The organism is Bradyrhizobium sp. WYCCWR 13022, from assembly GCF_030435535.1.
Taxonomy (GTDB): domain Bacteria; phylum Pseudomonadota; class Alphaproteobacteria; order Rhizobiales; family Xanthobacteraceae; genus Bradyrhizobium.
Genome location: NZ_JAUIZJ010000007.1, coordinates 1 through 57,671, shown reverse-complemented (window position 1 = coordinate 57,671; position 57,671 = coordinate 1). Strand labels below are relative to the sequence as shown.

Below are 57,671 nucleotides of genomic sequence, written 5' to 3'. Positions count from 1 at the left end.
CTGCAGATCAGCACCTTCCAGGATCTCAATCCCCGTGGCTTCGGGCTGATGCAGCGGGAGAGAAACTTCTTCGCCTACCAGGACATCGAATCCAGCTTCGAAAAGCGTCCAAGTCTCTGGATGGAGCCGATCGGCGATTGGGCCGAGGGCGGCGTCATGCTGTTCGAGATTCCGACCAAGGAAGAGGTCCACGACAACATCGCCGCATTTTGGCGGCCGAAGAATCCGCTGCAGGCAAAGGGCGAACACAACTACACCTACCGGCTGCACTGGGGACCGGACAGTCCGAAACCGCATTCGCTGGCCCGCTTCACGCGAAGCGGGATAGGGGCGAGGGGCGAACACGCCCGCCTCTTCGTCCTCGATCTGGTTGGCGACAATCTGAAGAGCATCGATCCGGCCGGCGTCAAAGGCGTTGTGACGGCGGAGAAATCCGAGGTGAAGAACATCGTCACGCAGCCCAATCCGTACACCGGCGGTTGGCGGCTGAGCTTCCAGTGCCAGGTGAAGGGGGAGCCGATCGAGTTGCGGGCGTTTCTGACCGAAGGTGACAAGCCCTTGTCGGAAGTCTGGGTCTACCGATGGGCACCCTGAACACGGCGCCACGGCCGGTCGCAAGCAATATCGCGACCCAACGCCTGCTGCCGCGCGAGTCACCCCTTCCCATGGCTCCTGGCGACCTCGGAAAGAACCGGGTCCCCGACCGTATTCCTGCGGCGTTCGGCTCCGCGATGGCCTGGCGACGCGGCCTCATCCTGCTCGCGACGGCGGCGCTCACGGGGGCCGGCGGCTATGAGATGTATCGCGTGCTGGAGGTCGGAGGCGTCACCGTCCTCGAAGCCATGGTACTGGCGCTCTTTCTGATCCTGCTCGCCTGGGTCGCCTTCTCGTTCGCATCCGCACTTGCCGGCTTCTTTGTGCTGCTGGCCCACCGTGCGGGCGCCTTCGCGCCGGATGCGGAGCTGCCTGCGATCGCAAGCCGCACGGCCATGCTGCTTCCCACCTATAACGAGGACCCCCACCGATTGACGGCCAGGCTGCGCGCGATCATCGAATCCTTGGAAGCGACGAACCATGGAGAGCTGTTCGACTGGTATGTTCTGAGCGACAGCACCGATCCGGACATCTGGGTCGCCGAAGAAAAGGCACTGCTCGCATTGCGGCAGGCCGTCGGCGCATCGCGGCTGTACTATCGTCACCGCGCCGACAACACGGCGCGCAAAGCCGGCAACATCTCGGAGTGGATCACGCGGTTCGGCGCCGTCTACGACTTCATGATCGTGCTCGACGCCGACAGTCTCATGAGCGGGCAGACCATCGTCCGCTTGGTCCATGCGATCGAGACCAATCCCACCGCCGGCCTCGTCCAGTCGCTCCCCCTGATCGTCAATGCACGAAGTCTGTTCAGCCGCGTCCAGCAATTCGCGGGCAGGCTGTACGGGCCGATGATCGCCGCCGGCGTCGCCTGGTGGCACGGCTCCGAGGGCAACTACTGGGGCCACAACGCAATCATCCGGGTGAAGGCGTTCGCCGAAGCGGCAGCGCTGCCGCAACTGCGAGGGCCCAAGCCGTTCGGCGGGCACATCCTCAGCCACGATTTCGTCGAGGCCGCGCTGATGCGGCGGGCCGGGTGGGGCATCCACATGCTGCCGCTGCTCGGCGGAAGCTACGAAGAGGTGCCGCCTTCGCTGCTCGATTTCGCCGCGCGCGACCGACGCTGGTGCCAGGGCAATCTTCAGCATCTCGCCGTGGTCCCCGCGCGGGGGCTCCACTGGGTCTCGCGGCTGCATTTCATGGTAGGGATCGGAGCCTATCTGACGGCGCCGCTGTGGCTGCTGTTCCTGCTGCTGGGAATGCTGATCTCGCTGCAGGCCCGCTTCGTGCGGCCGGAGTATTTTCCCAAGGGCTTCTCGCTCTTTCCGACCTGGCCGGCCCAGGATCCCGTGCTCGCCATTTGGGTGTTCGTCGCCACCATGGGCCTGCTGCTGTTGCCGAAGCTGCTCAGCCTGCTTCTCGTGTGGATACGGGGCTCGGAGCGACGCCAATTCGGCGGGGCATTGCGAACCTCGGCCGGAGTTTTCGCAGAAATCATCGTGTCCGCGCTGATGGCGCCGGTGATGATGATCTTCCAGTCGATCGCGGTCGTCGAGATTCTAGCCGGCCGCGATGCGGGCTGGCAGACGCAGAGGCGCGACGACGGCACGGTCGAGCGCCGCGAACTGTATCGGAAATACGGCGTTCCAACCTTGTGCGGTGTTGCAATGGCGGCAAGCGCGTACGCCGTTTCGCTGCCCCTTCTGCTCTGGATGTCGCCGGTCATCGTTGGGCTGCTGTTCGCTGTTCCCATCGGCGCCCTGACTGCCAGGCCGGTGTCCGCCAAATTGTTCGTCACTCCCGAAGAACGAGAGCCGCCTCCGGTCCTGCGTCGGGCGAACGAACTAAGCGCGTCCGCGGAGCTAGGGGGCAGAGCCGCGCTGGTGCAATTGCGCGAAGACCCTGCGCTCCTGGCCTTCCACCTGGCGCAGCTTCCACCTCCGCGCACCGCCCGGCCTGACGCGGTCGATGCGAACCTAGCGGTCGGCCGCGCCAAGGTGGACGCGAGCGATACCTTTGAGGAAGCCTCAGCACATCTGTCCTCGCGGGAGGTCCTGTCGATCCTGAGCGACGGTCCAGTGCTCTCGACCGTGCTGCAGAAGCGTTGAGGGTCTGGTTTGCCGGGTGCGACTATCGGCGCGAGGCCAGAGTTGGGCCCGGAGACCTCGCCGGATCGGCGGAGCCGTTCTGCAGCACGGCGCGCCTTTCCGCAACCGCATGATCGAAGAGCTCGAGGACCAGGCCGAATGCGGCCATGTCCTCTTGTTCGATGGCTCCCTCGTCGTAGCACTTGAGGGTCTCGCCGATGATCGAATCGACCTCCCGCTGCGATTCCAGCAGGTCCTGTTCGGACCCGGCATCCCGAATCTCCGAGACCAGGGCGAGAATGCGATTGCGGTAGCCGGTGTTGTCATCCCGCTCGTCCCTGTTCAGATACCTGCGCAGCCAGGCGGCCGCCGAACCGATCCCGGACAGTAGAAGCAAAGCGAACCAGAAGTAGTCGCTGTACTTGTCCAGAAAGGTCCGCTCGGTCCCGTTGATGACCGCTGCGGCCCCCCTATGCACGGAGGGCTCCGCTTCCTTTTCCGTCTCGGGCTTGCTGATGTGCGCGGCGCCGGCGACACGTTGCATGATCGTGTCACGTACCGCGAACAGCTGCCGATAGAATGCCGCGGCTTTGGCTTCAGACAGTTCTTTTCTGGTCAAGATGAGATGATTGACGCTGATGGTGTCGACCTTGTCGTCCGGCCAGGCCGGGTTTGCGCAGAAGACGCTGCCAGGAATCTCTTCTGCTTCGTATCGGGGGTGCTTCAGGGCAATGGCTTCGGATGCGTCGACCGGAAGAAACTTCGGAGCTCCGCGCGACCGCGAGGTCGCGGCGATCGCGTCGGCAGTGATCTTGCTGTCGAGCGGACCGACCGCGAGATAGGCGTCGACCGTCGTGTCTTGCGCGAGTTTTTCGATCTCGTCGGTCCCGAATTGGACCGTCGCGACCTTGTCCGGTTCGACGCCGGAGCCGACCAGAATGGCGCGCAGGAGCGCGACGTTGGCGCCGGTCCTTCCGATGATTCCGACCTTGTGGCCGGCCAGATCGGCAATCTCTCCGATCTTACCGGTCGTCTTTTTCCGCGAGACCTTGCCCGGTCGTCCCGAGGGCGCCCACAGGACGACGTAGTTCTTCCGCAGCACGGCCAGTGTCTGCACGTCTGTCGGCATGCCGAGGTCGCCGCGACCAACTGCGAGGTCGGCCTTGCCGGCGCCCAGAAGCGCCAGGGACTCGGCCGCACCTTCGGTCGTGATCGGGGACAGCTTGATCGACCTGCTTTCCTCCCCGAAAGCCTCGGCCATCGCTTCGATCACCTGTTGGTCGTCGCTGCCTGCGGGGCCCACGGCGATCCGAAGGGTCTCGGGTTGCAAGGCGTAGAAGAGGGCAGCTGCGGCGGCGCCGAAAACGACAAAACCCAGAGCCAACACAAAGAGCAGCCTTCGTTGGCGCCGATCGTGAGCACTATTAACTGGGTCGGACGGTGACATCGGCAGAACCTACGTGAAGGAACGCCTGCGTTGGAGCCACAAGTGCGCCGCCTTTAACTTGGGCGAACCCGTCTTTGATCGCAATGTTCCGTCGCAGCACACTCATCTTGGTTCTCGCAGGATTTTTAGATTGCTCGGTGCACGTCTTGCACACACAGCCTTCTAACCGATTGAAAGAATTGAACTCTTGCTCCAATCCATCACTGCCGCCGTTGCAGATCTTCCGCGCCTGCTGACAGGGGTTATTTGCCGCTCCCGGACCGGCGAGCAGCCTGCCATTCCTCTCGCACTTCGGGCGTGCTGCCGCGCGGGTCGTTGTTCTTAAGCCGTTGGGGTCCGCGCAAACAACGAGAAGCATCCTGCAGTACAACCAGCACCTGGGCATCTCGCTCCGCTGCATCCGGCCGCCGCTGGCGCCGGCGAAGCTGCTGCGCCTCACGTTCCGACCTGCTGGAGCTCATAGACTGTAAGCCGAGCCTGGCCAATTCGCGGCGCGAAGATGAATAACGTAAAGTCGAAGGGCCAATAACAGACTCCGCACGTGGAATGGAGTCCACTTTTTGCCGAGGCTGCCTCCCTCGGCCACTCAACGGTAAACTCCTTGCGGGATGGCTGAAGATCTCGAAATCGCTGCCGCGTGCGATGCCGATCAGCGTCAGCCCGCTGGCCTCCACGGAAATACGGCTCGTGAGGATGACGGCGCCGGTACGGCCTGACACGCCCTGCGCGGCCAAGACACCGGCGAGCTTGTCCAACGCGTTGTGGCGTCCGACATCCTCGCGCAGGATCATGTCATCCCGACCGGGCCGGAAGAAGCCGGCGGCATGGGTGGCGCGCGTGGCGTGGTTAAGGATTTACCCCGCGTCAAGGCGCTCGATCGAGGTCCGGATCTCCTCTGGCGTCAGACAGATCTGCCGCGTGACGGCACGATGCATCCGGTTGGCTTCGGCCAGACTCTCAATATCGCACAAGCCGCAGCCTGTCGGACCGATCAGCTGCCGGCGCCGATCCTTCAGTCGGCGTCCGGCCTGCGGCCGCAGCCAGGTTCGCAGCTCGATTCCGTCGTCACCGGGGACGACCGACAACTCTTCGATCTCGCCGGGGTCCTCGATGAGCCCTTCGGTCAGGCTGAAGCCGAGCGCGAGATCGGTGAGATCGGAGGGCGTCGCCATCAGGACAGCCATAGTTGTGCCGTCAAAGACGAGCGCCACCGGACACTCGTCCGCAACGACGCGCTGGTCCAGCATTCCGCGCGAGGTCAGTCGGGGCATCCTGATCGAAGCTGTCGGGGCTGAGGTGCATTCACGTCGGGTTGAATGGCAGCCGTGCATGATGTTCGTCCTGCGACGAAGTATCGACGCGCCAGCGCGCCCAATGTTCCGAAAGCGTAGGAACCTTCGATCCCGCCTTCCGTTTCCCGTTGGGGGCTTGGAAGCGAAGGGCCCGCCATGCGGCAGAAAGCAAAAGTCGAAAATTACGATGCGCCCGCTGGTGGCTGGGGCTCGCTCAATGCCGTGATGCACATCCTCACCCAGGAGGAGATCGCGATCCTCGGCAGCGAGATCCTGCTGAAACAGAACAAGCCGGGCGGCTTCATGTGCGTCAGCTGCTCCTGGGCGAAGCCAGCAAATCCGCATCCCTTCGAATTCTGCGAGACGGCGCCAAAGCGACCGCCTGGGAGGTGACCGGTAAGACGGTCACGCCGGAGTTTTTCGCACAGCATACGCTCACCGAGCTGCGCGCCTGGTCCGATCATCAGCTGGACAGGTCGGCTGACCAAACCCATGCGCTATGATCCGGTCAGCGACAAATATGTCGCGGTCAACTGGAGCGAAGCGTTTCGCGAGATTGGCGCGGAGCTGCGCAATCTCGATCCCCGTTTGGTCATCATGTATACGTCCGGCCGTGCTTCGCTGGAGGCGAGCTACATGTACCAGTTGTTCGGCCGGATGTATGGCACTAACAATTTCCCCGACAGCTCCAACATGTGCCACGAGACGACGTCCGTGGCATTGCCGCAGGTGATCGGCGTTCCCGTCGGCACGGTGCAGCTGAAGGACCTTTCCGACACCGGCTGCATTTTCTTCTTCGGCCACAACACCACGACGAACGCGCCGCGCATGCTGCATCCGCTCCAGGAGGCAGCTCAGCGTGGCGTGCCGATCGTGACGTTCAATCCGCTCCGAGAGCGGGGACTCGAGCGCTTCGTCAATCCGCAGAACCCGCTGCAGATGATTGCGGGTGGCACGCGTATCAGTACACAATATCATCAGGTCCGTGTCGGCGGCGACGCTGCGGCGATCGTCGGCATCTGCAAATGTGTGATCGATCTGGACGATTTGGCACAAGCAAACGGATCGCCGCGCACGGTGGACGTCGATTTCATCGCGCAGCATACGTCGGGCTTCGACGAGTTCGCCGCGTTCTGTCGTGCACAGGACTGGAACGTAATCGAGCGCGCCTCCGGTCTGACGCGCGCCGCGATGATCGATGCCGCTAACGTCTATATGGCGGCCAATGCCGTGATCGCCAATTACGGCATGGGTGTGACTCAGCACAAGGACGGTGACGAAACCGCCAAGATGATTGTGAACCTGTTGCTGCTCCGCGGCAATATCGGCAAGCCCGGTGCTGGCATCTCGCCGATCCGCGGGCATTCCAACGTTCAGGGCCAGCGCACGGTCGGCATCTCCGAAAAGACGAAGCTGGTCCCGCTTGACAAGCTCGCCGAACTCTACGGGTTCGAGCCGCCGCGCTGGGACGGACTCACGACCGTGGACGCCTGCAAAGGTATTTTGAAAGCTGTCGTGCGCGGCTTCGTCGGTCTTGGTGGTAATATCGTGCGCGCGATCCCAGAGCGCTCGCTGATGGAGCCGGCCTGGTCCGGCCTGCGTCTATCTGTACAGATCGCGACAAAACTCAATCGCAGCCACATTGTGCCGGGCGAGGTCACGTACCTCCTGCCTTGCCTCGGTCGTATCGAGATCGATGAACAAGCCGGCGGCGCGCAGGCCGTGTCGATGGAGGATTCCACCGCCTGTATTCATGGCTCGCGCGGCCAACGCAAACCGGTACCGAACATGCCTTGTCTGAGCCGCGATCATCGCGGGTCTCGCCAAGGCAACCCTAAAGCCAAATCCCAACGTCGACTGGGACGCCTGGATCGCCGATTACGCGCGTTTGAGAGATGCGATCGAGCGTACCTATCCGGACCAGTTCAAGGATTTCAACAAGCGCATGTTCGAGCCGGGCGGCTTTCCTCGGCCGCTGGCGGCGCGCGAGCGCAAATGGAAGACGCCCAACGGCAAGGCCAACTTCACCGTGCCCAAGGCAACTTTCGCGCCGCTAAAGGAGAGCGACGGCGTCTATGAGTTGATGACCATACGCGCGGATGGGCAGTTCAACACCACGATTTATACCCAGGACGACCGCTTCCGCGGTATCCAGGGCAGCGGCTATGTCGTCCTGATGAATCCGGCGGACAAGGAGGCGGATGGGCTGAAATTCGGAGACACCGTCACATTGGTGACTGAGGCCAATGATGGTGTCGAGCGCAGCCTGCAGGGCGATGGATCCGGCGGGGCGCCTGCTCATTGTGGAGATGGCCGCCCGGCGACATCGCACATCCAGGAAAGATGCTCGATATGGTGATGCTGGTACAATTGGGGGGACGGGAACGAACCGCTTTGGAATACGCGTCACTCCTGAGCAAAGCAGGTTTCCGCCTAACGCAGGTGGTGCCAACCGATTCAGCAGCGAGCATCGTGGAAGCCGTGGCGGCTTGAGCGAGGGTGGATGTTGATTGGGCGCGCGCTTCGGGTCAAAATCAGCAATATCCTGATTGAGCATAAGAGTTCTGCTAGAATCCAAAAAGCCGACCATTGCGCCGTGCCTTCCTTGGAGGTGCACCATGCCCACCACGCGACACCCGATAAATCGGCCGCCGCGCTCGCGCGTCACCGAGCTGGCAATCGAACTGTTCAAGCAGATGCAAGACCGCGTCGCCGCCGACGTTCATTTTGAGTTGCACATCGAATTGCAGCTGAAGCCGTGGCAGTGGCCTGCGAATCGCTGATCCGGACGAGGCAAGAGCGTCTATCCGGCCGACACGGGCGGCGGACAATGGCACGCGCAAGCAGTCTCGCTATGGAGAGAGCTGGAGCGAAGGGGGCGACTTGATCAGCCTTGAGATCCTGAACGCAAGCATGAAACGAGCATGTTGCTCGAAGCCGCATGGAGGCGTTGATACGGTCATCGCGCCGTTTGCGGCGTGTCAATGCATAAGGTAAACGCATGTGACCGCCAATGCCACGAGCACTGAACCGCCGCCGACAACGATGACGAGGCAGATGCGTGCGGGGATTGAATACCAATCGACGTCAGACGGTTCGATCACGGTCCACGGCCCCTTGCTGGTGCAGGCGAGAGCGCGACCGGTCCCTTGGTCACCGACGCCTACAGGCAGAGCCTTGGGCGGTGATCACCCATAACCAAGACGGCGTTCCCTTGTTCCGGCGCGTAGTTGTCGTTCTTCCGGTTCAAATATCAGGCGCGGAAAGCTGGCGTGGTTCGCGCGTCAACTATCGCAGCGTCGATGGCGCTGAATTGCCCTTGGCGCGAGGGTCTTCCTCGTTCCTTTGTCGCACTTCCCACCCGTGTCACGAGGAGTAGGCTGCTCTCACATGAGAGGCAGCGATACAGCTTGAGACCAAACTCGGTTGTGAATGGCACAAATTTCACGAGCACTCTTGGCTCGCAGCACGCAAGGCACCCGGCTTCGCCGATCATTGCTGCCCCCGCTGAAATGACTTCGATCACCAATTTGACAAATGAATCCGACTCGCGGGCCTATGGCAACAGGAACAATGGGAGGCGCTGTTGCTGCTGGCCGAGCGTGGCGAGCGGCCCTGGGGCCGCAACGGAAGCGGGCGAAGCTGTATCGGGTCTGCGATAAGAAAGCGGCCTATCCGATTTGCCGTCGGATGAGGCCGCGTATCTTTCCTCTACGCACTACTAAGCCGGGTGGGTGTTAGTGACCCGACAACTCGCGGTGTAATGGCAGTGTCCTAACTGATCGTCATGGTTGTCTGCAGGGGGCTCGATGCGCCCCGATGCGTTCGCTGTCGTGTCCACGTAACTGAATACCTTCGACGCGGCTTCTCGACCAAGGCAGGCGTGGCCTGCCCGGATTAGCAAGCTCCGGCCGCATATCGGCCTTCCGAGTGCCCGAATTGGACTGAACTAAAGAACCATCGTCGGGGCGACGCGTTGGGCGAGCTTGGGCGCAGACTTGTTGGGGACAAAGGAGATGATCATGACGAAAGTAGCCAAGCTCGTTGCACTACTCGCCATCCCAGCACTGCTGGTCAGGGGCTAACCCGTCGCTCGCCGGTGGTGGTGGCGGTGGTGGCGGTGGCGGCGGTGGTGGCGGCAGTGGAGGCGGTGGAGGAGCAGGCGCGGGAGCAGGTGGTGGCGTTGGAGCCGGAGTCGGTGGTGGCGTCGGAGGCGGTCTCGGAGGTGGCGTTGGAAGCGGTCATGGCGGTGCCGGAGGACATGGCGCCGCGGGTGTCGGCCACGGAGTATCGGGCACGCCGGGTCACACTATGCAGACGACCTTGGCACCGCATGAGCGTGGTGCACATCACGGTGCATCATCCTTCAGTCCGGGACACACGACGACGCCGGGACACGCAATGCAAACGGCGGTTCAAAATCCTCACGACCGCGGCGACAAGCACGGAGCTTCGAACTTCGCTCCCGGTCGCTAGTCGATGTAATGCTGAAAGCCCCGGCCTATGAGCCGGGGCTTTTTTGTTTTCTGCAAGTGATCAGGATGATGACTGCAAGCCGCAGATCGCCGGCAATGGCAGGCTGGGTGCGCTGAAGGCGCTGCTGCTTGGTGGTCGAAGCGCAGGAGGAGTGCAATTAGTTCAACCCTCCAAGTCTTGAGAAACAGATGCGACGGCATGGAATCGCATCGCTGCGTCAAGGATCGACCGGCGCAGGGATTACAAGAAAGCCCGCGAGGTTGAGACCAAGCGACTGCTGAGCAACGTAGGGACGAGTGTCCGCAGGGTGGCGGCGATCAGCAGCCGGTCACCGCTCCGCCTGCCTCCACGTCTTCGCAGCAGCCTGTCGCACCATCTCAGTCCCCGCCAGCACCGCAGCCGACGCCGCGAACGTAGCTGTAGCGATGTCAGTTCATGGCCCGTTGCTGACCGTCGCCCTAACCGCCGCAACGTCTGCTCACCGGAGCTGAGCCGACCAAGCTGAAGCAGCCTGTCGAGGGCGGCTTGTGACTCGATTTCAGACATCGTGTCGCACGTGATGCATCTTTGTGGTAGCTTCAAGCTGGTACGGGAGGCAAGATGAGGCGGCGCGAGTTCATCGGTCTCGTCAGTGGTACGGCTTTATGGCCGCTTGCGACGCGCGCGCAGCAGCCGAGACGGATGGCGCGCATCGGCGTGCTTCTCGTCAGTGGCCCAGAACTCATGGGGCCATTTCGCGAGTCGCTCCACGAGCTTGGTTATGCAGAAGGGAAGAATATCCAGATTGAGGTCCGATCGGCGCAAAATCAACTCGCTCGCCTCCCCGAACTTGCAACCCAACTGGTTCGCAGCCAAGTCGACGTGATCGTCGCAATACAAACCCCGGCCGTCTATGCGGCCAAGAACGCTACGCGCGACATTCCCATCGTTATGATGGCAGGCGACCCGATCGGGACGGGGCTGATCAGTAACCTTGCGAGGCCGGGCGGCAATCTCACCGGATTGTCCGGGGCCGCCGCCGAGCTGGCGGCCAAGAGCCTCGAATTGATCCCCCAGATAATTCCAGCGGCGCGCTACGTGGGCGTTCTGGGCAATGCAAATGATCCGTTCATGAAGCCCTTTCTTGAGGACATCGAGCAGGCCGCCCCCAAAGTACGCCTTGAAGTCCATGAGATTATCGTTCGCAGCGGCAGCGAGTTGGACGATGCCTTCGCAGCACTCGCCCGCGCGCAAGCAGACGCCGTCATGATTCAGGGCAGCCTCTCGGACAAACTGGCAGTCGATCTGGCACTAAAATACCGGATGCCATCTCTCTCGACCCAAAATTCTGCAGTGCAGGCGGGACTCTTGATGTCATACACCGCGGATCTGACGGAGCGAGGCCAAGAGATCGCGCAGTATGTAGACAGAATCCTCAAAGGTACTAAGCCAGGCGATCTTCCGGTACAGCAGCCGACTAGGTACGAATTGGCAATCAATCTCAAGACCGCCAAGGCACTGGGCCTCGCCGTACCCCCGGTGCTACTTGCGCGTGCCGACAAGGTGATCGAATAAGGCTGAGCCCGTTGTGGTACAGCGTCAGCTCATGGCCCGTTGCTACCAAAGCCCATATGAGTCAATGTCTGCTCTTCGAAGGTAAGGCGACCTAGTCGCGGTAACGGCAAAACTCGTCCCCGTTATCATATTCGAAGCAGATCTTTACGCGACGATGGGGCCGATCGTCATCGTAGTAGCGCGAGTGGCGATCCCTATCTTCATCATCCCGTTGCATCCGCTGATTTCGACCCATGGTGCGATGGTCCATATCTTCCATCATGCGTCCCATGTGTTGCTGGCGCATGCGGTCCATGCCCATGCGATCCTGATCGCGCTGTTGCGTCGTCCAGTCCGGTTTAACGCGGGTATCTTCAGCGCTCTGACGGTCGCGCTCGCGAGCGTGGTCTGACTGTTGTGGCGTGCGCTCTGGCTGGACGGGAGCGGTTTGGGGCTGGTTGTCGGGAGAGTCTTCCGATTGTTGTGCGACAGCGACAGTGGAAACGAGGCCAGACGAGAGCAGCAGGATCATGACCAGAGCTGAAATGCGCATTGTTCATCCTCCATAAGAATGCTGCTTCAACGGGATGGATGGGCGTTGGTTTCTATCGAAGTTTTGTAGGTTAAAGACTACGAACGGCAGGGACAGCAATCCCGACCTAATTTTGTTGAAGCCGTGCTGCAGACGCCGTTCCTGCGATCAGCTACAGGAGCTGCACGAGGTGCGTTGCCTCGTATCAATGACCCGTCATCGATCCCGAAGACCGCGAGAGCAGCTATCCGTCGGAGAACGGCGGCGTGGAGTGGCACCGCGAGGGACAAGCGCTGTAGCGCGAGCTGGAGCGGAGAGCAGCGGCGCAGCGAGCCGGTGAGCGGGACATCGCGATGGTGAGTTGGGTAAGAGAAAAGCGAGTCAATGACTTGCTTTTGCCGCTCACGATCGGCGCCTACCTTGGCCTTGCTGCACGCGCGCGGCGTCGAGTTCGGCGGCACGATGCCGCTGATCGAGGCGGACACGTTCACGGTGTGGAGCGCGACGAGCGTGCGGCTGCGCGACGTGTTGAGGCGTGACGGCGAAGTGATCAAGGTTGTCCGGAACTGGGGACGTCGTTTCCGAGAGCGGCGTGAAATTCCGAGTGTCTTCAGCGAAACGAACGAATGACCGTGGCACTGATCTCCAAAAAGATGTGGCGCTTATTGGTGCCGTGAGACACGTTCCACTCATGCTCAATCAGAGACATTGCTTCCCGAACTCGCTTTGCCGCGTCGGGCTCAAAGCATGAAAGCTTGATGAGATCTAATCGCAGGAATGTGTGCGCTCGCAGCAGCCCTTGGTTGCCGAAGGCGCATCACGGCCCGTACCCGGACCCGGCCGGTTCGCATGCGCTCGTCGTGGCCGGGCCACCCAAACGCCGAAAGAAGGGCCCTTTTTTGTTCGAGGGTCGTTCGGCTTCGGAGAACTGCGGAGTTCCGTTGTTGAATACACACGCAAGCCATCACTGCCCAACGGAACGTCGGTTGGCTGTCAGTGTTACGTTTTGAACAGGTTGGTCCCGCCGATGAATGATGCCTATCAGCTTGCACTTGCAATGTTTGTTCTGGGCTGGCGTAATGCTGGTCACCGGCCAACTTTATATGGAGTACTCGTGCTACATATGCCGGCACCGCCGGCCGCTGCTGCGGCTCAGCAGATATCAGCTATTCCTAACCGAAACCGAAGTGCTCAGAGCCTCGCCGCGCGATAGCTGGATCGTTAGGAACGTTCGTGCAGCTGGCACGTTTTCCACTATACCCTTACCCAAGGGTGACCCCGATTAAGCCCCAGCTCCTTGCCCCCAAGCTCGCGAACTGGGGCCTTTTTTGATCACATGTTAATGCACACAATCTGCAGGTCAGACAATACTGACAAACGCGCGCCTCGATTCGGCTGCGCCGAAGCGGATCCAGCGGATCGATCCCGGCCAGCCCCGGATGCGCTCGGAGCCATTTCGTTTTCACACGCAGAGGCGAACGTAATGAAAGAGGCCACCAAATGCGGCGGCCTCTCGTTCATTGCAAAATTACGGATGCTCAGAAAGACAGAATTACTATCGATGCGAGCACCGCGTTAAGTGCGCCAACTGCGACGATGGGGGCCGTAACGATCCGGACGTTCTCATCGAGTTTCCCTGCTGAAAAGCAGTTGCATCTCCAGCGCAGTTATTTAGTTGGGGAAAGGTCGCAGTGCTGACCCACCGGCAACAAGAGCGGCCTTTACTGTACAAAGACGCTCATGAGCAGACCGGCCACGAAGATCACGAGGCCCACCGCAGCAACGCCAAGGCTGACGCGCGCGCGAAATGAGTAGGCCTCGATTCGTGGGTCTTGGATCATTGGCGTCCGATGACAGGAGGCATCGGCGCCTGCGCAGTCGATTCAATGTTCTTGATGCTGGCCCGGTGTGCCTTGTCGAAGAAGTCCAGCGCCATGATGTGCATCGCCCGAGCCTTCTCTGGGTCCGGTTCTGTTAGAGCCATCCGTGCGGCGATCTCAGCTTGCTTCAAATAGTATTCCGCAGTTGGCACCGCATTTCCCCCATAGTTCCACCTCCTCTAGTGGAAGCTAGGAGCTCTAAGTACAAAAGTGCACATTCGTTCCTGTGCGTCGGGAAAATTTAGCACATCGCCGCACTCTGAGCGTCAGGCAGCGCTGCAGGCGCTGCTGCTGGTGGTCGAGCGCGGTGGGCCGGTGATGCTCGCCGAGATCGGGATGGCGGGCGATCAACGCCGGCAGGCGCCGGGGTTAGGCGGAATAATCCCGCGCGGCGGGGCGGTCCGAAATTAGGACACCGACAACTCGAACTGGGACACCGGGAAATTTACGGGGTAGTAGAGGCAAAAACGCCGTCCGCTCGAAATTCAGCGCGGACGGCGGTCTCCAGCCCCGGGAGGGAGATTGTAAAATCCCGATAGTGATGTGTCTGCACGCGCCGTGCCAAGGTTCAATGCGTCATGCCAGGAGACCCGCAGAGGGGGCGGCTGGCATCACGCCGCCTCCCGCCGCGCCGCGTCCACCCCAGTCCCGACGACCCGCCGCAGCTCGGCCGCGATACCGTCCAGCACCGCGCGCTTTTCCTTCATGCGTTTTGAGTGGTTATAGACCTTTCCGGTCACGGTCGGCACGACAATCTCGGACTTCTTGCTGGGGGAGTGATCGAGGCACTTCGCGATCAATGCATCGTCGAAACCAAGGTCCCCCGCCAAGGTCGCCGCCGTGCGGCGGAGATCGTGCGGCGTAAAGGGCTTCAGGCCCAAGAGCTCGCAGAGGCCCGCAGTTTTAGCCTTATCCTTGTTCTTCTCGTGCTTGGTGCCGCGCAGCGCGTTCGCCATCGCTTTGCGGTGGATCGGCTGGCCCCTGTACATAGGGCTCTCGAATACGAACTGTTGATTATCCGAGGTCAGCGCCTCTTTAATGATCTCAACAGCCAACTCAGACAACGGCTGCTGAATCACCCGCCGCTTCTTGACCCGCTTGAGGGGGACGTCGAAGCGGGGATGCTCCCCATCGAGGTCGAACAGCTCATCCCGCCGGGCACCGAGCAGTTCACGCGACCGCAGCATGGTGACGAGCTCGAACTTGAGCGCCAGCCGCGTCCGACGGTCATAGGGGAGGTCGTCGCGGTCCAGCCCATGCCAGAAGATCTTGATCTCGTCCTCGGAGAGGACGCGGGTGCGGGGATGCTCCGGATCGAGCTTCGGCAGGTTGACGCAGGGGCTGGCCGTGACGTAGTCGCGGCCGGCTTCCGCCGCCCAGTTGAACAGGCCCGAGGCCGCCTTGCGCATGTGGCGGGCGTTGCTGACCGACGGCTTGCCGAACTTGCCCGCGACAATGTCGTTCGAGAGCGTGGCGATGTCGTGTTTAGTGACTTCCATGGCCAGCTTCTTGCCGAGGCGGGGGCGGATGAACCGGTCGAGATGGCTCGCGGTGTTCTCCCAGCTCTCCAACCGGGGCCGCATTTCGCCGTCCGGTTTCTTGACCAGCGTCTTCATCCATTTGATCCGCTCGTCGATGATCTCGGCGACGGTCTTGCCCCGCTTAGCTTTCGTGGCCTGCTGGTCGCGGAAGGTCTCGGCGAGGGCGTCGCCGCCCATGGCCTTGAGGCCGTAGACCTTGCTGCGGGCGTCCTCGACCGTGAAGGTCTCCGGATTGTAGACGCCGAGCCAGCCGGTCCGCTGCTTGCCGGTCTCCCGGTCAGTGAACTTGAATGAGAAGGTGGCCACGCCCGCCGTTGTGATGCTGACGTAGAGGCCAGAGCATTTGCGGTCGTACAGTTTGGTCCGTTTTACGACCCGCTTCTCGCACAGGCGGTCGGTCAGGATGATGCTGCCATTGCGGGCGCGCTTGCCAGCAGGTTCGGTGGTCATGGTAGTATCCATTGTGGTTTCGGCTCCTAAGGCTTGGGACCAAAGGGCTCGGCTTTTAAGGCTTTTAGTTTGTCGTGCGGACGCTGAAAGGCTTAGGGCCGGGCCCTTATTTTGTGAAGCCCGCTGAAACAGCCCGCATCAGGCTAGTCAAAAAGAGCTCGTTTTAAAGGGTTTTCTTAGTTTCGGCGTGTTTGACCGAATGCCAAAATATAGACGTGTGGTCCTGGCCGTCGTCGCTACGGTCAAGCCTGTCGCGGAGGTGCGGGGAGCCCAACCGGGTGAACCGCATCGCCAATCCGCGGCGCGAGGGAGGCCAGAAGGAATTCGGCTCCCGGGAGAGCTCGGCATAAGCCGTCAACCCATCGCGCAGGGAAGGCCGTGTGTTGGGCTTCACCTGTATGCCGCTGTGCGGTCTTCTTGCGCTACACGTTCGCGCAGCGGACCGTGGGTGCCAGCCGGCACCCGGCCTTCCCTGCGCCCTCCTGATTTCAGAGGGCGGAGAGTTTAAGCAGAGCTCGGGCGAGATAAGCCGCGAGGCTGCAATGGTGTGTCTGCAATACAAAATACAAGTTGGAAGAGAGGTGCCGCTACCTCAAACGCCGCCATTGCGTAATGATGTGGATAGAGCTTGCGTCCAACTCTGCTCTCGCGCGTGTCCGGGACACGAGAAGTGGACCGCGCGCCATCGCCGGTTAAATATTCGGCAGTCACGCCCAGCCGGGCCTGATGGACTTGATCGTCGTAATCCGGTTGAATGGGGCCATCAGAGTTTCAGGCGCGACAACGATGTCGAGATATCTGCTGGTCCTGCTTTTGATCGCCTCGCCTGCGGTGGCTCAGGTGAAACCTGCTCCCAAAACCTCGGCGGCGCATCCCGATCCCTGCGCTCCGATCGGGCACACTGCGGACGGCAAGCTGGTCTATTCCATGAAATGCGAGAACCTGCCGGCGTCGCCTCCGCCCCCGCCGCAGGCGGAACTGAAGGAGGCTCCCGCGCCCGCCGCGGAGCCCGAGCCGGAGGTGCGGCGGAGCGGCCTGTTCGGCTGGTCCTACGACCGCAGGTGAGGGGCTTGCCGCCACTTGCGCGAAGCCCGCTGGAATGCTCTTTGCTTGCAAATTCCCCGTGGGGCCTCCGATCGCATGACTTGCGATTGCTTGGCCCCCGATCCAGAGAGATGAGATGAGCAAACTCGTTATCCGCGCAGGCGATTTCACCTTCGATGCCCGCTTCGAGGAGCAGGCGGCGCCCAAGACCGTTGCGGCGTTCCGCAAGGCGCTGCCGTTCGAGAGCCACATCATCCATGTGCGCTGGAGCGGCGAAGGCGTCTGGATGCCGCTCGGCGATCTCGACTTCGGCGTCGACTACGAGAACCACACCAGCTATCCCGCACCGGGCCAGATCATCCTCTATCCCGGCGGCATCAGCGAGACCGAGATTCTGCTCGCCTATGGCGGCGTGCACTTCGCCAGCAAGATGGGCCAACTCGCCGGCAATCACTTCATCACCGTGACGTCGGGCCTGGAGAATTTGGCAACGCTGGGCAAGAGCGTGCTGTGGAAAGGCGCGTTGCCGATCCGCTTCGAGGAAGTCTGAGTGACTGATAGCAGCTACCCGCGCGATCTCCGCGGTTACGGCCGCAACCCGCCGCATCCGGAGTGGCCCGGCAATGCGCGGGTCGCGGTGCAGTTCGTCGTCAATTTCGAGGAAGGCGGCGAGAACAACATTTTGCACGGTGATCGTGCGTCGGAAGCCTTTCTGTCCGACGTGCTGGGTGCGCAGCCCTGGCCGGGCCAGCGCCACGCCAATATCGAATCCATGTTCGAATATGGCTCGCGCGCCGGCTTCTGGCGGCTGTGGCGGATGTTCAACGAGCGGAAGTGGCCGACCACCGTGTTCGGTGTCGCCACCGCGCTGAAGCGCAATCCGGAAATCGTGGCTGCGATGAAGGAGTCGGGCTGGGACATCGCGAGCCACAGCCTGAAATGGATCGAGCACAAGGACATGACCGAGGCGCAGGAGCGCGGCGAGATTGCCGAGTCGATCCGCGTCCACACCGAGGCGACCGGCGCGCGGCCGCTCGGCTGGTACACCGGGCGCTCCTCGATCAACACCATCAGGCTGCTGATGGAGGAGGGCGGCTTCCTCTATCTCTGCGATTCCTACGCCGACGATCTGCCTTATTGGGTCAAGGGCGCGAACGGCAAGCAGCTCGTCATTCCCTATACGTTAGACGCCAACGATATGCGGTTCATCAATCCGCAGGGCTTTGCCGAGGGCGAGCAGTTCTACACCTATCTGAAAGACGCCTTCGACGTGCTCTATGCCGAAGGCGAGACCGCGCCGAAGATGATGTCGGTGGGGCTGCACTGTCGCCTCGCCGGTCGACCCGGCCGCGCCGCGGGCCTGATCCGTTTCCTCGATTATATCGGCGAGCACGAGCGCGTCTGGGTGCCGACACGCCTCCAGATTGCGCAGCATTGGCACGACAAGCACGCGCATCTCGCCGCTGACGCGTTCGAGATCAGGTAAAGATGTGATGGTGCAAATCCCGCTCGCTGATCTCAACGCCGCCAGCAAGGCCGACTTCGTCGCCGCGCTCGCCAATGTCGTCGAATATTCGCCGTGGATCGCCGAGCAGATCGCAGCACAGCGGCCGTTCGCCGGCATCAATCAGCTGCATGCCGCGCTGGTGGCGGCGATCCAGGCGGCCGAACCCGATGCGCAGCTCGCGCTGATCCGCGCGCATCCCGATCTCGCCAACAAGACCCAGCGCGCGGCGGGCCTGACCGCGGAATCGGCCGAGGAGCAGAACAGCGCCGGTCTCGACCGGCTGTCGGAGGCCGAGTATGCCGCCTTCGAGCGTGTCAACAACGCCTATCGCGAAAAATTCGGCTTCCCCTATATCGTTTGCGTGCGGCGTCACACCAGGGATTCAGTGCTGCGCGACTTCGAGACGCGACTGCGCAATATCGCGAAAACCGAGACCCGCCGTGCGATCGAGGAGATCGGCCGCATCTCGGCGTTGCGGCTCGATCAACTCGTCGTCGCCGACGACAAGCTGAAAGTGCACGGCCGGCTCTCGACCCATGTGCTGGACAATCATGCCGGCAAGCCCGCGGCAGGAATCGCGGTGGAACTGATCGAGCTCGCCGCGCTCGGTGAGAGCCGCGTGATCGCACGTAATGTCACCAATGCCGACGGCCGCACCGACCAGCCGCTGATCGGCGGCCGACCGCTGCCGACCGGCCGCTACGAACTCCGCTTCAGCGTCGCCAAATATTACGCCGAGCGTAACGTACAGCTCTCCGATCCGCCCTTCCTTGACGAGATTCCCGTGCGCTTTGCGATCAGCGAGCCGGAGAGCCACTACCACGTGCCGCTGCTGGTCACGCCCTGGAGCTATTCGACCTATCGCGGCAGCTAGTCGCCGAACCTGTCGTGCAGGGCCGGAAACAGTCGGTCCGGCTTGAACGGCGGCGCGTTGAAGCGGATGCCGGTGGCATCCGCGATCGCGTTGCCAAGCGCGGCGGCGACCGGATTGTACGGGCTCTCGCTCATCGACTTCGCCCCCAACGGCCCGATCGTGTCGGACGTCTCGGCAAAAAACACCTCCGTGCGCGGCACGTCCGCGAAGGACGGCAGATGGTAATCACGGAATTTGGGATTGGTGACGCGGCCCTCGGCGTCGATCACCATCTCCTCGTAGAGCGTCGCGCCAATGGCCTGCGCAACGCCGCCCTCGACCTGGCCGCGGCACTGCATGGGATTGGCGACGATTCCGGCATCGGCCGCCTGCACGCTCCTGAGAATCCTGACCTCGCCGGTGCCCTTGTTCACGGCGACGCGGAAGCCCTGCACATTGAAGCCGACCGACCGCGGCGTGCCCACGGAATTGCCGTGCGCCGCGAGCGGACGCCCCGCCTCGCGCGCGAGCTTCGCGACGTCGACAAAGGACATGCGCCGCACGCCGCTGACGACGAATTCGCCGTCGAGCGTGCAAGTCGCGACATCGCAAAGCCAGGCGCCGGCGGCCGCCGCCTTCAACGCCGCCGCAAGCTGCAACGCCGCTGCCTGCGTGGCCTTGCCGGCCACGAACGTGCCGGTGCTGCCATAGGCGCCGGTGTCGTGGCCGCCAAGGGCGGTGTCGGACTGGCGCAGGCGGATCCTGTCGACCGTGGTCGCCAGCACCGTCGCGGCGATCTGCCGGTGCACGGTGCTGGTGCCGTTGCCGAACTCGGCGGTGCCGACCGTGAGATCGAAGCTGCCGTCGTCGTTGAGCGCGATCATGGCGTCCGCGATGTGGCCGGCGGGCGGCACCGTGTCGATCATGGTCAGCGCGATGCCGTCGCCGGTCAGCCAATCCGGCGACAGCTCGGGCTGAGGCTGATCGACCTGCATGGCGCGCTCGACGAGATCGATGCACTGGTCGAGCCCGTAGGAGCCGTAGAGCACGTCGTGATATTCGGACTCAGGCGGCGACAGCATGGGATCGCCGGGCCTGACGATGTTGCGGCGGCGCATGTCGTACGGGCTGATGCCGAGCTGCGTGGCCAGCTCGTCGATCGCGGCTTCCACCGCGATCAGGGCCTGCGGCAGGCCGTAGCCGCGAAACGCGCCTGCGGGCACCGTATTGGTATACACCACGAAGCCGTCGACCCGCTTGTTCGGACAATTGTAGACGGCGATGGACTCCGACACCGCGTGGAACATCACGGATGGGCCGTGATTGCCGTAAGCGCCGGTGTTGGAAAGCAAATCGAGCTGGAGCGCGGTGAGCTTGCCGTCGGCGTCGGCGCCGGCCTTGATATGGACCCGCATCGGATGCCGCGTCGAAGTCGCGATGAACTGTTCCTCGCGGGTGAGCTCGAGCTTGACCGGACGCCCCGTCTTCAGCGCGGCCAGTGCCAGAATATCCTCGACGAACATCTCCTGCTTGCCGCCAAAACCGCCGCCGACGCGCTCGCAGAACACACGGACCTTGTCCATCGGCAGCTGGAAGATGTCCGAGAGCGCGCGCCGGGTGAGGAATGGGACCTGCGTGGAGGTGCGGACGTTGAGCACGCCAGCTTCATCAAGCCAGGCAAGGCCGCCATGGGTCTCCAGCGCGGCGTGCTGCACGCGGTGACTGTGGAAGGTGGCCTCGTAAGTGACGGCGGATGCGGCGAGCGCGGAGGCGACATCGCCGAACTCGCCATGAATCTCCGAGACGAGATTGCGCTGTGCGTCGGCAACGCGGTTCGCACCGGTTCGATCGGGATGAACGAGCGGCGCGCCAGGCATCATCGCCTGTTCGGGGTCGATCAACGCAGGCAAGACCTCGTATTCGACCTTCAGCCGGCGGCAGGCCTCCTCGGCAGCAGCCTCACTCTCGGCGACGACGGCGGCGACCTTCTGGCCGATGAAACGGACGATTTCGTCGAGGATGCGGGTATCCTCGGGGTCCATCCAGTCCTTTTCGTGCCGCGCCGTCGAGATCAGCACCGATGGCGCGTCCTCATGCGTCAGGATCGCGCGCACGCCTGCTACGGCCATCGCCGCCGATTTGTCGATCGCGACGATCCGTGCATGCGCATGCGGGGAGCGCAGCAGCTTGATAAGCAGAAGATTGTCGATCTCCGTGTCGAAGGTGTAGCGCGCCTTGCCGCGGACGATTTCGGGGCCCGCCGGCGCCGGCAGGCTGCGGCCGAAAGCGCCTCCGGCCTCGACGCTGTCCTCGACATTGGTCTTGCCGTTGATCGCATCCTCGATCGATCGGTAACCGGTGCAGCGGCAGATGTTGCCCTTCAGCGCGGCACCGAGATCGGTGCGCTGGGCCTGGTTCAGCGAGGCGCAGGTCAGGATCATGCCGGCGGTGCAGAAACCGCATTGAAATCCCTGCGCGTCGAGAAAGGCCTGCTGCATCGGATGCGCGCCATCGCTGCCGCCGAGACCTTCGATCGTCGTGATGGCGCGTCCCTCCGCACGAAACGCGGGGATCAGGCAACTATGCACGGGCTCGCCGTCGAGCAGCACGGTGCAGGCGCCGCAATCGCCGGCGTCGCAACCCTTTTTCACTCCGAACTGGCCGAGCTCCCGCAGGAAAGTGCGCAGGCATTGGCCGGCGCGCGGCGCTTGCGGGAAGCTGGTGCCATTGACCTCGAAGCTCATGGCGGCGTCGCACCCAGGAGCTCGATGCGGATCTCCTCGGCGAGCCGCAGCGTCATGTGCTTGCGCCAGAAAGGCTTGCCATGAATGTCGGCGTGATAGAGATCGTCGGAGATCTCCTCGGAGATAGCGGCGCGAAGCGCGCTCGCGTCAGGCGGCTTGGGAAACGACAGCTGAATCGGGTGCACGGTCGATGCGGTCACGGTCAGCTTCAGCGCGCCAGCGCCATCGAGGCTCCCGATCAGAAGGGCTGCGGAGCGTCCGACGGCTGCAAGCGAGATCTGGCGGAACGCGGTTCGACGCTTCAATGCGGCGATCGGAATGTCGATCTGCCGCAGCAGGTCGCCCGGTGACAGGCGGTTGCGCTGATTACCCGTGACGAATTCGGCGACGGGAATCTTTTGCTCGCCGCCGCCGGCCTTCCAGATGGTGCAGACGCCGTCGAGCGCAGCGGTGAGCGAGATCATCGGACCCGCCGGCAGCGACATGCAGAGATTGCCGCCGACCGTCGCCGTCTTCCAGATCTTGAAGGAGGCGAGGAACGCACGGCAGCATTGGCTGATGAGTGGTGCTGCAAGCCAGTCGGTCGGGCAGGTGAGTGCATCGAGTTGCGAGATGGTGCAGGTGGCGGCGATGCCGAGGCGATCAGGCGTGACCGTCAGCGCCGGCCATTTCAGATCGGTGAGATCGATCAGCCGCGTGAGGTGAACCTGCGGCTCCGAGAACAGCCACGTGCCGCCCGCGAGCCAAGCATCACCTGGCGTCCAAACGGGCAGGTCGGAGCGCGTTTGCGGATGAGCGACCGCTGTGATGGTATTCAAGTCCATGCTGCGAAAATGCTTGGGCCGGGTGATTTGTCTCGAGGGAAAGTCTTGCAAGACCAGCGCCAAGTAGCAACAACAAGTCGCAGCAACGATATCGAAGGGATGGCCTCTGCTTTGCAGGCCAGTCTTCAACGCGGGCGAGGAGAAACAGGATCATGAGCGCCGCAAAGCCGATCTGGATCAGGGATCCTCTGGCCATCCTCGCCGATGGCGCGGAGCGCGGGATCGTGGTGAGGAATGGCCGGATCATCGAGCTTGTGCCGGCCGGCGGAACGCCGGCGGCCGCAGACGTCACGGTGTTCGATGCGAGCGAGCATGTCGTGCTGCCAGGCCTCATCAACACGCATCATCACTTTTATCAGACGCTGACACGAGCGTTGCCGGCCGCGATGGACCGCGAGCTGTTTCCCTGGCTGCAGGCGCTTTATCCAGTCTGGGCGAGGATGACCCCTGAGTCGCTCGAGCTCGGCGTCACCGTGGCTATGTCTGAGTTGCTCCTCTCGGGTTGCACGACGACGACGGATCATCACTACGTTTTTCCGGCCGGGCTCGAAGAGTCCGTCGATATCGAGGTCGGCGTCGCAAAGCGGCTCGGGATGCGCGTGCTGCTGACGCGTGGTTCGATGAACCTGTCGCAGCGTGACGGCGGTCTGCCGCCTGACAGCGTCGTGCAGGACGAGGACACGATCCTGGCCGACAGCGCGCGGGTGGTGGCAAAGCATCACCAGCGTGGCGCAGATGCAATGGTGCAGATTGCGCTCGCGCCCTGCTCGCCGTTCTCGGTGACGACGTCGCTGATGCGCGCCACCGCCGATCTCGCCGACAAGCTCGACGTGCGCCTGCACACCCATCTCGCCGAGACCGAGGACGAGAACAAATTCTGCGAGCAGATGTATGGCTGCCGTCCACTCGACTATCTCGAGCAATGCGACTGGCTCAGTGCGCGGACATGGCTCGCCCACGGCATCTTTTTCAACGCCGACGAGATGAAGCGGCTCGGCAAGGCAAGAACCACCATCAGCCACTGTGCCTGTAGCAACCAGCTGCTGGCCTCGGGCTGCTGCCCGGTGTGCGAGATGGAGGAGGCCGGTGTCGGTATCGGGATCGGTGTCGATGGTTCAGCTTCGAACGACGGATCGAACCTGATGCAGGAGGTACGCGCGGCGTTCCTGCTGCAGCGGGCGCGCTACGGCGTGAGCAGGGTCAGCCACAAGGATGCGCTGCGCTGGGCCACCCAAGGCTCGGCGGCCTGCGTCGGCCGTCCGGAACTCGGCGAGATCGCGGTCGGCAAGGCGGCCGACCTCGCGCTGTTCAAGCTGGACGAGCTGCGCTTCTCCGGCCATGGCGACCCCCTGGCTGCCCTGGTGCTTTGCGGGGCGCATCGGGCCGACAGGGTGATGGTGGCTGGGAACTGGGCCGTGGTCGACGGTGCGATCCCGGGACTGGACCTTCCGGACCTCGTCCGCCGGCACAGCGCCGCGGCGCGGGCGATGCAGACGGGTGGGCTTGGAAAATAGAAGGAGGGGGCGACCACAAGTGCCGGGTGCTTCTGGCCACCCCCTCCGAACCTCCTCCGGGAGGAGCAGGTGATTAAGGTAATGCAAGAAGCGTGCTACTTGCCCGGCAGCTTGTCGTCGATGCCCTTGACGTAGAAATTCATGCCGAGGATCTGGCCGTCGGCGAGATTGGCGCCGCCCTTGCACTCGATCTCCTTGCCGTCCTGCCCAATGACCGGGCATTTGAACGGGTGCAGCTTGCCGGCGGTGATTGCCGACTGGGCATCCTCGGCGATCTTTTTCACGTCATCAGGCATGTTGGTATAGGGCGCCATCGCGAACATGTGGCTGTCGAGACCGCCCCAGGTGTCTTCCGACTTCCAGGTGCCGTCGAGCTCGGCCTTGACGCGGGCGATGTAGTAGGGGCCCCAGGTGTCGAGGATCGAGGTCAGCTGGGTCTTGGGCCCGAACTTGATCATCTCGGAGTCCTGGCCGAATGCGAGCTTGCCGCGCTCGCTGGCGATCTGCATCGCGGCGGGCGAATCGGTGTGCTGCATGATCACGTCGGCGCCCTGGTCGATCAGCGCCTTGGCGGCGTCGGCCTCCTTGCCCGGGTCGAACCAGGTGTTGGCCCAGATGATCTTGACCTTGATGTTCGGGTTGATGCTCTGCGCCGCGATCATGGTCGCGTTGATGCCGGAGACCACCTCTGGAATCGGGAACGAGCCGATGTAGCCGAGCACGCCCGATTTCGACATCTTGGCCGCAATCAGGCCTTGAATGTAGCGGCCCTGGTACCATTTCGACGAATAGGTCGACATGTTCTTGTCGCGCTTGTAGCCGGTGGCGTGCTCGAAATGCACGTTCGGATATTTCTTGGCGACCTTCAGGGTCGGGTCCATGTAGCCGAACGACGTCGTGAAGATCAGCTTGTTGCCGGCGCGGACGAGCTGCTCGATGGCGCGCTCGGCGTCGGGGCCTTCGGGGACGTTCTCGAGATAGGTGGTCTCGATCTTGTCGCCGAACTCCTTCACCAGCGCCTGGCGGGCAAGCTCGTGCTGGTAGGTCCAGCCGAGGTCGCCGATCGGGCCGAGGTAAATGAAGCCGACTTTCAGCTTGTCGGCAGCGGAGGCTGCGCTGACGCTTCCGGCAAGCAGAAGGCCGGCGGCCAGCGCAAGAAGTGATTTCCTCATCATCAATCTCCAAACATCAGGGGAAAGCCAAGATCCGCGACGTGCGCGCCCCATCGCGCACGTCGCGAAAATGAAAAGGCTAGCGGTCAGGCACGAACACGGTGCCGAGCGCGGCCGGCGCGGTCGAGCCGCCGGTGCGGGCGCGGGAGAGCAGCACCAGCACGATGACGGTTGCAAGATAGGGCAGCGCCGACATGAATTGCGAGGGAATGCCGACGCCCCAGCCTTGCGCATGCAGCTGCAGGATCGTCACCGCGCTGAACAGGTAAGCGCCGACCACGAGCCGGCCGGGCCGCCAGGATGCGAACACGACCAGCGCCAGCGCGATCCAGCCGCGACCCGCGGTCATGCCGGGAATGAAGAACGGCGTGTAGGCGAGCGGCAGATAAGCCCCCGCAAGTCCGGCGCAGGCGCCGCCGAACATCACGGCAAAGGTGCGAATGCGCAGCACGGGATAGCCGAGCGCATGTGCGGAAACGTGATTGTCGCCGCAGGCGCGCAGGATCAATCCCGCGCGCGTGCGGTACAGGAACCACCACACGCCGATGATGAGTGCGATGGAGAAATAGACGAAGGCGTCTTCACCGAACAGCACGCGGCCGATCAGAGGAACGTCGGTGAGGCCAGGAATGTACAAATGTGCGGCCGGCGTAAGCCGCTCGCCGACGAAGCCGGCACCGATCAGGCCGGACAGGCCGACGCCGAGTATGGTCAGCGCGAGTCCTGTTGCGACCTGATTGACGGCGAGCCCGAGCGCCATGAGCGCGAAGATCAGCGACATCAGCATTCCCGCGATGATGCCGAACAGCGCGCCGACGAAGATTGATCCGGTGAGCCACGCGCCGCCAAAGCCGCAGGCGGCGCCGACGATCATCATGCCCTCGACGCCGAGATTGAGCACGCCCGAGCGCTCGGTCACGAGTTCGCCGGTCGCCGCGATCAGGAGCGGCGTCGAGGCGGCGAGCACCGACAGGATGATGGCTTCAACCAGCTCCACGGGTCACCTGTCGGTTCGCGAAGACCAGCTTGAAGCGATAGAGGATGAGGGAATCGCATGCGAGCACGTAGAACAGCAGGATGCCCTGGAAGACCTTGGTGACGTCCAACGGGATCTTCATCGCGATCTGCGCCTGCTCACCACCGATAAAGGTCAATGCGAGAAAGAGGCCTGCAATTAATATTCCAATCGGGTTCAACCGGCCGAGGAACGCGACGATGATCGCGGTGAAACCGTAGCCGGGCGAGATGCCGGGCTGGAGGTGCCCGACGGGTCCGGCGACCTCGATGATGCCGGCAAGACCGGCAAGTGCGCCCGATACCGCGAAGGTCAGGATGATCAGCTGGTTGGCGTTGAAGCCGCCGAACCGCGCAGCGCGCGGTGCAGCGCCCACCACGCGGATTTCGAACCCCTTGATGGTCCGCCCGAGCAGGATCGCGGCGGCCGCGACGACCACCAGTGCAATGATCGAGCCGAGATGCAGCCGGCCGCCTTCGATCAGCAGCGGCACCGTCGCCACCGGATCGAACTCAGCCGTGGTCGGGAAGTTGAAGCCGTTCGGGTCGCGCCAGGGACCGCGGATGAGATAGTCCAGCAGGAGGTCGGCGACATAGACCAGCATCAGGCTGGTCAGGATCTCGCTGGCCCCGAACCTCACCTTGCAGATCGCCGGGATCAACGCATAAAGCGCACCCGCGGCGGCAGCGAGCACGAACATCGCCGGCAGCACCCAGGCGCCGGCGTCGGTACCTTGCGTCTTCACCGCGATCCAGCTTCCGGCGACGGCGCCGATCAGGAACTGACCCTCGGCACCGATGTTCCAGGCGTTGGCGAGATAGCAGAGCGACAGCCCGATCGCGATCATCACTAATGGTGTCGCCTTCACGGCGATCTCCTGGAGCGAATAACTGTCGGTCAGGGGCGCGATGAAATAGGCCTGCAGGGCGAGCAGCGGATTCTTGCCCAGGATTGCGAACAGGATGGTCATGGTCACGATGGTCAAGCCGATCGCGATCAGCGGCGAGACCAGCGCGATCGTGTTGGAGCGCTCGGTGCGCCTCTCAAGCACCAACTGCATGCGCAGCCTCCTTCGGCTCCAGGCTGCTGCCGCCCATGAGCAGGCCGAGTTTTTCGCGCGTCGCGTCGCGCGTTGCGAGCGGCTCCGACAGCCGGCCATGGAACATCACGGCGATGCGGTCGGCGATCTCGGCGAGTTCGTCAAGATCCTGGCTGGTCACGAGCACGGCGGCGCCAGAAGTTGCAAGGTCAAGCAGGGCCTGGCGGATGACGGACGCGGCACCGGCGTCGACGCCCCAGGTCGGCTGGCTCACCACCAGCACCGCAGGGTTGCGCAGGATCTCGCGGCCGACGATGAACTTTTGCAGGTTGCCGCCCGAGAGGGACGCGGCTTCCGGATCCCGCTTGGCCTTGCGTACGTCGAATGTCTCCGTGGCCTTGTCCACGGTCTTCAACGTGGCCGCGGTGTCGATGAAGCCGTGATTGACCATGCCGCTGGCGGCGTGTCCGGTGAGCAGTGCGTTCTCCGACAGCTTCATGCGCGGGGCGGTGCCGTGGCCGAGCCGCTCTTCGGGCACAAAGGCGGCGCCGAGCCTGCGCCGCTTGGTGATCGAGAGGTGACCGGCGGCAATGCCTTCGATCACCACAGTTCCGGGATCCTTCGACAACCGTTCGCCGGACAGCGCCGCGAACAGTTCGTCCTGGCCATTGCCAGCGACGCCGGCGATGCCGAGGATCTCGCCGCCCTTCAGCTCGAACGAGATGTGCTCGAGCCGCATACCATGTGCCTCGGCTGGCGCGAGCGAGAGATCGTTGACGACCAGTCGCGGTATCGTCGTCTTCCGGCTGGCGGCAGCCTTCACCTCCCTAATCTCGCCGCCGACCATCATGCGTGCGAGGGAGGCTGCGGTTTCGAGCCGGGGATTGCAGGTCTGAATCTTTTTGCCGCCGCGCAGGATCGTCGCGGTATCGCAGAGCCGCTTCACCTCCTCGAGTTTGTGGCTGATGTAGAGGATGGCGCGGCCTTCCGCCTTGAGCCGCTCCAGCACGACGAAGAGCTGGTCGGCTTCCTGCGGCGTCAACACGGCGGTCGGCTCGTCGAGGATCAGGAATTTCGGGTCCTGCATCAGCGCCCGGACGATCTCGATGCGCTGGCGCTCGCCGACCGACAGTTGCCAGACCTCCCGCTTGGGATCGAGCGGCAGTCCATAGGTCTTCGACACCTGCTCCAGCCGCGCCGACATGTCCCTGAAGGATTCCCTGCCGTCGAGGCCAAGCGCGACGTTCTCGGCGACGGTGAGATTGTCGAACAGCGAGAAATGCTGGAACACCATGCCGATGCCAAGGCTGCGCGCTTGCGACGGGCCGGACAGTACGATCGGCGCGCCCTGCCAGCGGATCTCGCCGGCGCTCGGCTGGATCAGCCCATAAATCGCCTTCACCAGCGTCGACTTGCCGGCGCCGTTCTCGCCGAGCAGCGCATGGATCTCCTTCGGCCAGACGTCGATGTCGATCGAATCGTTGGCGAGAAAATCCCCGTAGCGCTTGGTGAGCCCGAGCGTCTGGAGCAGCGGAGACTCGCCGGAATGCGGGCCGTTAGGCGGTGGATCTAACATTCGCCGATGCGCTTGCATGAGATGAAGTGGCTCAATAGTGGGCTAGTTTGAAGCGGCACGTAAGGTGTGAAAATGCGTCATCCCTTGCTTAACGCTTCGGCAGGGGGCCTCTGTCGGGAGTCGCAGTCCTGCCCGAGCGATGATTGCCTCTATCGGGCGTCCCGAAGTCGTTGCGTTGGCGGCCTCAAGGTGACGCCTGTTGCAAATTTGTGACGGTTCAAACCAAATCGGAACCCGCTGTGCAGGCCCGACGTGGGGTTGAGCAAAATCGCGCCAGCGTGCGTATGCAATGTGGGGTCGTCGCGGCAGCCATTGCCGGCATTGGCATCCGCGTTGCGCGCTCGAGATAAAACGCAAACGGAATCAACCGGGAATGTCTGGCATTGCGGTGCCGATTCTGCGCGACGCTGACATCCAGAAACCCCGAGATTTCCGCGGTGAATCGCCGCTTGCTGCCGAAACATACGGCATGCCTTGGGAAAAGTTGAGGCTTCTCACTCCGGGAGTTCGGCGCAAGTGTCGCACCCAAGGGGCGTTCATTTTTAAGTGTCCAAACTCGGGGGTATTCAGGATGTCGTTTCGTTTCAAGGCAATTGCAGCAACGGCGCTGTCACTTGCTACGCTGGCCATCGGCGGCTGGGCTCAGGCGGCGGATCTGCCGGTCAAGGCGGCCAAAAAGGCGCCTGACCTTCCGTTCTTCCTGGTGATCGACAACCGCGTGTCGTTCTCCTGGATGCCGAAGGGCACCGACCCCGGCATGTGGAGCGTCAGTCCGGATGGCAGCATCAACGGCACCACCGCCAAGCAGGTCTACTCCTTCACCCACTTCGACCTCTGGGCCTACGGCACCAATTTCTTCACGATCTCGATGTTCAAGTCGGGCCATAACGACCCGGCTTCGCCCTGCACGGCGCCGGGCGTGAACATCAACGGCACCGCCAGCGATTGCGCCGGCGCAACCGAGATCTACGGCCTGTTCCGCTCGACCTTGGGCTGGAACGAATTGTTCAACACCAAGACCTTTACCATGGGTCCGCTGCACAACATTTCGTTCGAAGTCGGTATGGACGCCAACAGCGAGAACACCTTCCTCGCGCCCGCCAAGCGCGACGTAGTCGCCGGTCTCCAGTTCGCTTTCGACCTTCCGTACAAGGGCTATATCGACGTCGCTCCGTTGATGTACTGGGAGTTCTCGAATCACAACGCCTTCACGCAGTGCGGCTTGTTCGGCGCGGGTACGCCCGGCATGACCTGTAACTCCGACGGCAATGTCAGCTACAACCCGACCTGGGCCGTCGAAATCAACTACTACATGGATCTCGGCTTCCTGCCGCCGAACATGCAGTTCTGGTCGATCAGCGGCCGTGCCGGCTGGTATGGCCCGAAGGGCGACTCGAACGGTCTTCCCGCACTCTCGGGCATTGGCCGGTTGTCGACCGCTTCGAAGACCGAACTGAACAGCGAACCGATCCGCCTGACCTTCGACGCGTCGAAGGCGGCCTGGGGTGACAAGTACTCGCACTTCGTCGACCTCTGGGTCGCCTATCGCTACTGGCAGAACAAGTTCGGCCTCGACCACAACGCCATGCCCGGCGTCTGCACGGTCGCCGCGACCGGCCAGAGCACCCACAGCTGCACCGAGTCCACCGTCTATGGTGGTGTTACTGTGAAATTCTGATCTGCCTCTGACGAAATGCCGATGGCGCCGCAGAAATGCGGCGCCATTTGTCGTTTTGTCTTCGCCAAAATACTGCTGGTTCGCCTAAAAAAATCGCAGGTTGCGTAATTTCGATAGGCCAATTGGCGGAACATTTGTTTTTTCCACCTCATATCGCAAGGCAGGGCGGCTGTGCGAACGACTCAATATGGCTGCGCTGCGCCGCCCGGGATACGGCGCGGCGAGAAGCAGTCATGCCGGGAAGAGGCCTCATGTCGCAAATCGAAGATAGATTGCAATTGATCGGCCTGAACGCCGCCGAGCGCGCTTTGCTCTGCGAGCATGCGAGCCTCGTAGGGCAGGCGTTGCCGGTCGTTCTCGATCGCTTCTACAAGGACATACTCAGTGTGCCGAGGTTGCAGCGGCAGTTCCGCGACGATGCGCACATCCATCGCGCGAAGACAGCTCAGCTCAAGCACTGGTTGATGATCCTGGACGGCGAGTTCGATGACGCCTACATGGCGTCGGCCGTGAGGATCGGCCAGGCGCATCACAGAATCGGACTTGAGCCACGCGACTACATCGCGGCCTACGCCAAGCTCTTGAACGCCCTGCAGAGCGAGGTCGAGGACAGATTGTCGGGTTGGCGCCGGCGCAGTAAGCGGCGGGCCCTTCAGGATGCCCTGACACGTGCGGCACTCCTCGACATGGATCTCGCTCTCAGCGTCTACATCTCACGGTCGATGGACGATCAGAGCCGAACGGCCCTTCGCGACATGTGTGAGATTCTCGAGGCTGATCTCGATAGTGCGGTCTCCGAGGTTCTGACCATCAGCAATGAGGCCGCTGAACGCAGCGAGAGCGCGGCCCAGGATGCCAAGGCGATTGCCGCGGAGGCTTTCACGGTCGCCGCATCGTCCGAACAGGCCACGGGCAATGTGTCCTCGGTCTCAGCCGCGACAGAGCAGCTCTCGGCTGCAGGCCGCGAGATCGCGGAGCGCGCGGTGCAGACCGCGCAGTTGGCCACGCGCGCAGCCGACGAGATCGAGCGGGCCGGGTCGACAGTTGCTGCGCTCAACGACGCAGCGAACCGTATTCAGGCCGTCACCAAGCTGATCTCCGAGGTTGCTGCCCAAACCAATCTTTTGGCTCTCAACGCCACGATCGAGGCGGCCCGCGCAGGTGAAGCCGGCAAGGGTTTCGCCGTCGTGGCTCACGAGGTGAAGGCGCTATCCCGGAAGACCAGCGAGGCAGCCGAGGATATCGCTCAACGGATCCAGGACATTTGCCATGCCTCGCAGCAGAGCATCGAGGTGATTGCCAGGGTCGGGACCGCGGTCTCCGATATCAAGGAGGTGACCGGCGCCGTCGCTGCGGCTGCCGAGGAGCAGGAAGCGACGCTGCAGGACGTTGCGCGCAGCTTGACGGAAGCGTCCCAGGGCGTGGCTGCGGTCTCACACAACGTTGCCCGGATCTCCGGCCGATCCACTGAAATCGAGACGCAGTCGAACACACTGTCGGGACTCGTGAACGGCACACATGGTCGCGTATCGGAGCTCCGTGCCAATCTGGTCGTTTCGCTTCGCTCCTCCTATGCGGGCGACCGCCGCTCACAGGAAAACCGGCGTCCGGTATCGTTGGCTGCCGTGGCACAATCGGACGGGGCGCGGATCGATGGCACAGTGCTTGACCTGTCCGAAGGCGGCCTGCGTTTTCGCGCGAAAGATGGCCGGAACGAGTTGCGCGAAGGGAGCTCGATTGTTGTTCGGACCAGCGAGCTCGGCGAAGTCAGAGGCAAGATCATTGCGATCGGGCAGCCCAATGTTCACGTCCAGTTCGACGCGCTCTCGAACGATCGCAAGGATGCGGTCGCGACATATCTCCGGAATGTCGATTCGACGGATGAAAAATTCGTTGCTGCCGCACGCCAGGCAGCCGGGCGGATCAGCGCCGCATTTGAAGCGGCGCTTGCGAAGGGAGATATTTCGGAGGCCGATCTATTCAATTTCGAATATCGGCCAATCGCGGGTTCCAGTCCACAGCAATTCGAGGCGCCCTTCTTGACGATGTGCGATCGCATTCTCCCCGACATTCAGGAGGGCATATTAGGCCTCGATCCACGGGTTGCATTTTGCGCTGCCGTCGATACCAACGCTTATCTTCCTACCCACAATCGCAAGTTCTCTCAGCCTCAGCGGCCGAACGATCCGGCTTGGAATGCCGCCAATTCGAGGAATAGACGTTTCTTCAAGGACAGCGCCGGGTTACGCGCGGCACGTACCACGCGCGAATTTCTCTTGCAGACCTACGATCGCGACATGGGCGGCGGTGCGATTGTCACGCTCAAGGAGGTTGACGCGCCCCTTCGTGTCAATGGCAGGCACTGGGGCGGACTGCGTCTGGCTTTCAAGGCCTGACGGGCCCCGGCTGTCCCGACTATTTCGTCCACACGCCGTCGTGCAGTGCTGCGGCCTCATCCTCCAGCATGGGCCCGACCACTGTTGTTGGTCGCTGACCGCCGGCAAAGACCACGCGGCAGGGTAGATCGAGCGTCGGGTTCTCCGCGTGATTACCGGTGATGCCGCGCAGGCGGTGCTCGCTGAGGCCATAGACGACGCGGCCGATACCGGCCCAGTAGATCGCGCCTGAACACATCGCGCATGGTTCGGCGGAGGAATAGAGCGTCGCTGTCGCGAGCACCTCGCGACTGAGCGTGCGGCAGGCTTCCATGGCAGCGAGGCGCTCGGCATGCGCGGTGCCGTCATGGTCGGGCATGTAGCCGTTCTCGGTCTCGATCAGCACGCGGCCGTTGGCTTCGACGACGATGCAGCCGAAGGGATGGTTGCCATGGGTGAGGGAGCGGCGGGCGACCGCGAAGGACAAGCGGAGGAAGTGCTCGTCGCGCTCCATCGCGCTGCTCATCATCGCAACTCCCCGATCAGTGCCCCGCCATGTGCCGGCCGACTTCGGTGAGATCGGCCTGGCTGGTCCGTGCTTCATACACGAATTCGCCATGGAACATCACCACCAGCCGGTCGGAGAGTTCAAGCAGTTCGTCGAGGTCCTCGCTGACCAGCAGCACGGCGGCGCCGCGGTTGCGCGCAGCCATGATCTCGGCATGGATCTGCGCCACGGCCGCGAAGTCGAGACCGAAGCAGGGATTGGCCGCGATCAGTACCTCCACATCGCCCGCAAGCTCGCGGGCGAGCACGGCCCGCTGGACATTGCCGCCTGACAGCGCCGAGATCGGCGTCTCCGGGGTGCGAGTCTTGATCTTGTACCGGGCGATCTTCTTCCGGGCGTCGTCGCGGAAGGCGCCACGGTTGAGCCACCAGCCGCCGCTGGCGAAGGGTGCACGGTCGAACTCGCGGAAGGCGATGTTGTCGGCGACGCTCATCCCCCCGACACAGGCGTTCTTTAGGGGCTCCTCCGGCAGGAGCGACATCTTGTGACGCCGCATCTCCTCGCGGCGGGCGTGATAGGGATCGCCGGCGACGCGGATGTCGCCGCCCTCGGCCTCGCGTTGGCCGGCCAGGACTTCGACGAGCTGGCGCTGACCATTGCCGGAGACGCCGGCGATGCCGACGATCTCGCCGGCGCGCACGGTGAGGGAGACGTCATGCACGGCGATGGCGCCGGCATCGTCGAGCGCGCGGAGCTTTTCCAGCTCCAGCCGCGCATTGCCGGCCTGGCCGGTGCGCGGCGGCTGCACGGTCAGCTCCTCGGCGCCGATCATCGTGCGGGCCATCGCATCCGGCGTCAGCTCTGCGACCTTGCCGGCGCCGGCAAGCTTGCCGCGGCGCAGGATCGTGACCTCATCGGCGAAGGCCATGACTTCGCGGAACTTGTGCGTGATCATCAAAATGGTCAGCTCGCCCTTGACGACCATGTCGCGGAGCATGCCGAGCACTTCGTCCGCTTCGGCCGGCGTCAGCACCGAGGTAGGCTCATCCAGGATCAGGAAGCGGCGCTTCAGATAAAGCTGCTTGAGGATCTCGCATTTCTGCCGCTCACCGGCGGAGATGTCGGACACCCTTGCGGAAAGCGGCACCTTGAAGGGCATCCGCGCCAGGAAGGCCTCGAGCTCCTTCATCTCCTCCGGCCAGTTCACCACGGCCGGCACGTCGTCGCGTGCGAGGACAAGGTTTTCAGCGACCGTCATGGCCGGCACCAGCGTAAAATGCTGGTAGACCATGCCGAGGCCGAGCGCGTGAGCGTCCTTCGGGTTTGCGATCGCCTGCTGGCGGCCGCCGACGAGGATGTCGCCTTCGGTCGCGTGGTAGTAGCCCATGATGCATTTGACGAGTGTCGACTTGCCGGCGCCGTTCTCGCCGAGCAGTGCATGGAACGAACCCGGCCGCACCTTGAGCTCGACATTGTCAAGCGCAAGGAAGTCGCCGAAGCGCATGGTCATGGCGATGGCGTCGACGCCGAAGGCGCCGACAAGCGGAGGCGGTTCGCCGATGATCACGAAATCGCTCCGATGAAGGCGTCCGAGGTCGAGACAGCCCCGAACACGCCGCCCTGCATCTTGATCATCTTCAGCGCGTGGTCATGGTTGCTCTTGTCGGTCGCGCCGCAGCAATCGTGCAGCAGCACGCATTCGAAGCCGCGATCGTTGGCCTCGCGCATGGTGGTGTGGACGCAGACATCGGTGGTGATGCCGGTCAGAACGATGTTCTCGATGCCGCGCACGCGCAGGATCAATTCCAGATCGGTGGCGCAGAACGAGCCCTTGCCTGGTTTGTCGATGATCGGCTCGCCCGGCAGCGGCGCGAGTTCCTCGATGATGTCCCAACCGGGCTCGCCGCGCACCAGGATTCGGCCGCAGGGGCCGGGGTCGCCGATGCCGGCGCCGATCTGCCGCGAACGCCAGCGCTTGTTGGCGGGCAGGTCGGAGAGATCGGGGCGGTGGCCTTCGCGGGTATGGATAATGTGGAAACCCTGCTTGCGCATCGCCGCGAGCAGCCTCTTGATCGGCTCGATCGGCGCCCGCGTCAGCGACAGGTCATAGCCCATCTTGTCGACATAGCCGCCGACGCCGCAGAAATCAGTCTGCATGTCGATGATGATGAGCGCGGTGTTTTGTGTGCGCAGATCGCCGTTGTAGGGCCAGGCGTAGGGCTCGGACTTGATGTAGCGCTCGGGCATGATTTGGCTCTCTAGCGGGTGATCGACAATTCGGCCGGGGCTCCGGTCAGCGTACGCTTCGGCGAGCAGGTGATGATCATGATCGCCAACGTGAGGATGTAGGGGGCAGCGTTGAAGAGGTGATAGCCGGAGGTGACGCCGACCGATTGCAGCGCCGGTCCGAGCGCTGCGGCGCCACCGAAGGCGAGCGAGGCCCACAGGCAGAGCAGAGGATCCCAGCGCGCGAAGATCACGAGCGCGACCGCTGTGATGCCCTGGCCTGAGGAGAGACCCTCGTTCCAGCTTCCGGGATAGAACAGCGACAGGAACGAGCCGCCGATGCCGGCGAGGAAGCCGCCGACCATGGTGGCGCGCAAGCGGATCAGCAGCACGGAGTGGCCCATTGCGCGCGCGGCGTCGGAGCTCTCGCCGGCGGTGCGGATCAGAAGACCCCAGCGCGTGGTGCGGAAGGCCCAATAGAGAATTGGCGCGAGCGCGACGCCGATCAGGAAGAGCACGTTGACGCGCAGAGCGGCACGGACTTGCGGGATGTCGCTCCACCAGCCGAAATCAATCGCGGGCAGGCGCGGCGCAGTGGGCTCGATCAGCGGCTTGCCGAGATAGAAGGCGAGGCCGGTGCCGAACAGCATCAAGGCGATGCCGACAGCAACATCGTTGACGCGTGGCAGCGAGCAGATGCCGGCATGCAGCGCTCCGAGCAGGGCGCCGGTGATGCCCGCGGCGAGCACGCCAAGCCAGGGTGATCCCGTCAGATAAGAGATGCCGTAGGCACTCATTGCGCCCATCACCAGCGTGCCTTCAAGGCCAAGATTGATACGGCCCGAACGCTCGGTGATGCATTCGCCCAAGCTTACGAACAGGAACGGCGTGGAGATGCGAATGGCGCCGCCGAGCACGGCAAGCGGGACGGTCCAGAGTCCGAGCGATCCATCTGCCATCAGGACTTGCCTTTCAGGAATCCGATGCGGCCGTAGAGCGCGTCGCTGGCCAGCACGAAGACGAAGATGATACCCTGGAGCACCAGCACGGATGCATCCGGCAATCCCAGGCGGCGCTGCAACAAGCCGCCGCTGGCGCTGATGCCGCCGAGCAGGATGGCGACAGGGATGATTGCAAGCGGATTTTGTCGCGCCAGAAAGGCGACCAGAATGCCTGTGAAGCCGTAACCAGCCGCGAGATTGGCGTTGGTGCGGCCTTGCACGGCGGCGACTTCGACCATGCCGGCAAGACCCGCCGCGCCGCCGGCGAGGAAGCAGATGGTCAGGATCAGCCTGCTGACGCCGAGGCCGACAATCTTGGCGGCACGGATGTTGCCGCCCGCGACGCGCGCGGCGAAGCCGAACACGGTGTGGTAGATCAGGATATAGGCGGCGACCGCGGCGATCAGGCCGAAGACGAAGCCCCAATGCACGTCGGTGCCGGGAATGGAGCCGATCATATTGGCGGCGCCGATCTCGCGGGTCGATGGCTTGTTGAGGCTGGCGGGATCCCGCATCATGCCTTCGACGAGGTGATTGAGGATCGCGAGCGCGATGTAAACGAGCAGCAGGCTCGAGATCGTCTCGTTGACGCCGCGATATTGTCGAAGCGCGCCTGCCAGCATGATCCACAAGCCGCCACCAACGACGCCGGCAACGACCATGGCGATCTGCACGGCGAGCGGCGGCAGGCCCTGAAGCAACAATGCTGCGCTGGTCGCCGACAGCGCACCGATGAGCAACGCGCCTTCGCCGCCGATGATGACCATGCCGAGTTGTGCGGGCAGCGCGGTGCAGAGTGCGGTGAGAATGAGGGGCGCGGCGCGCGTCAGTGTGTTCTGCCAGGAGAACCAGGTGCCGAAGGCGCCGTAGTACATGTAAAAATAGAGGTCGAGCGGGTTCTTGCCGAACAGCATGACGAAGATGCCGAAGACCACGAGGGCGCCGGCCAACGCCGCGCACGGGATCAGGATATATTCGATGGTGCCGCCGTGGCGTTGCAGAAAGCCGGGATCGGCGGCCGGGGCAACTGCCCCGACCGCCTCGGCGGAATCCGCTGTTTCCGACGTCACGAAGTCGCTCCGATCACGCCCTCGACCAGATAGTCCATCTTCTCGAGCTCGGGATCCTTCTGGCCACGGTCGGTGCCGGCCGCGATCACGGTCTTGCCCTTGTTGTCGACCAGGCCGCCCTTGAAGATGGCAAACCCGTCCGCGGACAGGAATTTGGCCTTGGCCTCATCGGCCGCCTTGCGCGCCTCGGCCGAGACGGCTTCGCCATAGGCCGAGACCTTGACGATCTCTTCCTTCAGGCCGCCGCGGTAGAAGTTCGGGATGCCTTCACCGGCGGTGATCATCTTCACGAACTTCGGATAGAGCGCTTCCCAGTTCCACTCCGCGCCGGTGAGATAGGCCTTGGGCGCCAGCGCCGACTGGTTGGTGTGATAGCCGCAGACGAAGGCGCCGCGCCGCGCGGCATTCTCGACCATGGTCTTGGGGCCATCGACGTGACAGGTCAGCACGTCCACGCCCTGATCGATCAGACTGTTGGTGGCTTCAGCCTCCTTGACCGGCATCGACCAGTCCCCGGTGAAGATTACTTGCGTGGTGGCCTTCGGATTGACCGACTTGGCGCCCAGCGCAAAGGCGTTGATGTTGCGCAGCACCTGCGGAATCGGCTTGGCGGCGACGAAGCCGAGCTTGCCGCTCTTCGACGTCAGGCCCGCAACGATGCCGGAGATGTACTGAGCCTCGTCGATATAGCCGAAATAGCTGCCGGCGTTCTTCGGATCCTTGTCGGTCCAGAGGCCACCGCAGTGCTCGAAGCGCAGCTTCGGGTACTTCGTGGCCATCTTGATCATGTGCGGATTGTAGTAACCGAACGAGGTCGGGAAGAGCAGCGTGGCGCCGTCGAGATTGATCATCGACTCCATCGTCTTCTCGACCGCGTCCGTCTCCGGCACCTTCTCTTCCTCGACCACCTTGAGGCCGGGGATCTTCTTCAGCGCCGCTGCGCCCTGCGCGTGTGCCTGGTTGTAACCGTAGTCGTCGCGTGAGCCGACATAGATGAAGCCGATGGTGGTTTCGGCCGCGAAGGCCGGGCGGGCGCCGACCGCCGCGCCGAGGGTGAGGGCCGCACTGCCCTGCAACAAATGCCGTCGTGAAATCCTGCCAAAATCCATTGGTTGCTCCCTTGGCGGATGAACCGCCTTGATCTCGCGGCTGCGCCGGTCTGGCGGAGCCCGGAACAGAGTGTCGCAAGCTTCGTGCCAGAGATCATGGGGGAGGCATTCTCAGTTAAGTAACTGAAAAATATGACATATGATCATTTCTGAATTTCTGGGTAGGAAACTATCGGCTCAAATTTTAAGCAGTATCTTTTGATTGTATGCAATGGAGTTAAGCAGCTTTAACCGTCTCTCAGGTGCGCCCACGCGGGCCGAATGGTCGGCCGGCCCCCGCATTCATGCTAACCACGCGCTGGCTTGAAGCGGCGCTGGCTGGCTGATTTTGCTGGCACCGAACTTGTATCGATGGTCGTTGCGACCGCTGCGCGGGTCTCTACGGTGGAAAGCTTGATCGACATGGGTGCTGGTACGGCCGTTCAACATGCGTCGCTCGGCGAAGAGATCGCGCGTCGCATCGATGAACTCGCGACGATTTCGGAGGAAGACGGCAAGCTCACCCGCGTCTTTCTCACGAAGGAGTTGCGCGCGGCTTCGGACGTCATTCTCGGTTGGATGCGTGAGGCCGGCATGAGCGCGCATTTCGATGCGATCGGCAATGTCTGCGGCCGCTACGAAGGTGAGCGGCCGGGCGCGCCCTGCCTGATGCTCGGCTCGCATTACGACACGGTGCGCGACGCCGGCAAGTGGGACGGGCCGCTGGGTGTGATTACGGCGATCGCTTGCGTTGCCGAGCTCAATCGCCACGGCAAGCGTCTGCCGTTTGCGATCGAGGTGGTCGGCTTTGCCGACGAGGAGGGCGTGCGCTTCGCTTCAACGCTGCTCGGCAGCCGCGCACTGGCTGGCACCTTCGACGAGAGCGTCCTGAACACGCGCGACCGCGACGGCGTGACGATGCGCGATGCGCTCGTCACATTCGGCCTCGACCCCGATCATATCGGCGCGGCGGCGCGGACGCGGCGGGAACTGCTGGCCTATCTCGAGCTCCATATCGAGCAGGGCCCGGTCCTCGAAGCCCAGAACCTGCCTGTCGGTGTCGTCACCGCGATCGCGGGCGCGACACGGCTGGCCGCGCGGTTGACCGGGATGGCCGGGCACGCCGGCACCGTGCCGATGGCGTTGCGCCGCGATGCACTCACGGGCGCGGCCGAATGCATTGGTGCGATCGAGCAGTTTTGCCGCACCGACAAGGGCGGCTTGGTCGGCACCGTCGGCTACATCCAGGCGAGGCCGGGGGCGACCAACGTCATTCCGGGCGAGGTGTCGTTCACCATCGACATGCGCGCGCCGACCGACATGCATCGCAAGCGCGCGGTGGCCGACGTCGTCAGACAGATCGAGGCGATCGCAAAGCGCCGGCATCTGGCGCTTCAACTCGATGTCACTCATGAAAACCGCACCGCGCCTTGCGCGCCCTGGTTGAAGGATCAGATTGCGCGAGCGATCGCAGCGGAAGGTTTCTCCGTCTTCGAGCTGCCAAGTGGGGCGGGGCACGACGGCATGGCGATGATCGACATCGCCGATGTCGGCATGATTTTCGTCCGCTGCCGCGGCGGCATCAGCCACCATCCGGACGAGCATGTCGAGCTCGCGGACGCCGACGCCGGCGCGCGGGTGCTGCTCCGGGTGATCGAGAATTTCAGGCCGCGGGAGGCGAGCGCCGGAGACAGCTGACGGCTCGTAACCGCACGTCATCGGTCTGAGACACGAATCAGTCACGATCGAAATGGTGGTCGTCGCCGGGACCGCGAAACATCGGGCGTATATGGACAGCGATATTTCCTTGCCATCACATCGTCGAAACCGATTCTACCACGGCACGGCCGCGACCTTCGTCGCCAACGCTCTTCAGGCGGTCAATTTTCTCGGCGACCGGTTCCTGAGACAATCGCATCCTTCGCTGTCGGCAATCGAGGACCTTTACCGGCACTCGATGGACAGCGCGTTTTCAGTGACCGAGGCTTTCCTCGTCACGGGCGCGCCGCACGCCTCTGCCTATTACCCGCGCGACTTCGCCTGGTTCTACCCCGATGTCCTCGACTCCGAGACCATCATGGATGCGCAGGATGCGGTACGCCGGGTGCGTCTGCTCGAAAGGAGCGTTCGTCTGTTGCTGGAGGCGGTTCGCGCCGACGTCGTCACCACGACCATCGTCCCGGCGGGGCGCGGCCGATATCTCGGCGTGAACTATTTCTCGCGTCCGTCGGATACCCTGCTCGGCATTCTCGCTGGCCTCCAGCAGATGCTCTCGGCCGAGAAGCGGGCATCGTCCTATTTGGCGATGTCGCAATGCGCGCATGCCGGTCGTTTGTTGCTGGCCGAATACAGCGGCGATCTGAAGCGCGCGATCCTCAAGCTCGCAAGCGAGCTCGAGCCGTTCGATGCCGACGGCGCCAGATATCTGCTCTGTGACGCCAGCGGACCACGCTCTGCGGCGACGGACACCCGCGCCGAGCGCCGGCGTTTCGTCACCAACGCTTGCGTCTATACGACCTTCACATGGAGCGTGCAGCTCGGAATCCTCGATGAGACCGAGCTGAAGCGGCTGCTCGGGCGCGACCTCGCAGCGTACAAGGCGGGCCTGCTGCGCTTGTTCGGCAAAGACGGCTATGTCAGGCATTCGCTGGATAGCCCGGCGGGCACGCCTGCGTCCCTGGTCTCGCTCGATTTCGTCGGCGTGCATCGCGGCTTCTGGGACATGAACGATGCGAGTGAGCGAGCGCTATTCGCGGCTACGACGGATCTGATCATCGCCGAGCCGCGCTTCCGCATCCCTAGCACGTTCCATTTCCTCGTCTCGACGGATAATCCGCGGAACAAGATGATCCACAAGATCGCGACGCCGGCCTATCAGGGGCGCTCGTCCTGGCCTACGTTCAATGTCGAGTTCGCGGATCGCATGCTGGACTTCGACGAAGTCTCCGGCTGCGAAACATATCGGGCCTGCGCGCAGGGAATCTTGAAGGACATTCGCACCGCGACCGAAGTCCACGGGGGCTATCAGGAATTGATCTCGGAGCAGGGCCTGAAATATCGCACCTGGGCCTACAAGGGCGCGGTGGCGCATTCCTGGTTTCCGCGCTTCCTGTCAGTCTGGAGGAGGGCGTACGGAACTCCGCTCCTCCAGTGGGACGACTGCTAGCCCGCCGTCAAGTCCACCGGCTCGCCGCTTCGAGAACCTCGGCTGTCCTAGCGTGGTCGAGGTCGCCTTCCCAGGCGGCGACGACGACCGTCGCCACGCAATTGCCGATGAAGTTGCCGACGGCGCGGGCCATGCCGATGAACCAGTCGACCGACAGGACCAGCACGAGGCCGATCGCAGGAATGCTCGGCACTGCGTTCAGCGCCTTGGCGCCGACCCGACCGACCTTCCTGGGGTCGCCGGCACCGGCGATGCCGTGGACGACGTACATGAAGGTACGTCCTCCGCCAATTTCGTTGGATGGCGAATGCCGACGCACATTGTTGCGGCGCCGCGTGCCTCAAGTCTCGGCTTGACCCACCAAATCGACTGGTGTCAGACTTATGACATGAGTGCAGCAAAGCGACAGATCGCCAGCCTCCGCGATGAATATGCCGAGATGACGCGGCAGCGCATCGTTGCGGCGTTCGTCGAGACGCTGGAGGATGAAGCGGCCGACGACATTTCCATGGCCGCAGTGGCCAAACGTGCGAAGGTGGCCGAGCGAACCATCTATCGCCACTTCAAGACCCGCGCGGAGCTGTTCGCGGCGGCCGGCGAATGGATCGAGGACAACGTCTTCAGTTACATTCCTTTCACCTCGCCCGACGAACTCCCGGATATTTTCCGTAAGCTGTGCAAGCGGTTCGATCGCCATCCGCATCTGGCGCGCGCCATCGCGATGACGCGGGCGGGGCGGCGGGTGCGCGCCGGCTTCAGGCGGCACCTGATCGACCAGCATCGCAAGGCGATGGCGCCGCTGGTGCGGCATCTCCCGGCGAAGGACGTCCGCCAGGCGGAGGCGCTCGCGTCCTACCTCAACAACGTGCTGGCCTGGAATGCCATGCGCGAGGAGTTTGGCATGTCGAGCGCCGAGATCGCCGACGCGATCGATTGGGCGCTCACGACTCTCTTGAAGGACGTCCGTCATCGGGATGCCGCCGCGGCGCGCAGCGGCAAGACCGATAGCAAGACCGGTAGATCGCCGCGAAAGCGGGCCACGGCCGTGAGCGAGCAGGCGTAGGGAGTGAGAGCCCATGAATGCGATACCCGATGATCTCCTGATCAACGCGCCCGACGAGGTTCGCATCCGCCAGGATCTGGTGCTGACGGCGCTGGGCCGTCGCCCCGCCGATCGTTCCTTGCGGGTCGGCCGATTGCTCGACGTGCACAGTCGCACCTGGAGCGAGGACCAGGAGATCGTCTTCAAGGGGAGGCGTATCGCCTGGGTGGGACCGACCGGAAGCTATCCCGGCGAGGTACGCGAGCGTGTGCATCGGCCGGATCTTGCGGCCGTGCCCGGCTTCGGCGAGGTGCATAAGCATATCGAGAGCTCGCATCTGACGCCGGAATGGGAAGCGGCGCTGGTGCTCCCGCACGGCAATACCTGGACCTGCGAGGCAAGCCACGAGTTCTCGAACGTCAATGGCGCCCGCAATCTCGAGTTCTGGTTCGAGGCGCGTCGCCGGGGCTCGCCGCTCAAAATCTTTCCGCAGCCGGGTTCGGCGGTGCCGCCGACAGCCTATGAATGGGGTGGCGGCTGGTATGGCCGCGATGAGCAGGCGCGCTTCATGGCCGAAAGCCTGATGGTCACCGGCCTCGACGAAGTCATGGACTGGCCGGCGGTGTGGAATCCCGAGAACCCGTCCTACAAGCGGCTCTGGGGCATGATCGAGGCGACGTTCGCGGCGCGCGGTGTCGTCGAGGGCCACGCGTCGGGCTTGCGGGATCTACCCTCCATCAACGCCTTTGCCGCAGCCGGGCTGGCATCCGACCATGAAGTGCAGACCCCGGAGGAGACCTGGGACAAGCTCACCCGCGGTTTGTTCGTCGAGCTGCGCGTCTATGCCATGGACGAGATCGTCAAATGGCTGCTCGCGAAGGGTTTGCTGGACTGGTCGCAGGTCGCCTTCACCACGGATGACCGCAGCGCCAGCCACACGCTCGAGCTCGGCGCCAGCGATCACAATGCACGGGTCGCGATCGAGGCCGGCCTTGCGCCGGAAGTCGCAATCCAGTGTCTGACGATCAATCCGGCGCGACACATGCGCCTCACGCCGTACGTCGGCAGCCTGGCGCCGGGGCGCTTTGGCGATGTCGTGCTGCTGTCGGACGTTGCCAAGCTCGAAATCGCCGAGGTGTGGGCCGATGGCGCGCAGGTCTCCGAAGGCAAGCGCTATCTCGGCCAGGTGCCCCGGATCGAGTGGCCGGAGTGGGCGACCAAGACGGTCAACATCAAGCGCACGATCAAGCCTGGGGATTTCGAGCTGCGGGCTGAGCCCGGCCGGGCCACGATGAAAGCGGCGGTGATCCGTCCCTTCCATTGGCATCCCGAGTTCTACACGCTCGAACTGCCGGTTCGTGACGGGGCCGTGCAGCGCGACGAGAGCGAGGCCGTCACCAAATTCGCCATCGTCGACCGCTTCTCCGGCGACGGGCGGGTCGCAAAGATGTTCTGGCGCGGCTGCGGACCTCGCACGCCGGAGACGGCGGTCGCCTGCTCGGTGGCGCACGACAAGCACAATATCTGGGTGGTCGGCTCGTCCGACGCGGCGATGGCGAAGGCGACAAACGCGCTGATCGAGCTTCAGGGCGGATGGGCGCTGGTGCGCGAGGGCGAACTCGTGGCCACCGTGCGCTTCGAGGTCGGGGGGCTGATGAGCTGTCGCTCGGCCCAGGCGCTCGATGCCGAGATGCAGGCGCTCTACGCGGAGGGACGCAAGGTCGACTGGATGTACGAGCCGACGTTCCGGCCGCGCTGGTATCCTGGATTCCCGGAGAGGCTCATGTTTGCAACGCTGACTTGCGCGCCCTGGAGCTGGGTGCTGGTGGCGCCGTGCGAGCAGGCGCCGCTCGGCTTCATCAACGTGCAGACGGGCGAAGCGCATCCGGTGGTCTGGTAGGGGGAGGATTGAGATGGATGAGATGACGAAGCCGCAAGCCGCTCCCGCGGAGCCGACGCCATCGGCAGCTACGGGGCTGCTCGATCGGACCTTTGGCCTCACCGAGCGCGGTACGAGCGTCGGCCGCGAGGTGATGGCGGGAGCGACCACGTTCGCGGCGATGGCTTACATCATCGCCGTCAACCCCTCGATCATGTCCAACGCCGGGATGGATCGTGCCGATCTGGTCAGCGCAACGGCGCTGGCCGCAATCTTCGGCTCGGTGATGATGGGGGTGTGGGCCAACCTGCCGCTCGCGGTTGCGCCCGCAATGGGCTCGAATGTCATCTTCACCTATGTCATCGTCAAGCAGATGGGCATGCCCTGGCAGGGTGCGCTCGCCATGGTCGCCTTCACCGGCGTGCTGTTCCTGATCCTCAGCCTGTCGAAGCTGCGCGAGAAGGTCGCGAAGGATGTGCCGGAAGCGCTGAAGATCGGCATCCAGGCGGCGGTCGGCACCCTGATCGTCTTCATTGCGCTCCGTGGCGCCGGATTCGTGGTTCAGAACCCATCGACCTACATTGCCATGGGATCGTTGCGCAGCCCGCCGGTGCTGCTGACGTTGTTCGGCCTCCTGCTCACGCCGGTGCTTGTGGTGCGCCGGGTGCCCGCGGCCCTGATCCTGTCGATCGCGCTGCTCACGGTGATCGGCTTCTTCGTTCCAGGCGCCAACGGCAAGATGGTGACATCGGTGCCATCGGCGATCATGTCGTGGCCACGCTGGCCGACCGGTACTTTCATGGCGCTCGACGTCGGCTATCTCTTCAGCCATTTCGTCGTAGCGCTCCCGCTGCTGTTCTACTTCCTGTGTGCCGAGTTCTTTTCGACGCTGGGTACGCTGATCGGCGTGACGGGGGCTGCCAATCTGCGCAAGCCTGACGGCTCGATCCCGAATGCCACCGCTGCCTTCGCGACCGATGCGACGGCGTCCATCGTCGGCCCGCTGTTCGGCACGTCGGTGGTGACTGCCTATATCGAGTCGATCACCGGCGTGCAGGCCGGCGGGCGCACTGGCCTGACGTCGCTGACCGTTGCGGGGTTCTTCTTCCTCGCGCTGTTCTTCTGGCCGGTCTTCGTCATCATCCCATCGCAAGCGACCGCACCTGCGCTGGTGCTCGTGGGCGTGCTGATGATGCAGGGCCTGGCCCGGATCGACATGACCGATCTCGGTAACGCGGTTCCGATCGTCCTGACGCTGCTGGTCACCGTGCTGACCAACAACCTCATCAACGGAATGGCCTTGGGGACTCTGAGCTACATCGCCCTGGAAGTGACGGTCGGCCGGCGGTCACAGATTCCTGCGATGGTGTGGGGACTGGGCGTGGTGTTCGTCGCTTACGCGTTCGTGACCGCCCAGATTTTTTGATGGGCGTGGCTAAGCCGCCAGATCGAGCAATCGGCATGATCCGCGCACCAGCACCTTGCGTCCGGTCGGCGTCATTGCAGGCGTACCGTCATTCACGTGGACGAGGCCGAGCTTGACGAGCCCTTCGAGGAGATAGGCCTTGGAAAGGCGACCGTTCGATACCGGGTTGCGAAGCGCCTTGAGCGCCTCCCATTGGTCCGGTGAAAGATCGAAATCGACGTCGTTGCTCATGTTGCCTCAAGCGATAGTCGCGTTCGCGCGCCCCTGTTAGCGGCGCTGCATGAAGACCATGCGACGACAATGAGTCGGGAATTCGGTAAGCTGTATAGAACGTCTCTTCACGAATTGCCGCAGTCTGTTGCGCCACAATAGTTAAGATCGTTCGGACGCGAATATCGTCCCGATCACCGTTCACTAATTGATGATCTTCACTTGATGTTGCGCTGCGACGGCCGCACTGCACGGGAAGCGTTGCTGTCTCATCCTGCGTCGCGATATGCACAGAAATGATGAGACGCTGGGTTCGTGACTCTGCTAGGCTGATTCTCGGGGAATGGCTTCACACGACAAGGAGTGTGAGTGCATGAACAGGCTGGTGGAAATTCGCAGTCAGGAATCCCTGTGCCGGGAGCGTGCCGCGCTCGATTTCGAGCGTCGGGTTTTCTGGCTGGCGCAAGCCCAGGAATGGGAACAGCGCGCGCTCGACGAAATCGCCACTCACTTTCGCGAGTGCAATGCGGCCCACGTGGAGCTTACGCGAAACTGAATTTGGCCGCGAGCCCGAGACTTACTGATAAGTCGCAACGATGTCGGAAACCGCGCGCTCGAGCTGCTGCGCGGTGGCGCATTGCCGTACCACGCTGCAAAAGGTCGCATAACGCGGCATCTCGGAATCACCAAAGCCCCAGGCCAGCCGTCCTTCGGGGTTGAGCCAGACCAGCCGCTTCGAACGTTCGGAGATGCGCCGCAGGATGTCGGCGCGCGGATCGAGATTGTTGCTGCGGGCATCGCCCAGCACGATCACCGTGGTCTGCGGCGTCAGCGTGCTCATGAAGTCCTTCTCGAAGTCCACCAGCGAGGAGCCGTAGTCGGACGAGCCGAAGCCGACCTTGGACATGATCTCGGCCATTGCCTCCTCGGGCGATTTCTTCTCCAGGATCTCGCTGACATCGATCAGATGGGATGAGAACGCGAACGAGCTGACGTCGTCCACGACCTCATGCAGCGAGTGGATCAGGAGCAGGAAGAAGTCGGAGACCTGCGCCACCGAGCCGGAGACGTCGCACAGTGCGACGATCTTCGGCCGGTCGCGGTGTTTGCGCTTCCATGCGGTGAGGAAGGGTATGCCACCCCAGGCGGCATTGCGGCGCAGCGTGCGTCGGACGTCGAGATGACCGCGGCGTTGGCGCTTGCGCGGCTTCGAATAGCGCTCGCGCAGGCGGCGCGCGATCTGGCGGATGAGTGCCCGCATCTCCGCGACCTGACGCCGTTCGATACGTGCGAGCGGCGCATTGCGCAGGATCTCGTTGCGGAGGTTTTCAGCCTCTTCGCGGGCATACAGCGCAAGCCCCTGCGAGACGGTATCACGCACGGCCTCGCGCAGGGCGTCGAGTGCGGCGCGCAGGCGCTCGGCCAGCGCCGGGTTCGTCGCGGTCAAATCGTCGAGATCATCGCGCAGGCGCTGGAGGCCCATGGCATCGAGGATTCGGCTGGAGAAGATGCCGCGCTGGGTCGAATAGCGAATGTCCGAGAGCGAGGCTGCACCAGACGCGCTGGCGATCGCGGCAGAGATCGCATTGCGATCCTGCGACAGCAGCATCTGTGCGAGCGGGCCCAATCCTTGTTGAGGCTGACCTCCACCCGCTTCGCTCGCCGAGTCTGATGAGGGCGACGGATCAGTGTCCTGCGAGGCCTCGTCATTGTCGTTGGCCTCGGGTTGATCCTGTCGCGGCTCGGGCTGGCTGAAGAACAGATCGAAGCAGTCGCCGAGCGCAAGCTTCTCGTCCTGCGACTTCGCGAGCGTCAAAAGCAGCGCGTCGCGCAAGATGGCGCGGTCAGTTAGGCCGACCTGCGCGACCGCGCGCATCGCATCGATGCTTTCGGCAGGCGAGACATGAACGCCGGCGCCGCGCGCCGCCCGAAAGAAACGATGAAGATTCTCGCGCATCGGCGTCAACCGAAGACGTTGGACCGGGCCGCCTTGGCAATGAAGGTCGTCACTTGCGGCGACGCGGCCTCGATGTCGGCCTCGTATTTCAGGAGCACGTTGAGCGTGTCCTTGACGATGTCGGTGTCGAGCTCGGTGGCCTGGAGCAGCAACAGCACGCGCGCCCAGTCGATGGTCTCGCTGACCGAGGGCAGCTTCTTCAGATCCAGCGATCGGATCTCGTGGATGAAGCCGACCATTTGCCGGCGCAGCGTCTGCGAGATGCCGGGGACGCGGCTTTCGACGATGCGCTCCTCGAGCCGCTGCTCGGGGAAGCCGATATGCAGATGCAGGCAGCGCCGCTTCAAGGCGTCGCCGAGATCGCGCTCGCTGTTGGATGTGAGGATCACCGTCGGCGGCGTGATCGCCGAGACGGTGCCGAGCTCGGGAATGGTGACCTGGAAATCCGAGAGGATCTCCAGCAGCAGCGATTCGAATTCCGCGTCCGACTTGTCGATCTCGTCGATCAGCAGCACGCAGCCGCCCGGCTGCTCCAGTGCCTGCAGCAGCGGCCGCGGCTCGACGAATTCCTTGGAGAAGAACACGTCGCCGAAATCATGGAGCTGATCGAGTGCAGCATGCAGCGTCTGCGCACCACCGAGGACCTCGCCGAGCTTGTCCTTGAGGATCTGGGTGTAGAGAAGCTGCTTGGCGTATTTCCACTCATAGAGCGCCTTGGCCTCGTCGAGGCCTTCGTAGCATTGCAGGCGTATCATCTTCTTGCCGCGCCAGGCCGCGATTGCCTTGGCAAGCTCGGTCTTGCCGACGCCCGCGGGTCCCTCGACCAGGATCGGCTTCTCGATCTGTTGCGACAAATAGACGGCGGTCGCGATCTGCCGGCTCGCGATATAGCCTTGCGCGGCGAGGCCGCTCTCCACTGCCTCGATCGAGGTCGAGGCCTTCTGTTCAGCCACGAAACGGCGCTCCCAAAGGTCTTGCTCGAGGTTGTTCTGCCTGCGTTCCCGGCAAAGAACAAGCCTCGTTTGGGACAGCCTGATCCGCGCAAAGGGGCGCTTTTTCCGTTCAGCGCAAATACTTAAGCGCGGCTATCGTGCGATCAGTGCCGCAGCAGCTCCGGCTTGCGGATGGTCTGTCTGACCTCGGCGCCGCAATCGGCGCATTCATAGACGAAGTCGATCTTGGCAAGGCTCCAGTGCGGCTCGACCTCGCGCACATACATCGGCAGGAACCCCATGCATGTCGGGCAAATCACAGGCGCGATTTCGATATCCTGATGATGCTGTACATACGCTGGCATCTCGGCTCTCCTTCGCAGGCGACCACCAAACCCCGCGCAAAAGCTACCGCCGGTTGCCGCAGAGCCGTCATCAACTCTTTCGAACAGAGACGGAACGGCGAGGGTTTGTCGTTCGCTGTGACATTCTTGTTACGTCTCTGTACTGTAACGGGCGGACGAAATGCCTATTTCCGGTGCTTAGACGGTCGCCGATCCGGTTTTTCTCGGACCATCAACACAACGATAAGGGAGCAACGCCCATGACCCATGCCATTCGTTTTCACAAGACCGGCGGTCCGGAAGTCCTGGTTTGGGAGGAGGTCAGTGTCGGCAAGCCCGGGCCGGGCGAGGCGCGTATCCGGCATACCGCCGTAGGCCTCAACTTCGTCGACATCTACAATCGGTCCGGTGTGTATCCGGTGCAGTTGCCGAGCGGCCTTGGTAGCGAGGCGGCGGGCGTCGTCGAGGAAGTGGGGCCTGGAGTCACCGATCTGAAGGCCGGTGATCGCGTCGCTTACGGTGCATCACCGCTTGGCGCCTATTCAGAGGCGAGGCTGATCCCAGCCGACCGGCTGTTGAAGCTGCCTGATGGCGTGGACGACAAAACCGCGGCCGCGATGATGCTGAAGGGGCTGACCACGCAATATCTGATCCGGCAAACTTATCGCGTGAAGGCAGGCGACACCATTCTGCTGCACGCGGCGGCCGGCGGCGTCGGTCTGATCCTGAGCCAGTGGGCCAAGCATCTCGGTGCAACCGTGATCGGCACCGTCAGCAGCGACGAGAAGGCGAAACTCGCCAAGGCGCATGGCTGCGACCATGTCATCATCTACACGCGCGAAGATTTCGTGAAGCGCGTCGACGAGATCACCGGCGGCAAGAAGGTGCCGGTGGTCTATGATTCCGTCGGCAAGGACACGTTCCTGAAGTCGCTGGACTGCCTCGCGCCGCTCGGCGTCGCCGCGCTGTTCGGTGCGTCTTCCGGCGCGGTTGAGCCGCTCAATCTCGGCCTGCTCGCGCAAAAGGGCTCGCTCTACGTCACCCGGCCGACATTGTTCACCTACGCCGCCAAGCGCGAGGCCCTGGTCGCGATGGCGAACGAGTTGTTCGACGTCGTCAAGTCCGGCGCGGTCAAGATCGAGGTGCACCAGACCTATCCGCTGAAGGACGCCGCCAAGGCGCATGCCGATCTCGCCGCGCGCAAGACCACGGGATCGACCGTGCTGACGGTGTGATCGCTCGACGGACGGTGGCGCGGGCCGCTTAGCGAGCCTGCGTCATGTCCGCTCGTGCTTGCGCAGGTCGCGGGCGTGATCGAGACGGTTCGCCTGAAGATCGATATCTTCAGGCGGGATGTCGGGGGGGCGGCCTCAGCCAGGATGGCTTCGGTCACGTCCTCGACGGAATCTTCCGCGATTTCATGGATGAACGAGATGCTCTGGTATTCGCCGGAGCTGATGCGAGCGATGACTTCGCGCCTGGTGATTTCAGGGTCGACGATCGCCTCGCGACCGCGTCGCCCGTAATCGATCATCACGACGAAATACTGCATCAAAGCCGCACCCCGATGACGGGCGCGCGGCAGAGTATTTCGTAAAATCAGAATAAAGTCAAGTCAGATTTCCAGAAATCGGAAATCTGGCGCCTCGGGCCCTTACCGACCCTTCTTGCGCGGGCGGGCCGACTTGGCGCGCAGCCGCTCGAGCTGGCCCTTGGGCATCGAGAGGCAGATCTCGCCGACCCAGTCGAGCTTGACGCCGACGATCGGCTTGGCGTTGAAGCTGACGAGGTTGACGACGGAGGGAGATTTGCCCCGCTCGATGGTCTTCAAATAGCGCTCGCCGGTCTTGAGCCGGACCACGGCCTCTTCGCCATAGAAGCTCGACAGCGGATGACGCTGGTCCTTGTAGACCACGATGACGTCACCGCTTTCATATTTTGGAAGCATCGAATCGCCGACGATCTCGAAAGCGACGGTTTCTTCCATGATCGGGAAGGGCAGTGCGATGTCGCCGAGTCCCTCCGGCGGAACCTGCTCGAAATCCGGCTCGATCACCGCGCCTGCACCGACGCGGCCCATGATCGGCGCGAGGTTCAGTTCTAGATATTGCATGATCGGAATGATTTCCGAGGCCTTCACCAGGCGCTCACCACCAAGGATTTCCGACACCGCGCCGGGGCGCACGCCCATCGCCGCGGCCAGTCCGCCCTTGCTCTTGCCTGTCTTTTCCAGGCCCCGCTCGATCATCGCAACGTCCAACATGGTGATTCCCTCGATTGCCCCACGGCTCGGTCCCTTTTTAATCCGAAATTCGGAATTAATGCAATTATGAATATCAGAATTCTGGCTTGACTTGATCTTCGGAATAACGGAATGTGTGTCCCGCCTCCGGATCGTGGGATCGGGGCGCATCACAGGACAGCAGCATGGAACCGGGCCATTGGTCGTCGGAGCATTCCGACGCGCTTCGCGACTATTTTTTCAAGGGACTGTCATATGCGGAGATCGGAAGACAGATTAACGCAAGGTTTGGAACGGCTTACACGCGCAATGCGGTGGTCGGTCGCGCCAGGCGGCTCGGGCTCGGTGCGCCCGAACGGATGGCGAGCCCATCGATCGTTCCGTCCTTGCCGGGCGAGTCGGGCCCGTTCGCGTCGCCTCGTGTCGCAATACCTGGCCTGAACCTGCCGCCGCCATCGGCACTGAAGCCGGCCAATCCGGTCAAGTTGCGTTGCGTGGGCGTCCAACCGCGCCTGATCGGGCTCCGCGAGCTCGAGCGAGGCGATTGCCGATATCCCTATGGCGGCGACAAGGAGAACGAGGCGATCCGTTTCTGCGGTCATCGGCGTATGCACGGGTCGAGCTATTGCGCGCCGCATGCGCGCCTGACCCGCGGTCGCGGCTCCGCGTCCGGCCGTGCTGCCGGTGCGGTCGTGTTGAGGCTGGTCTTCGCTGCCTGACAGGCCGCCAGCGTCCTTCATATGACAATTCGCAAGGAGCTTCCGAGTGGCACGTGCCAGACGCAACACATCCTACAAGTTGACCGGGCCTCACGACCGGCGATCGCGAGACCTGCCGTTCAACGCGGAGTTGGCGGAGATCGAGATCGATAATCCCCTCGCGCTTGATCTGGACGATAGGATCGCGGCCATGCGATCGATCCGCAACGATCCGCTCGGCCGGCTGCACGCGCATCACCAGATCGACGAGGCACAATACCGGAGTGGCCGCGCCTATCAGAATGACTGGGAGAGGGCGGAACGGGGCCCTCAGGCCATGGATCCGACCCGTGAATATGTCGATGGGACGCGCTCCCGCGAGCCCATAACCGAGAGCCAGCGCCAGGCGGTACTGCGGCTGAACCGGGTCGAGCGCGAGCTCGGCACCGACGGCGCCGCGCTGGTGCACGATGTGCTGGTGCTCGGCCTGACCATGGACCAGATCGGGCAGCGACGCGCCGTCCGGACCCAGCGATGGAACGACTATTTCGCCAGGCGTTTTCGCGAATGCCTCGATCGGCTGGCGTTGGTCTACGGCTTTGCGACCGATGCATCGGCGCGGCGCCGCTGAAAGTGGCCGCCGGCGGCTTTCGCCCGCCGGCGGCCCTCCGTCGTATCCTAGGGATGCGGCATGAGCTGGTACGGCGTCATGCAGCGCTCGTGGCCGTTTTGCAAACGCTTGGTCGCATCATGTTGAACGACGGTTCACGGCGCGAGAAATATCCGGCAATGGTGAACCGTGACGCGGAGCGGCGAGTCCAAACCGGGAGATCAAGGCCGCTCATCGATGAAATTGACCCGCGCTGTTTGTTTGCTCGCATCGCTCGGCCTCGTCGGGCCTGTCATGGCCGCCGATCCGTTTTATGTCGGGAGCTGGACGTTGACGACGGCCGTGGTGGCGCCATGGGCCGATCCGCATCGCAAACCAGATGATGCGGAGCGCGCACGGCTGATCGGCAGGACGGTGGTCCTGAAGGCCAGGGAAATCTCCGGTCCGCGTCCCTTTGCCTGCGCTAAGCCGCAATACAAGGTGACCGACTACGGTCCCGATATGATCTTCCAGGGTGCATTCGACGAGATGCGGCATGCCGACAAGAAGGCTGATCCGAAGGCGCTTGCCGCTTCGCTCGGCTTCACGGCGTCACGTATCAGGACGCTGGAGACTGGTTGCGAGATCGACGTTCATTTCGTGGACGATGCAACCGCTGAAATCGGGCTCAATGATTACGTGTATACGCTGACGAAGCGTTAGTCCGCGGTTGCCGGTTTCCGAGCATGCCGGAAACAACCCGAAACGTTGGTCGGATTGACAACTATCAGGACCGTGTGATGACTGATGCTGCTTGTTGACGCAGGTGGGTGACGATGGCTCGTATTCCTGTTATCCGGAATTGCCGCGGTGCGATGTCGGCGAAGCATCGCTGAGTCGCATGGTTTGGCTTGCCCGACGGGTTGTTCCTTGTCATAATTACAACTTCTCGAGTCAGGCCGAGTTGTTCAGATCGGAAGCTCAGCTTGCTGGCCTGCTGGGGTGCTCCGACCTAGAGTTTGTCGTCGCCATGGCGTTCGGTGACGGCATCTGGTCCTCGATCGGGCTCTTGCCTCCGACCCGAAGGGCCAATCCTGTGATAGGTGCGAGATGAAGAACCTCAATTTCGCGGCTGAACTGCATCTCAAGCTTGGCGCACCCGCGACCGGAACGGTGGAGAGTCTCCGCCTGCTGCGAGCCTTTCTCAAGCTCGCTCCCCGGCAGCGCTTCGAGGTCATCCGGCTGGTCGAAGACCTCGTCACCGACGAAACGCTCCCTGAACATCCCCTGTCCTAGGCGCCGTAGCGCGCCGAGATTACGCTTTGTCCATCTTGCCGGCCGGGGGCGGACCGCAAAGGTGCGGCCGTTGCGGCTGCTTGGGCGCTGGAAGGCGGTGCGGCAAATGTGATAATCAATCAGGAAAAAGAGGGAGGAGTGCGACCATGATCGAACCGAAGCTCGAAGTTCCGGCTGAACTGCGTGACCTGGCCGAGAAGACGATCGACCAGGCGGAGAAGGCGTTCGGCATGTTTTTCGATGCGGCCACCAAGTCGATGTCATCCGTTCCTGGAGCGAGCGCGGACGTATCCAAGCAGGCGCTCGCCTTCACCGAGCAGAACATGAAGGCGGCGTTTGAACACGCCCGCAAGCTGGTCCACGCAACCGACCTTCAGGAGGCGATGCGAATCCAGTCCGAGTTCCTGCGCAGCCAGTTCACCAATGCCGGCGATCACATGCGCCAGATGACTGGCAACTTCATGCAGCCGGGCAAGGGCAAATCCTGACAGGGTAGGTTCTGATTTGGCACGCCGCAGTCTGCTTACAAATTGATCTTGCGGTGCGGCGCGATGCGCATTTCAATGCCAAGGCAGGTCCATGATGGGCCACCGGATGTGCGTCGTCCGCCGTCCATCATCCTTTCTGCTGATCCCTGTCGGTTCACCCGGCAGGGATTTGCAGTTTCAGAACTCGGCGTGGCCAACCACCCCGCTACCGGCGGAGCGATCCGATATAGGCGGCGATGTCGGCGGCTTCGGTCCGACTCAACGGAAAGTTCGGCATCTTCGGATGCGGGTCGAGCAGGAAGAACGCGAGCCGCTCCGGGCTGAAATCGGGCTTTCGCGCAACCGATGCGAAGGAGGGCACGTCGGCGCTGGCCTGGGTCTGGCTGCTTGTCACGACATGACAGCTTGCGCACCAGCGCCGGGCCAGATCGGCGCCGTGATCGGCGTCAGCCGCGAGAGCGGGCGGCACGCCCAAGCCCGAGACCGTCGCGAGCAGAAGCCAAATTCGTCTCGCACCTGCGCGCATCCCATCACCTATTTGCATTCGCTTGCGGACCGTATGCTCAGCCGCAGCAAGATCCCGGAAATTGCGAGAGGTCGATGCGGGCGATGATCGATCGCACCATCCTGCGGGCCGAACGATAAAAATGGCGTACGAGCCCGGGCATTCTTGCCGGGGGCAAGCCCAGGCTCTCCATCTCGAGCCTCTTCGAATCAAGCCTTGCAGTATAGTTCGACACTTGCCTCTCCGATGCCGTACGGCCCTTCTATCGTGCCGGCATGGAGTTGCGTTGATCTGCCGCAAAGGATCCCGGCTAGTAGTCGCCGGGATTCATGATCATCGGATTGGTCGTATCGGCCGGGGTGAGTGCGCTGCTGGCGCTGTCGCGCAGGAAGTGGTCAAGCGTCGCCTGGATACTCTCCTTGACCGAGTCGGGCCCGCGATCGCTCATGTCGGTGTGCTGCGCGCCGGTATTGACGATGTCGATACCGCGCGCCTTGGCCTCTTCCGGCGTCGGCAGCACGCCGGGATCGGTCAGGAAATGCGGATCCTTGGAACGGAACGACAGGATCTTCATGCGGTCGTTCAGGACGAAGGGCACCCTGAGATTATCAAGCGTGATGACCTTCGACACGAGCTCGGGGTGCTGCTGGGCCACATACATGGAGACGTCGCCACCGTTGGAGTGACCGACCAGCGTGATGTGGTCGTAATCGGCATTTTGCTGCCGGCTCTTCAACGTGTTCAGCACGTAGAGGATGTTGGCTTCGCAGCGCATATAGACCTCGCGCCGGCCGACATATTGCTGCCCGACGTGGGTCATCAGGGGCGGATCGCTCGGCAGGTCCTGCTGGATACTGGCAACGAGATAGCCGCGCGCCGCGAGCACGTTGGCGAGGAAAGAATACTCGGTGGCCTTGACGGTGTTGCCATTGCTGATGATGGCGACCGGAAGCTTCCAGAGGCCGAGATTGGCCTTGGTCTCGTAGTCGCGCCGCACCGCAATCTCGACCGAGATCGGCCGCTGACGCGAGGCGTCGAACAAGGACAGCATCTCGTGGCGGATCGCGAATTTACTGACGATGACATACTGGCCCGCCGCAAGGACGCTGAGAAAGGCCAGAATTCCGAACACCTTCTTCATAGTTCCGTCTCAATCACTTTTGACTGAACATGGCTATAGAAAACCCCCGGATCGAGTGATCGTGAGCATGCTACGGGATTAAATTTAGGCAAGTCTGTGAGGGCGGCCCCGAAAGGGCCGTCTCGAGGCACCGTAGCCGGCTAAAGCGTGATGGTATTAAGTTCGATAGCCTGAGTTTTTCAGGTAATTGGAGCATTCCTCTGAGCTGAAGGCATCGAGTGCGTGGCCGATTGCGGCGCAGACCGCGTCGACGGTTCGCGCGGCAGCTTTGCGGACGAGGTGCTTGAGCTTGGCGAAGACCTGTTCGATCGGGTTCAGGTCGGGCGAGTATTTTGGCAGGAAGAAGAGCTTGGCGCCGACCGAACGGATGAGCTGGCGAACTGCTTTGCTCCGGTGGCTGCCGAGGTTATCCAGGATGACGATATCGCCGGGCCGCAGAACGGGCAGAAGAACCTTCTCAACATAGGTGCGAAAGCTCACGCCGTCGATCGGCCCCTCGATGAACCATGGCGCATCGATCCGGTCATGGCGCAGGGCCGCCAGGAAGGTCATGGTCTTCCAGCGGCCGTGGGGAACCTTGGCGTGAAGTCTGTGTCCGCGCGGCGCCCAGCCCCGCAAGGGCGCCATATCGGTCCTGGTCCAGGTCTCGTCGATGAAGACGAGCCGCTCAGCTTCGACGCGACCTTGATA

The 57,671-nt window shown here is 63.0% G+C and carries 50 protein-coding genes and 4 pseudogenes (1 of these 54 running past the window's edge); 26 read left to right on the top strand and 28 right to left on the bottom strand.

Annotated features, from left to right (window positions below):
* On the top strand, positions 1-594 hold the final stretch of the coding sequence (locus QY049_RS11905) for a glucan biosynthesis protein G (protein WP_258766038.1). Its footprint begins 912 nt before the window's first position; 594 of the gene's 1,506 nt are visible here — the last part of the coding sequence; the start codon falls outside the window, past its left edge; it ends in the stop codon at positions 592-594.
* Positions 582-2,702, top strand: coding sequence for a glucans biosynthesis glucosyltransferase MdoH (mdoH, locus tag QY049_RS11900; protein ID WP_194481314.1), 2,121 nt, complete (start codon positions 582-584; stop codon positions 2,700-2,702). Before QY049_RS11905 ends, mdoH begins: the two co-directional genes overlap by 13 nt.
* Before the next feature lie 22 nt (positions 2,703-2,724).
* Here mdoH and QY049_RS11895 read toward each other — a convergent pair whose 3' ends face one another.
* Complete coding sequence (locus QY049_RS11895; RefSeq protein ID WP_258766039.1) at positions 2,725-4,128, bottom strand: TAXI family TRAP transporter solute-binding subunit; 1,404 nt, start codon at positions 4,126-4,128, stop codon at positions 2,725-2,727.
* Between the two features lie 242 nt (positions 4,129-4,370).
* A pseudogene (locus QY049_RS11890) lies at positions 4,371-5,375 on the bottom strand (formate dehydrogenase accessory sulfurtransferase FdhD).
* A gap of 201 nt (positions 5,376-5,576) precedes the next feature.
* Here QY049_RS11890 and QY049_RS11885 point away from each other — a divergent pair.
* From QY049_RS11885 to QY049_RS11880, 3 genes and pseudogenes are all read left to right on the top strand, one after another.
* Positions 5,577-7,689, top strand: a pseudogene (locus QY049_RS11885) (FdhF/YdeP family oxidoreductase); the annotation flags it as partial.
* A 74-nt stretch (positions 7,690-7,763) separates the two neighbouring features.
* Positions 7,764-7,913, top strand: coding sequence for a methyltransferase (locus QY049_RS38985; protein ID WP_367401184.1), 150 nt, complete (start codon positions 7,764-7,766; stop codon positions 7,911-7,913).
* A 125-nt stretch (positions 7,914-8,038) separates the two neighbouring features.
* Positions 8,039-8,203 (top strand): hypothetical protein, encoded by a 165-nt coding sequence (locus QY049_RS11880; RefSeq protein ID WP_258766041.1) that lies wholly within the window; start codon positions 8,039-8,041, stop codon positions 8,201-8,203.
* A 1,291-nt stretch (positions 8,204-9,494) separates the two neighbouring features.
* Here QY049_RS11880 and QY049_RS11875 read toward each other — a convergent pair.
* Positions 9,495-9,704 carry a hypothetical protein gene (locus tag QY049_RS11875; RefSeq protein WP_258766042.1) on the bottom strand — a complete coding sequence of 70 codons (210 nt, stop codon included), beginning with the start codon at positions 9,702-9,704 and terminating at the stop codon, positions 9,495-9,497.
* Between the two features lie 792 nt (positions 9,705-10,496).
* On the opposite strand from QY049_RS11875, the gene QY049_RS11870 reads away from it, so the two are divergent.
* On the top strand, positions 10,497-11,450 hold the full coding sequence (locus QY049_RS11870; RefSeq protein ID WP_258766043.1) for an ABC transporter substrate-binding protein: 954 nt from the start codon (positions 10,497-10,499) through the stop codon (positions 11,448-11,450).
* A gap of 91 nt (positions 11,451-11,541) precedes the next feature.
* On the opposite strand, the gene QY049_RS11865 is transcribed toward QY049_RS11870, so the two are convergent.
* A complete protein-coding gene (locus QY049_RS11865; RefSeq protein ID WP_194481326.1) occupies positions 11,542-11,982 on the bottom strand; it encodes a hypothetical protein in 441 nt (146 codons plus the stop codon).
* Between the two features lie 399 nt (positions 11,983-12,381).
* On the opposite strand from QY049_RS11865, the gene QY049_RS11860 reads away from it, so the two are divergent.
* On the top strand, positions 12,382-12,591 hold the full coding sequence (locus QY049_RS11860) for a hypothetical protein (RefSeq protein WP_194481328.1): 210 nt from the start codon (positions 12,382-12,384) through the stop codon (positions 12,589-12,591).
* A 1,207-nt stretch (positions 12,592-13,798) separates the two neighbouring features.
* Here QY049_RS11860 and QY049_RS11855 read toward each other — a convergent pair.
* Both QY049_RS11855 and QY049_RS11850 read right to left on the bottom strand, forming a co-directional pair.
* Entirely contained in the window at positions 13,799-13,972 is a 174-nt protein-coding gene (locus tag QY049_RS11855; RefSeq protein ID WP_194481330.1) for a hypothetical protein, read from the bottom strand.
* A 480-nt stretch (positions 13,973-14,452) separates the two neighbouring features.
* Entirely contained in the window at positions 14,453-15,832 is a 1,380-nt protein-coding gene (locus tag QY049_RS11850; RefSeq protein ID WP_258766044.1) for a site-specific integrase, read from the bottom strand.
* 786 nt (positions 15,833-16,618) lie between these two features.
* Here QY049_RS11850 and QY049_RS11845 point away from each other — a divergent pair.
* The 4 genes from QY049_RS11845 (at position 16,619) to uraD (ending at position 19,257) form a co-directional block, all read left to right on the top strand.
* Positions 16,619-16,897, top strand: a complete 279-nt coding sequence (locus QY049_RS11845) for a hypothetical protein (protein WP_194481332.1) — start codon at positions 16,619-16,621, stop codon at positions 16,895-16,897.
* A 115-nt stretch (positions 16,898-17,012) separates the two neighbouring features.
* Positions 17,013-17,426, top strand: a complete 414-nt coding sequence (locus tag QY049_RS11840; protein ID WP_258766045.1) for a DUF3830 family protein — start codon at positions 17,013-17,015, stop codon at positions 17,424-17,426.
* Complete coding sequence (puuE, locus tag QY049_RS11835) at positions 17,427-18,362, top strand: allantoinase PuuE (protein ID WP_258766046.1); 936 nt, start codon at positions 17,427-17,429, stop codon at positions 18,360-18,362.
* Positions 18,363-18,369: 7 nt separating this feature from the next.
* On the top strand, positions 18,370-19,257 hold the full coding sequence (uraD, locus tag QY049_RS11830; RefSeq protein ID WP_258766047.1) for a 2-oxo-4-hydroxy-4-carboxy-5-ureidoimidazoline decarboxylase: 888 nt from the start codon (positions 18,370-18,372) through the stop codon (positions 19,255-19,257).
* Here the strand turns inward: uraD and QY049_RS11825 are convergent.
* On the bottom strand, positions 19,254-21,980 hold the full coding sequence (locus tag QY049_RS11825; protein ID WP_258766048.1) for a molybdopterin cofactor-binding domain-containing protein: 2,727 nt from the start codon (positions 21,978-21,980) through the stop codon (positions 19,254-19,256). The genes uraD and QY049_RS11825 overlap by 4 nt on opposite strands.
* Complete coding sequence (locus tag QY049_RS11820) at positions 21,977-22,804, bottom strand: FAD binding domain-containing protein (RefSeq protein WP_258766049.1); 828 nt, start codon at positions 22,802-22,804, stop codon at positions 21,977-21,979. Before QY049_RS11820 ends, QY049_RS11825 begins: the two co-directional genes overlap by 4 nt.
* A gap of 152 nt (positions 22,805-22,956) precedes the next feature.
* Here QY049_RS11820 and QY049_RS11815 point away from each other — a divergent pair, with 152 nt between their 5' ends.
* Positions 22,957-24,318 carry an 8-oxoguanine deaminase gene (locus tag QY049_RS11815; RefSeq protein ID WP_258766050.1) on the top strand — a complete coding sequence of 454 codons (1,362 nt, stop codon included), beginning with the start codon at positions 22,957-22,959 and terminating at the stop codon, positions 24,316-24,318.
* A gap of 95 nt (positions 24,319-24,413) precedes the next feature.
* Here the strand turns inward: QY049_RS11815 and QY049_RS11810 are convergent, their stop codons facing one another.
* The 4 genes from QY049_RS11810 to QY049_RS11795 all read right to left on the bottom strand — a co-directional run bounded on the left by QY049_RS11810 (position 24,414) and on the right by QY049_RS11795 (position 29,120).
* The gene (locus tag QY049_RS11810; protein WP_258766051.1) at positions 24,414-25,490 is read right to left on the bottom strand and encodes a BMP family ABC transporter substrate-binding protein; all 1,077 of its coding nucleotides are present in this window, start codon (positions 25,488-25,490) and stop codon (positions 24,414-24,416) included.
* Positions 25,491-25,569: 79 nt separating this feature from the next.
* Positions 25,570-26,487: an ABC transporter permease gene (locus QY049_RS11805; RefSeq protein ID WP_301269372.1), complete on the bottom strand. Its 918-nt coding sequence runs from the start codon at positions 26,485-26,487 to the stop codon at positions 25,570-25,572.
* Entirely contained in the window at positions 26,474-27,565 is a 1,092-nt protein-coding gene (locus tag QY049_RS11800) for an ABC transporter permease (protein WP_301269371.1), read from the bottom strand. The genes QY049_RS11805 and QY049_RS11800 overlap by 14 nt, the downstream gene beginning before the upstream one ends.
* Positions 27,549-29,120 (bottom strand): ABC transporter ATP-binding protein, encoded by a 1,572-nt coding sequence (locus QY049_RS11795; RefSeq protein WP_258766054.1) that lies wholly within the window; start codon positions 29,118-29,120, stop codon positions 27,549-27,551. Before QY049_RS11795 ends, QY049_RS11800 begins: the two co-directional genes overlap by 17 nt.
* 571 nt (positions 29,121-29,691) lie before the next feature.
* Here QY049_RS11795 and QY049_RS11790 point away from each other — a divergent pair.
* Both QY049_RS11790 and QY049_RS11785 read left to right on the top strand, forming a co-directional pair.
* Positions 29,692-30,798 (top strand): hypothetical protein, encoded by a 1,107-nt coding sequence (locus QY049_RS11790; RefSeq protein WP_258766055.1) that lies wholly within the window; start codon positions 29,692-29,694, stop codon positions 30,796-30,798.
* A 35-nt stretch (positions 30,799-30,833) separates the two neighbouring features.
* Complete coding sequence (locus tag QY049_RS11785; RefSeq protein WP_367401183.1) at positions 30,834-33,194, top strand: protoglobin domain-containing protein; 2,361 nt, start codon at positions 30,834-30,836, stop codon at positions 33,192-33,194.
* 19 nt (positions 33,195-33,213) lie between these two features.
* On the opposite strand, the gene QY049_RS11780 is transcribed toward QY049_RS11785, so the two are convergent.
* From QY049_RS11780 to QY049_RS11755, 6 genes are read right to left on the bottom strand one after another with little or no spacing between them, the layout of a single operon-like run.
* Positions 33,214-33,699: a nucleoside deaminase gene (locus QY049_RS11780; protein ID WP_301269370.1), complete on the bottom strand. Its 486-nt coding sequence runs from the start codon at positions 33,697-33,699 to the stop codon at positions 33,214-33,216.
* A 16-nt stretch (positions 33,700-33,715) separates the two neighbouring features.
* Complete coding sequence (locus tag QY049_RS11775) at positions 33,716-35,248, bottom strand: ABC transporter ATP-binding protein (RefSeq protein WP_258766057.1); 1,533 nt, start codon at positions 35,246-35,248, stop codon at positions 33,716-33,718.
* Positions 35,245-35,928: a cysteine hydrolase family protein gene (locus tag QY049_RS11770; protein ID WP_258766058.1), complete on the bottom strand. Its 684-nt coding sequence runs from the start codon at positions 35,926-35,928 to the stop codon at positions 35,245-35,247. The genes QY049_RS11775 and QY049_RS11770 overlap by 4 nt, the downstream gene beginning before the upstream one ends.
* A gap of 11 nt (positions 35,929-35,939) precedes the next feature.
* A complete protein-coding gene (locus QY049_RS11765; RefSeq protein ID WP_194481390.1) occupies positions 35,940-36,866 on the bottom strand; it encodes an ABC transporter permease in 927 nt (308 codons plus the stop codon).
* The gene (locus tag QY049_RS11760) at positions 36,866-37,978 is read right to left on the bottom strand and encodes an ABC transporter permease (protein ID WP_258766059.1); all 1,113 of its coding nucleotides are present in this window, start codon (positions 37,976-37,978) and stop codon (positions 36,866-36,868) included. Before QY049_RS11760 ends, QY049_RS11765 begins: the two co-directional genes overlap by 1 nt.
* Complete coding sequence (locus QY049_RS11755) at positions 37,975-39,087, bottom strand: BMP family ABC transporter substrate-binding protein (protein WP_194481394.1); 1,113 nt, start codon at positions 39,085-39,087, stop codon at positions 37,975-37,977. The genes QY049_RS11760 and QY049_RS11755 overlap by 4 nt, the downstream gene beginning before the upstream one ends.
* A gap of 402 nt (positions 39,088-39,489) precedes the next feature.
* Between QY049_RS11755 and QY049_RS11750 the strand changes: the two genes are divergently transcribed.
* Positions 39,490-40,764, top strand: coding sequence for an allantoate amidohydrolase (locus QY049_RS11750; protein WP_301269487.1), 1,275 nt, complete (start codon positions 39,490-39,492; stop codon positions 40,762-40,764).
* 91 nt (positions 40,765-40,855) lie between these two features.
* Positions 40,856-42,232 (top strand): hypothetical protein, encoded by a 1,377-nt coding sequence (locus QY049_RS11745; protein ID WP_301269369.1) that lies wholly within the window; start codon positions 40,856-40,858, stop codon positions 42,230-42,232.
* Here the strand turns inward: QY049_RS11745 and QY049_RS11740 are convergent.
* Positions 42,229-42,434: pseudogene (locus QY049_RS11740) on the bottom strand (cation:dicarboxylase symporter family transporter); the annotation flags it as partial. The gene QY049_RS11745 and the pseudogene QY049_RS11740 sit on opposite strands and share 4 nt — an antisense overlap.
* Before the next feature lie 186 nt (positions 42,435-42,620).
* Here QY049_RS11740 and QY049_RS11735 point away from each other — a divergent pair.
* From QY049_RS11735 to QY049_RS11725, 3 genes are read left to right on the top strand one after another with little or no spacing between them, the layout of a single operon-like run.
* Positions 42,621-43,295, top strand: coding sequence for a TetR/AcrR family transcriptional regulator (locus tag QY049_RS11735; protein WP_301269368.1), 675 nt, complete (start codon positions 42,621-42,623; stop codon positions 43,293-43,295).
* Between the two features lie 13 nt (positions 43,296-43,308).
* Positions 43,309-45,174 carry an adenine deaminase gene (locus QY049_RS11730; protein ID WP_301269367.1) on the top strand — a complete coding sequence of 622 codons (1,866 nt, stop codon included), beginning with the start codon at positions 43,309-43,311 and terminating at the stop codon, positions 45,172-45,174.
* Positions 45,175-45,187: 13 nt separating this feature from the next.
* Entirely contained in the window at positions 45,188-46,579 is a 1,392-nt protein-coding gene (locus QY049_RS11725; RefSeq protein ID WP_301269366.1) for an NCS2 family permease, read from the top strand.
* 9 nt (positions 46,580-46,588) lie between these two features.
* Here the strand turns inward: QY049_RS11725 and QY049_RS11720 are convergent, their stop codons facing one another.
* Positions 46,589-46,810 carry a hypothetical protein gene (locus QY049_RS11720; RefSeq protein ID WP_194481403.1) on the bottom strand — a complete coding sequence of 74 codons (222 nt, stop codon included), beginning with the start codon at positions 46,808-46,810 and terminating at the stop codon, positions 46,589-46,591.
* Positions 46,811-47,162: 352 nt separating this feature from the next.
* Between QY049_RS11720 and QY049_RS11715 the strand changes: the two genes are divergently transcribed.
* On the top strand, positions 47,163-47,345 hold the full coding sequence (locus QY049_RS11715; RefSeq protein ID WP_194481404.1) for a hypothetical protein: 183 nt from the start codon (positions 47,163-47,165) through the stop codon (positions 47,343-47,345).
* A 21-nt stretch (positions 47,346-47,366) separates the two neighbouring features.
* On the opposite strand, the gene QY049_RS11710 is transcribed toward QY049_RS11715, so the two are convergent.
* From QY049_RS11710 to QY049_RS11700, 3 genes are all read right to left on the bottom strand, one after another.
* Positions 47,367-48,746 (bottom strand): VWA domain-containing protein, encoded by a 1,380-nt coding sequence (locus tag QY049_RS11710; protein WP_301269365.1) that lies wholly within the window; start codon positions 48,744-48,746, stop codon positions 47,367-47,369.
* A 5-nt stretch (positions 48,747-48,751) separates the two neighbouring features.
* A complete protein-coding gene (locus tag QY049_RS11705; protein WP_301269364.1) occupies positions 48,752-49,699 on the bottom strand; it encodes a MoxR family ATPase in 948 nt (315 codons plus the stop codon).
* 143 nt (positions 49,700-49,842) lie between these two features.
* On the bottom strand, positions 49,843-50,043 hold the full coding sequence (locus QY049_RS11700) for a hypothetical protein (protein WP_057749711.1): 201 nt from the start codon (positions 50,041-50,043) through the stop codon (positions 49,843-49,845).
* Between the two features lie 239 nt (positions 50,044-50,282).
* Here QY049_RS11700 and QY049_RS11695 point away from each other — a divergent pair, with 239 nt between their 5' ends.
* On the top strand, positions 50,283-51,257 hold the full coding sequence (locus QY049_RS11695; protein ID WP_194481410.1) for a quinone oxidoreductase: 975 nt from the start codon (positions 50,283-50,285) through the stop codon (positions 51,255-51,257).
* Between the two features lie 42 nt (positions 51,258-51,299).
* Here QY049_RS11695 and QY049_RS11690 read toward each other — a convergent pair.
* A pseudogene (locus QY049_RS11690) lies at positions 51,300-51,574 on the bottom strand (hypothetical protein).
* Between the two features lie 102 nt (positions 51,575-51,676).
* On the bottom strand, positions 51,677-52,285 hold the full coding sequence (locus tag QY049_RS11685) for a S24 family peptidase (protein WP_194481413.1): 609 nt from the start codon (positions 52,283-52,285) through the stop codon (positions 51,677-51,679).
* A gap of 164 nt (positions 52,286-52,449) precedes the next feature.
* Here QY049_RS11685 and QY049_RS11680 point away from each other — a divergent pair, with 164 nt between their 5' ends.
* The 5 genes from QY049_RS11680 to QY049_RS11660 all read left to right on the top strand — a co-directional run bounded on the left by QY049_RS11680 (position 52,450) and on the right by QY049_RS11660 (position 55,335).
* Positions 52,450-52,983 (top strand): GcrA family cell cycle regulator, encoded by a 534-nt coding sequence (locus QY049_RS11680; protein ID WP_301269363.1) that lies wholly within the window; start codon positions 52,450-52,452, stop codon positions 52,981-52,983.
* A 46-nt stretch (positions 52,984-53,029) separates the two neighbouring features.
* Entirely contained in the window at positions 53,030-53,593 is a 564-nt protein-coding gene (locus tag QY049_RS11675; protein ID WP_301269362.1) for a hypothetical protein, read from the top strand.
* A gap of 216 nt (positions 53,594-53,809) precedes the next feature.
* The gene (locus QY049_RS11670; protein ID WP_301269361.1) at positions 53,810-54,274 is read left to right on the top strand and encodes a hypothetical protein; all 465 of its coding nucleotides are present in this window, start codon (positions 53,810-53,812) and stop codon (positions 54,272-54,274) included.
* 387 nt (positions 54,275-54,661) lie between these two features.
* Positions 54,662-54,847, top strand: coding sequence for a hypothetical protein (locus tag QY049_RS11665; protein WP_194481419.1), 186 nt, complete (start codon positions 54,662-54,664; stop codon positions 54,845-54,847).
* 146 nt (positions 54,848-54,993) lie between these two features.
* Complete coding sequence (locus QY049_RS11660) at positions 54,994-55,335, top strand: phasin (protein WP_194481422.1); 342 nt, start codon at positions 54,994-54,996, stop codon at positions 55,333-55,335.
* Between the two features lie 205 nt (positions 55,336-55,540).
* Here QY049_RS11660 and QY049_RS11655 read toward each other — a convergent pair whose 3' ends face one another.
* From QY049_RS11655 to QY049_RS11645, 3 genes are all read right to left on the bottom strand, one after another.
* Entirely contained in the window at positions 55,541-55,861 is a 321-nt protein-coding gene (locus QY049_RS11655) for a cytochrome c (RefSeq protein ID WP_194481424.1), read from the bottom strand.
* 289 nt (positions 55,862-56,150) lie between these two features.
* Positions 56,151-56,981, bottom strand: a complete 831-nt coding sequence (locus QY049_RS11650) for an alpha/beta fold hydrolase (RefSeq protein WP_301269360.1) — start codon at positions 56,979-56,981, stop codon at positions 56,151-56,153.
* 156 nt (positions 56,982-57,137) lie between these two features.
* The coding region (locus QY049_RS11645; protein ID WP_301269359.1) for an IS630 family transposase at positions 57,138-57,671 on the bottom strand (534 nt) is incomplete at its 5' end.

Coding starts and splice junctions, on each gene's coding strand:
- QY049_RS11785 (WP_367401183.1), top strand. CDS start 30,834: ATGCGGCGCCATTTGTCGTTTTGTCTTCGCCAAAATACTGCTGGTTCG.
- QY049_RS11655 (WP_194481424.1), bottom strand. CDS start 55,861: ATGCGCGCAGGTGCGAGACGAATTTGGCTTCTGCTCGCGACGGTCTCG.
- QY049_RS11715 (WP_194481404.1), top strand. CDS start 47,163: ATGAACAGGCTGGTGGAAATTCGCAGTCAGGAATCCCTGTGCCGGGAG.
- QY049_RS11815 (WP_258766050.1), top strand. CDS start 22,957: ATGAGCGCCGCAAAGCCGATCTGGATCAGGGATCCTCTGGCCATCCTC.
- QY049_RS11695 (WP_194481410.1), top strand. CDS start 50,283: ATGACCCATGCCATTCGTTTTCACAAGACCGGCGGTCCGGAAGTCCTG.
- QY049_RS11660 (WP_194481422.1), top strand. CDS start 54,994: ATGATCGAACCGAAGCTCGAAGTTCCGGCTGAACTGCGTGACCTGGCC.
- QY049_RS38985 (WP_367401184.1), top strand. CDS start 7,764: ATGCTCGATATGGTGATGCTGGTACAATTGGGGGGACGGGAACGAACC.
- QY049_RS11810 (WP_258766051.1), bottom strand. CDS start 25,490: ATGAGGAAATCACTTCTTGCGCTGGCCGCCGGCCTTCTGCTTGCCGGA.
- QY049_RS11670 (WP_301269361.1), top strand. CDS start 53,810: ATGAAATTGACCCGCGCTGTTTGTTTGCTCGCATCGCTCGGCCTCGTC.
- QY049_RS11850 (WP_258766044.1), bottom strand. CDS start 15,832: ATGACCACCGAACCTGCTGGCAAGCGCGCCCGCAATGGCAGCATCATC.
- QY049_RS11685 (WP_194481413.1), bottom strand. CDS start 52,285: ATGTTGGACGTTGCGATGATCGAGCGGGGCCTGGAAAAGACAGGCAAG.
- uraD (WP_258766047.1), top strand. CDS start 18,370: ATGGTGCAAATCCCGCTCGCTGATCTCAACGCCGCCAGCAAGGCCGAC.
- QY049_RS11765 (WP_194481390.1), bottom strand. CDS start 36,866: ATGGCAGATGGATCGCTCGGACTCTGGACCGTCCCGCTTGCCGTGCTC.
- QY049_RS11725 (WP_301269366.1), top strand. CDS start 45,188: ATGGATGAGATGACGAAGCCGCAAGCCGCTCCCGCGGAGCCGACGCCA.
- QY049_RS11680 (WP_301269363.1), top strand. CDS start 52,450: ATGGAACCGGGCCATTGGTCGTCGGAGCATTCCGACGCGCTTCGCGAC.
- QY049_RS11820 (WP_258766049.1), bottom strand. CDS start 22,804: ATGGACTTGAATACCATCACAGCGGTCGCTCATCCGCAAACGCGCTCC.
- QY049_RS11750 (WP_301269487.1), top strand. CDS start 39,490: ATGGGTGCTGGTACGGCCGTTCAACATGCGTCGCTCGGCGAAGAGATC.
- QY049_RS11650 (WP_301269360.1), bottom strand. CDS start 56,981: ATGAAGAAGGTGTTCGGAATTCTGGCCTTTCTCAGCGTCCTTGCGGCG.
- QY049_RS11795 (WP_258766054.1), bottom strand. CDS start 29,120: ATGTTAGATCCACCGCCTAACGGCCCGCATTCCGGCGAGTCTCCGCTG.
- QY049_RS11710 (WP_301269365.1), bottom strand. CDS start 48,746: ATGCGCGAGAATCTTCATCGTTTCTTTCGGGCGGCGCGCGGCGCCGGC.
- QY049_RS11845 (WP_194481332.1), top strand. CDS start 16,619: ATGTCGAGATATCTGCTGGTCCTGCTTTTGATCGCCTCGCCTGCGGTG.
- QY049_RS11880 (WP_258766041.1), top strand. CDS start 8,039: ATGCCCACCACGCGACACCCGATAAATCGGCCGCCGCGCTCGCGCGTC.
- QY049_RS11735 (WP_301269368.1), top strand. CDS start 42,621: ATGAGTGCAGCAAAGCGACAGATCGCCAGCCTCCGCGATGAATATGCC.
- QY049_RS11780 (WP_301269370.1), bottom strand. CDS start 33,699: ATGAGCAGCGCGATGGAGCGCGACGAGCACTTCCTCCGCTTGTCCTTC.
- mdoH (WP_194481314.1), top strand. CDS start 582: ATGGGCACCCTGAACACGGCGCCACGGCCGGTCGCAAGCAATATCGCG.
- QY049_RS11745 (WP_301269369.1), top strand. CDS start 40,856: ATGGACAGCGATATTTCCTTGCCATCACATCGTCGAAACCGATTCTAC.
- QY049_RS11700 (WP_057749711.1), bottom strand. CDS start 50,043: ATGCCAGCGTATGTACAGCATCATCAGGATATCGAAATCGCGCCTGTG.
- QY049_RS11790 (WP_258766055.1), top strand. CDS start 29,692: ATGTCGTTTCGTTTCAAGGCAATTGCAGCAACGGCGCTGTCACTTGCT.
- QY049_RS11730 (WP_301269367.1), top strand. CDS start 43,309: ATGAATGCGATACCCGATGATCTCCTGATCAACGCGCCCGACGAGGTT.
- QY049_RS11800 (WP_301269371.1), bottom strand. CDS start 27,565: ATGCAGTTGGTGCTTGAGAGGCGCACCGAGCGCTCCAACACGATCGCG.
- QY049_RS11865 (WP_194481326.1), bottom strand. CDS start 11,982: ATGCGCATTTCAGCTCTGGTCATGATCCTGCTGCTCTCGTCTGGCCTC.
- QY049_RS11665 (WP_194481419.1), top strand. CDS start 54,662: ATGAAGAACCTCAATTTCGCGGCTGAACTGCATCTCAAGCTTGGCGCA.
- QY049_RS11770 (WP_258766058.1), bottom strand. CDS start 35,928: ATGCCCGAGCGCTACATCAAGTCCGAGCCCTACGCCTGGCCCTACAAC.
- QY049_RS11755 (WP_194481394.1), bottom strand. CDS start 39,087: ATGGATTTTGGCAGGATTTCACGACGGCATTTGTTGCAGGGCAGTGCG.
- QY049_RS11825 (WP_258766048.1), bottom strand. CDS start 21,980: ATGAGCTTCGAGGTCAATGGCACCAGCTTCCCGCAAGCGCCGCGCGCC.
- QY049_RS11870 (WP_258766043.1), top strand. CDS start 10,497: ATGAGGCGGCGCGAGTTCATCGGTCTCGTCAGTGGTACGGCTTTATGG.
- QY049_RS11720 (WP_194481403.1), bottom strand. CDS start 46,810: ATGAGCAACGACGTCGATTTCGATCTTTCACCGGACCAATGGGAGGCG.
- QY049_RS11895 (WP_258766039.1), bottom strand. CDS start 4,128: ATGTCACCGTCCGACCCAGTTAATAGTGCTCACGATCGGCGCCAACGA.
- QY049_RS11840 (WP_258766045.1), top strand. CDS start 17,013: ATGAGCAAACTCGTTATCCGCGCAGGCGATTTCACCTTCGATGCCCGC.